The following is a 44,026-nucleotide window of genomic DNA, read 5'->3' on the forward strand; positions in this document are numbered from 1 at the left end:
CCTCTCGTATGGGCAGTCGGTGAAAAATTTTTTAGCACAGCACAGTTAAATAGCGCTTTTTTGCATGCGATAAAATATAGAACGACAGTCAAAGACCTGGAACAGGATAATAGGAGATTATCCCGTTCCGGGTCTTTCTGCGTTTGCATCAACCCGGAGTAAAAAGAAGAAATTGGAAGGAGAGACAATATGAAAAACAAGAAACAAATGAACAAATTGGCATTGCAGACAAAATAAAACGTCTGATGGTTGCCGGAGGCCTGGCAGCCTTGGTGGCAGTACCACTGTTATTTAGTAATGCAGGAATGAGGAAAGTTGATGCAGCTCAGGGGGATGTGAAGATCAATTCAACGAATTTCCCGGATAAAGAATTTCGGAAATATATTTCTGAGAATATCGACATGAATAAGGATGGTGTATTGTCAAAGTCAGAGATTAAGAGCGTAAAGACAATATATTTGGGTTCTGGGAGTGAAGTAGGTGGCTATATATGTAAAAGTCTGACCGGTATCAATATATTTACAGAGTTACAGACGTTGGATTGTGCTGGTAATAAACTGACGACGTTGGATGTCAGCAAAAATACAAAGTTAGTAAAATTATATTGCAGCGTCAATAAACTGACGACGTTGGATGTCAGCAAAAATACAAAGTTAGTAAAATTAGATTGCGATGTCAATAAACTGACGACGTTGGATGTTAGCAAAAACTCCAAATTAGAATATTTGTCTTGTAGGAACAATAAATTGACGAAGCTGGATGTTAGCAGAAATTCCAAGTTAAAATATTTGGATTGTTATGACAATAAACTTACAGACTTGAATATAAGCAAAAATCAAAATTTAATAGTATTAAATTGTTCGTTTAATAAGCTTTCAAAATTAGATGTGACAAAAAATAAAAAATTAAGTTTATTAAAATGTAGAGATAATAAACTGACAAAGCTGGATGTTACCAAGAATACAAGACTGATTGAATTGGATTGTAGTTGCAATAATCTGAAACAACTGAATTTGAGATATAATGAATGGCTTTCTAACCTGTTGTGTTCATATAACAAACTGACAAGTCTGGATACCAGTTATAATAAGTCATTACGCAATGTGGATTGTTATCACAATAAATTAACAAAATTGGATTTTAGTGCAAGTCCTTTATGTGATCGTATTGATTGCAGTTCAAATAAACTAACAGAAGTTATTATAGCAGAGGGTGTAAAAAAACTAGTGTTTATTATGATCAGGAGATAGATCGTTCAATAAAAATAAAAAGTAAGAAGACAAAACCGATGAAAACCGGCGAGTATATTACTTTATTTGATGATGGGAAATTTGATTATTATGTATTTCGCATCACTGGAAGCAAGAAAGGGAAAGAAACCGTAACATGTGTATACTATAACATGGATATAATCGTACCTTATGGTGAGTCATCAAAAAAAGTTAAAAAAAGTTTTAAATTTGGAAATACAACATATAAGGTAACAGCAATCGGGGAAAATGCATTTAAGGAGTTGAACTCCTATTGTGAAGATGAAAATATTTGTGAATCCATTACAATTGGTAATTCTGTGAAAACAATTGGCTCCAAGGCATTTGCTGGTACAGAGGATTTAAAGTACATTATCCTTGATGAATCAGTTGAAGAAATTGGATCATATGCTTTTGCCAACAGCAAGGATTTAAAGGTTTTAAAGATCAAATCCACGAAGCTTACATCCAAAACGGTGAACAAGAATGCATTTGCCGGTATTACGTCAAAGACAACAGTCAAAGTACCAAAGAGCAAGCTTAGTACATATGAGAAGCTTTTCCGTAAATGCGGACTGAGCAAGAATGTAAAGATCAAGGCAATCTAAAAGCCGGAAAGAGCAATATAATATACCCAAAATTATACAGCCTGAGTATCTGTATATTATGCAGAAATGCAGACTATATGAATACTGTAATTGAAACGATCTTCCAGAATATATTTGTTCCGGAGGATCGTTTTTTGTAATGACATAGAATGGTTAAGGATAATATTATTTGATTAAAAAAGAACTTCTTTCCGCCGGCGGTTTTTGTATTGTAAACCTATTTTGAAAGGAGTTTGAATGACAAAAGAAAGAGCGAATCATAAAACTGCGGATGAGAAAGAAATAATTCAATGGCATCCGGCATTTTATTGTGCGATACAGTTGGAATTTAGAGAAGATGCGGAATATCTGGAATTTTCGGGATATCTGTCCTGTAAAATTACTGCAAGAACTTGAAAAAAGTGGCTTTGAGGTTGAAAAAAGACAGTCAGGCATTTACTATATAAGTGGAAGCCTGTTTGATACGCAGATCGTAACTGCAGATCAATTGGCTGAGGATGAACAGGTGTGGCTGCGGTCTTTGACAAAACGCCTGACACCAGCTCAGTACAAGAATGTTGTAAAGCAGTCAGAACAATTGCCGGAGCGGAAGAGGCAGCTTGCGGAGGCGGTTATACAGGTAATGACGAAAGCAAATGTAGAAAAGATAGATAATTGGAAGGAGCGTGTTGGTATGTACTGGAAAGATACGTTGCGGGAGATAATGGCAGATGATATTGAAGAGATTAAACGAGAAGCAGTAGCAGAAGCAGCAGTAAAACTCTTATAAAATAAACATAATCAGGAGGCGGCTATGCTTAGAGTTGGAGTTACAGAACTGAATATTGGATTTGAGAATAGGGAAGAAGCAAAGAAACGCTGCCTTGAAGTTATGGAAGAAGCAAGGGCAAATGGAGTAGAGCTTCTGGTATTTCCGGAGATGACACTGACAGGATTCACGATGCGGCCATGGTTGTATGCGGAAAGCTGGGATGCGGATAACATCCCGGACAGTGTTTCATTTTTTATGGAGAACAGCAGAAAATATAAGATGTCGATGGCATTTGGGTATATTCGTGCGGTTATGGCAGATGGCAGCCTGGTGTATGATGAAATGAAAGAAAAGGCTTACGAGAACCGGTTGGTGCTTGTGGATGGAGAAAAAGTGGTACTTGATTATGCGAAGATCCATCCATTTTCATATAGCGGTGAGGATAAGGTATATCGGGCAGGAGAAAAACTTGTACAGGCACAGATAAAGGATATCCGGATAGGCGGATATATCTGCTATGACCTTCGTTTCCCGGAGATTTTCTCTGCAATGAGAGATCAGTATGAAGTTATCATGGTGATCGCAAACTGGCCGGAAACGAGGGCGGAACAATGGGAAACACTCTTGAAGGCAAGGGCGATCGAGAATCAGGCATATGTGATCGCAGTCAACCGGGTTGGAGATGGAGATGGGCTTCACTATATTCCGGGCTCTCATGTATATGACTGGCTTGGGCGGGATGTATCAGTTCGGGTTAGTGAGAAGCTGCGTGTCGCAGATATTGATCCCGGGGCAGTCAGACATGCAAGAACAGAATTTCCACAGACAAATGACAGAAAGAATACATTTTATAAGATGCTTTATTAATGAGATGTGCTTATAGACAGTTGGATCGGCATGAAAAATACATGATATGTTTCATGCCAATCCGACTGGTTGTAAGTACATTTCATTTTTTGAAATAGGGCTACCGCAATCCCACTGGCTTTAGACGGTGGGTTAAGGTAGCCGAAAGTGGTGGCTTGTGTTATACTTGGGTTATGGGAACATGGAAATCAAAAAACAGACCCAACAATGTCTATCAGTAAAATAGTAAATCTGATGAAAAGTTATACAACATATCATATTTGGAAAAGATATCCCAATTATTTACGAAAACATTTCTGGAGAGAACATACTTTTTGGACGGACGGATATTTTGCGTGCAGTTTAGGAAATGTTTCAGAAGAGATGCTGAGAAAATATATAGAAAACCAAGGGTAAAAAGGTGGTGACAGTGGATGCTAAAAGCATACAAATATAGGATATATCCTAATAGCGAACAGAGAATACAGATTGCAAAAACATTTGGCTGTTGCCGTTTTGTGTATAATCAGACACTGGCATACCGGAAAGAAGTATATGAGAAAGAGAAAAAATCAGTTAGTAAAACTGACTGTAACAATTACTGCAACAGACAATTAAAGAAAGAATACGAATGGCTGAAAGAAGTGGATAAATTTGCTCTGACAAATACGATTTATAATATGGATGCGGCATACCGGAAATTTTTTAAGGAACATGCAGGTTATCCGAAATTTAAGAGCAAACACGACAATCATAAGTCATATACAACAAATATTACAAATGGTAATATAACAGTAGATTTCAAGTGTAATAGAGTAAAACTGCCCAAATTAAAAGATGTAAAAGCAAAACTGCATAGAAGTTTTAGTGGGCAGATAAAATCGGCAACGATATCACAAGTTCCGAGTGGAAAATATTATGTATCGATTTTAGTGGAAACAGAACACATGGAACTGCCACATACAAATCAAAATACAGGAATAGATTTAGGTATTAAAGAGTTATGTATTACTTCTGATGGAAAGAAATATAAAAATCCAAAAATCATCAGAAAATACGAAGAGAAACTGATAAAGCTGCAAAGACAGTTAGCACACAAAGAAAAAAGAAGCCAAAACTACTACAAAATAAAGAAAAAGATAGCATTATGCCACGAGAAAATAACAAATACCAGAAAAGATTATTTACACAAGATGTCACATGAGATTATCAGCGAAAACCAAGTGATAGTTTCAGAAAATCTGCAGATAAAAAACATGGTAAAAAATCATCATTTGGCAAAAGCCATAAGTGATGTATCATGGTATGAGCTGACAAGACAGTTAGAGTATAAGGCAAAATGGAATGGCAGGAAATACATCAAAATAGATTCATTTTATGCCAGCAGTCAAATATGTTCTGTTTGTGGGTATCAGAATATAGAAACAAGAGATTTGTCGGTAAGGAAATGGGAATGTCCGGTTTGTGGAGTAAAGCATGACAGGGATATCAATGCTGCAAAAAATATACTGGCAGAAGGACTAAGACAAATAGCATAAGAAAAAAATAAATAGGGCAGGGACTGTCCGAATTAACGCCTGTGGAGATAGTAGGTAACGAGGTTTATGAAGCAGGAAGCCCATTGGCTTTAGACAATGGGTAGTTCACAGTGATAAGATAATAGTATATAATAAATATGGATAATATATTATCAATTATAATAAAAATTACGGATATATAGATAAAATATTATCTATATAAATAATTTGCGGGGTAAAGAGACATGGAACCTTTTGTATGGGAGACACCGGATGAATTAGATAAGAAATTGGCAGAAAGAGTTCGCAATATACGAAAGCGTAGATCGTTGTCACAGCAGCAGTTAGCGGAACAAAGTGGCGTAAGCTATGGATCAATCAAACGATTTGAGCAAACCGGACAGATTTCTCTGTTGGGATTGACGCGGATCGCGGTTGCACTGGATATAGCAGATGAGCTTCGGGAACTGTTTACACGGGTTCCGTACAAGGATATTCAGGAGGGTTATGAATGAGACAAATAGAAGATAGGATGCTTCAGGTTTGCTATGAGGATCGTTTGGTGGGAACGATGGTGTTAACAGCAGACCGAAAAGCTGCTTTTGAATACAGAATATTCGGATAAACTAGATGAATTATATGGGCTTGGTGGAACCAGCGGCGGAGCAAGGCCAAAGATCATGACGGGGATAGATGGGGAAGATTGGATCATAAAATTTCCAGCACATGTTGACAGGGCAGATATTGGACAAATGGAATATGATTATTCGGTCTGTGCAAAAAAATGTGGAATCGTTATGAGTGAGACAAGGTTGTTTCCATCGCAGCGACATGCAGGATACTTTGGAACCCGGAGATTTGATAGAAAAATGGATGGAAGCAAGGTTCATATGGCAACGGCGGCAGCGTTGTTAGAACTTGATTTTAACCAGCCAAGTCTGGACTACCATGACCTGATGAAATTAACAAGAATAATGACGCAAGATAATAAAATGGATGTTGAAAATATGTTTCGCAGAATGTGTTTTAATGTATTTGCACATAACAGGGATGATCATTCAAAGAATTTTTCGTTTGTATATGATACTGAATCAGAAACATGGAGATTGAGTCCGGCATATGATCTGACGTATAGCACAACCTATTATGGTGAGCATACAACATCTGTTGATGGAAATGGACAAGATCCGGGAGAAACGGAGCTTTTGACAGTAGGAGTGCAGGCAGGAATGAAGAAAAAACAATGTCAGGAGATTATAAACGAAATCAAACAACGGGTTGAGGAAGATCTGAAGGCTTATGCAACCTTCCAAACCACATAAAGCTTGTAAAATATCACATAATGGAGTAAAATGGAAAAAGCAATTAAGGAGGAAACTTTTATGGGTAAGGACGATTGCATTTTTTGCAAGATTGCAAATGGTGAGATACCATCAGCAACAGTTTATGAAGACAGCATATGTAGAGTAATACTTGATGTAAATCCTGCAAATAAAGGTCATGCTTTAATTATACCAAAAGAACATTATGATGATATATATAGCATGGACGCGGATACTGCTTCAAAGATCTTTACGATTGCGACAGAGGTTGCCAAGGCTCAGAAAGCGGAATTAAATCCTGACGGACTGAACATTATTCAGAACAATGGCGCTGCTGCAGGACAGACAGTATTCCATTTTCACATGCATCTTGTGCCAAGATTCATTAAGGATACGGTTACAGTTACATGGGTTCCGGGTCAGTCAGACAATGAGGAACTGGATCGGTTGTCAAAGGCACTTCGTAAGAGAATTTAAGGAAAACATGGATAAGAGGACAGAGACAGGGATAACTTCAAATCAGTTAAAGCTTCTGGCGTGCATATTTATGTTATGTGACCATGTAGGACTTGTTCTAATGAATAATAACTGGATAATGCGGGCTGTAGGACGGCTCGCATTTCCTATATTCGCATTCCTGTTGGTAGAAGGGTACAGGCATACGTCGGATATCAGAAAATATTTTATCCGGCTTTTTTTGTTTGCGCTGATTTCGGAAGTTCCATTTGATCTGGCATCGACCGGACAGGTATTTGATTTGCAGAAGCAGAATATTTTCTTTACACTTGCGGCGGGGCTGGTTGTGCTTTATCTTGGAAAAGTAGCAAAATGGAATCAGATAGGCGCAGTCATCGGAATTGTTGTCATTATGGTAGTTTCAGAGGCTCTGCATTTTGATTATGGAATGGCGGGCATTCTTCTGATCGTATTAATTTATTATTCGACCAAGGATGACACGGCGGAACAAGTATTCAGAAATGCCGGTCTTGTGACCGGACATTATCCGTTTGGCTGGAAGCTGCGTCAGAATATGGGGTTTGCAATCGTATCGGCAGTGCTGTATTTCCTGTTTTACGGAATAAGGCAGCTCTATGCAGTTTTGGCAATCCTGCCGATCAGTCTGTACAACGGAGAGTATGGTCGGAAGAATAAAGTTCTTAAATATACATTTTATGTGTTCTATCCGGCACATTTGCTCATCTTATACCTGCTCAGCAAGGCGGTTTTATAGGATAGCTTTAATGAATTTTTGTCGCAAAACAGAAATTACCTATTGACTTATGGAAATATATCAGTTAGAGTATAGCTGTTTCAGAACTGCATTGCAGTTTGAATACAAATAAATATTTATAAATGCTCTTATTCAGAATGGTGGAGTCATAAGGGACTATGAAGCCATGGCAACCCCGGAACAGGTGAAAGAAAGACCTGTATGGAAGGTGCCTTCCTGAGCGAGTCTGTGATATGCAGACGTCGAACAATGAGAGGTTTGATTTTATCAATCCGCTCAGAGCGGATTTTTCTTTTGCATAAAACCAGGTGGGGATAACTTGTCTGAAAAAAGAAAAATCAAAAGCTATGTGAACGAATACGCATGGCAGTAACTATAGATAGTATTTATACAAGGAGGAAATGATGGAAAAATTATTATTCACATCAGAATCAGTAACAGAAGGTCATCCGGATAAAATCTGTGACCAGATTTCCGATGCAGTATTGGATGCATTGATGGAGCAGGATCCAATGAGCCGTGTTGCCTGCGAGACATCGATCACAACAGGTCTTGTACTTGTAATGGGTGAGATTACAACAAAAGCATATGTAGACATTCAGAAGATCGTTCGTGAGACGATCCGTGAGATTGGATACGACAGAGCAAAATACGGATTTGACTGTGATACCTGTGGTGTTATCACAGCAATTGATGAGCAGTCAGCAGATATTGCAATGGGTGTTGATAAGGCATTAGAAGCAAAAGAGCATCTGATGAGCGATGATGATATCGAAGCGATTGGCGCCGGAGATCAGGGTATGATGTTTGGATTTGCAACAAATGAAACACCGGAATATATGCCATATCCGATCGCACTTGCACATAAGCTTGCAAGAAAACTGACAGAAGTAAGAAAGAATGGAACACTTCCATATCTCAGACCAGACGGTAAGACTCAGGTAACAGTAGAGTATGATGAGAATGGAAAAGCAAAGAGACTCGATGCGGTAGTTCTCTCAACTCAGCATGGCGAGGAAGTATCACAGGAACAGATTCATGAAGATATCAAGAAGTATGTATTTGATCCAGTTCTTCCTGCTGATATGGTAGATGAAGATACCAAGTTCTTTATCAATCCAACCGGAAGATTCGTTATCGGCGGACCAAATGGTGACAGTGGACTTACAGGACGTAAGATCATCGTAGACACTTATGGTGGATATGCCCGTCACGGCGGCGGTGCTTTCTCAGGAAAGGATTGTACAAAGGTTGACCGTTCCGCAGCGTATGCAGCAAGATATGTAGCAAAGAACATTGTAGCAGCAGGACTTGCAGATAAATGTGAGATCCAGTTGTCTTATGCGATCGGTGTTGCCAGACCTACATCTATCATGGTAGACACATTCGGAACAGGAAAGGTATCCGATGAGAAGCTGGTTGAGATCATCCGTGAGCATTTTGATCTTCGCCCAGCCGGAATCATCAAGATGCTTGACCTCAGAAGACCAATCTACAAGCAGACAGCAGCATATGGACACTTCGGAAGAACTGACCTCGACCTTCCATGGGAGAGACTCGACAAAGTTGATATGTTGAAGGCATATTTATAAGAGGTATAGATAAAAAGCCTGTTGAGGGCTTGCAACTTTTGAATAAGGTTTATAATCACGTTTGCCTGCCTTTGTTTCACTCAATTTTATATGCACATGTCTCTGCCGCAATAAAAACTTTTGCGGCGACGACATGGCACAAAATTGAATGAAACTCAGTCGGCTGCACTATGGATTATGAAACCTTATTCAGATGCTGCAAACTCTCGACAGGCTTTTTTATATTTGCATAAAATAATGTACACAATGAACAGTTTTAATGTAACAAATAATATGCAAACTTGATTAGAAACCTTACTCAGAAAGTAACAGTTCTCGTCAGGTCTTATTTTTCTTCTTTACTATCCGGTACATTCTGCTTGATCGGCTTAAACTGCAAGGAGCCGGTGTTTTTCTTTGGCTCTTCGTGATTCACGATCGCTTCTGCCATATTGAATACCTCTGACAGGTCAGCCGTATTCATGGAAGAGTACTGAGCCGCCTTTTTGATGATTTTATCTGCCGGAGTTGCTTCTTTTTCTTCCTTTGCTTTTTTAGTTTCGCTGCTTAATCTGGTGGAAGTGACATCTTCAGCTTTTACGGATGGCTTAGCAGTAAGCTCTGTCATGCCATCTGTTACCGGAATGTCCGCAGGCTTTTGGTTGTTTGTATCATCGGCATTTTCTGCTGGCGTTTCGTCCAGAACAACAGCAGCGGCTATCGTATCTTCTGACTTTGTATCATTTGCAGAAGCAGTATCATCCGAGGTATTATCAGTATCGATACCTGTATCATTGCCTGTGTTGTGATCTGTGTTGTCTGGTGTATCATCGGCAGCATTATTGCTGGTATTGTCGGGAACGTTTTCGGCATCGCCGCTTGTATTGTTATCAGGACCATTGCCTGCGTTGTCAGCGGTATCGTTATCGGAATCATTGCCTGCATTGTCGTCGGTATCGTTATCGGAACCGTTGCTTGCATCACCATCAGGATCATCGTCAGGATCATCGTCAGGAAGTCCCTGCTTGATCACCCGGATCAGCATGATTCCGAGGATAATGATCAGGAAGAACATAACTACGATCACGATGATGCATATAGTGATAACCTTGTCCTTGTGCTGATCAAAGAAAGAACCATTGTTGGCATCTGTCGCAGAAGCAGTCGTGACTGCTTCTGTTGGAACTGCTGAAGCGACAAATCGGGTAAATGTTTTCTCAACGGTATCATAGTAGAACCATCCAGGTTCACCGTCCGGACTCATGGCATATACTACGAGGATCGTATCATCTTCATATTTGTGATAGGCGGTTACGGAATTTTTGTTAAACTTATAGGTGAAAGCCGTGTAACCCGACGGCACTGTAACGTCTTCGCCGGCTGTCAGAATGATAAAGCTTTTGTAAGCAGATGCAACATTGATAAATGGAACCGCAGATTTTGCGGTAGTATCAATGATATACCATGCTCCGTTTTTGCTGTCCTTATCTGTCAGATAAGCACATTTAACCAGTCCGTTTGGAGACTGATAGAGAATGATTTCGGTATCATTATATTTCTCTTTTATTTCGGCAAATCCTTCAGGAATAGTAAGCTTGCTGTAATCTTCTGTAAAATAATAATCTTTTCCATCAATCTGGATGATCGCTCTTGTATCTACCAGTTCTTCCACATTAACCGCAATGTCGTAGATATGATTATCGCCGGTTTCCGCAGTAACCTTGATAGAGATATGAGAGGTCTTTCCCGGTTCAAAATCTTCATTTCCGGTAATGGAAACGGATGATTTGCTGTCTTCCGGGATCGCATTGATCACAAGGCTTGTGGTATCTCCGGGAACGGTTGTCTCATAAGTATATGTATCTTTTGCAAATTCAGGCTTTAATTCACCTGGTGTGATCTGGATCGAAGACAGATAACAGTTATCAGACATTTCCTCTGTGGTATCTTCCGTTGTGTCCTCGGAAGAAGTGTCTGTCGTATCTTCTGTTGTAGATTCGGAAGAATTTGTTTCTGTTGTAGCCGGGGTGTCTGTTGTATTTGGTTCGCTGGTCGTTGCTTCTGTTGTACTGTTGCCGCCAGCGGCTGTTATTGTGATCGTAGCACCTGCATCTGATGCTCCGGCATGTTCTTCGCCCCATGTATAGACATCGGAGCTTCCCGTACTGACATAGGCAGATCCTGTATTTATAGCAGAAAATGTAAAGCTGTTGGAAGCAGAAGTAATATTTCCATCGCCATATCCGGCACAGGATACGGTTCCACCTCCGCCATAGCCATCGCCGGACTGATATTCCAGTAAGGAGGAATCATAGGACAGACAATAGCTGTAAGCGCCCAGTGCTTCAGAACAACTGATCGATACGGTTACTGTAACCGAACCACCCTTTTGAATGGATGAGGATGAAAGCGAGATCGAGAACTGGGTAGATGCTGCATAGGAGTGTATGCTGTTTCCGTATACCAGACAGCTTAATCCCAGAACCAAGATCATACATAATGCTGCTAATTTTTTTCTTGTTTTCATTTTATATATCTCCTGTATTTTATCATCTATTCATTTACTGCTGCATGATCTGTGCTGCGCCCATCAGATATTTCTGGACTTTTAACAGATCGAGAGCAGATAACATACCACTTCGTTTGATATTTGCGGCTTTCAGGTATGGATCCTTTAAGGTAGAAGCGCCGATAATATGCTTCTGTATCTTTAACAGATCCAGTGCATTGATAATGCCGTCACCATTTACATCACCGAAGATAATAACGGTATAGGTGCTGGTATTGCCCGAAACAGTTATTTTTACAATGTCACCGGTACCGATACGGTCGGATGTCTTTTCTTCACCGGATGAAGTCCTTACACTGACAGTTCCGTTTGTACATCCAAGATTGGAGACAAATGCAGATACGGTGGTTGATACCGCTACGCCTGTTATGGTTCCGTCAGATACAGTATAGTTACCATCAAATTCAGGATCTGAGCCGGAATTACCGGAAGATTTACCACGGACGATCGTTAATGTATAAGTACGTTTTGCGCCGCTTTGGGCTTTTACTGTAATTTTTACTGTATTCGTACCCTTTGACAGACTGACTTTTCCTGTTCCGGATACGGAAGCGTTTTTGTTGACCGGACTTGCAGAAATCGTAACAGAACTTGTTTTCTCTGATACGATCAGGGAATACTTGGTTGTTGTATTGACTGCAAATGTTGGTGTCAGGGAATAGTTATCAATACTCAGTGATTTGAGATAGTTGTTTGGATTGCCGCTGTCTGCCGGTTTGCTGACCATGGTATCCGGCATATTTTTGTATACCGGGATACAGAATGTGATTGAATTGTTCAGTGTGCCTGCGCCACTGTAGGCATCGTATACCTTAGAGGCTTCAGAGGAAGCCGCCTGAACATTGGTCATATACTGATGGGAGTATAAGGCGGAGGTATTTGTGACATTGAATTTCTGTGTATACAAAGTATTCTGCTTCTGCAGAATGTAATTATTTCCAATGTATTGAGCACCGCCATAGATGGATTTGTATACGGTGTTCCACGGTCTTCCGTAGGTAGAACCGGAGGATGCCCATTTAAGTGCATTTGTAACGGCGTTTCCGGTTACGCTGTCGAAACCGCCGATGTTATAGAAATTATAGATTCCCGGATATACGGAATGCTTTCCATTTGTGGCAGAACTGAGTGATGAGCCAACCTCCTGTTTGATTCGGGAGGCAATGTGGTATGGGCTGACACCGACTGCCTTTCCGGCTTTGATGATCAGTTCGGAATATGTACTGTTGGAACCGGATGGCTTGGATTTGTACATAAAGGTTCCGTTCAAAATGGATTCCACGCCGGATTTGGACTGAGAATCTTCATAAGAGAGATTCTCAAATGCAAATACGAACCGTTCATACAGATAAACACGGGGATCCAGATAATAGGAGACCAGTTTATCCGATGCGGCATACCAGCAGTTACCATCAAAGGATGCCCATGTATCGGTTTTGATGTTGTAACCGATCGTCGTGGAACGCCAGTTGTAGCGTGGATAACTGCTGGTTCCCTGAACCAGATTTTTGATCTGACCGGATTTGTTTCGTTCATTATCTACAAGATCATCCCAGTCGATTCCTGTCTGGACAGCTTTAAAAGTCCAGGATGGATGAGCCTCATGCAGTTCCCGGAGCTGTGCCTTATAGCTTTCCGGAAATCCCTGATCATTCATATAGGATTCAAAATCTTTGTCGGATTTTTTCCCTGAGGATTCTGTCGTTGCTGTTGTATTGTTTTTATCAGAAGAGTCTGTTTTGTCGATAGTGACATATGAAGCGGATACGTAGCCGGTATAGGTTGTCTTGTTATAAACAAGGGATACTTTATACCAGGAGCTGTTTGAGGTGTTCAGGATTGTAAGCTTGTGACCCCCATTTAACATAATGTTACTGCCGTGATCCGTTACAGGATTGCCGCCGGGGGCATCACGGAAATAAACATTCGTTACTCCATCTTTGATATGACCGGATTTTCCTGCGGCATCAGAAAGTCCGCTGTTCATGAAAAGACAGACCACAAGACAGCAGATAAGTGCTGCGATCGCCAGTATGGCGGATCGGTATGGTCTGTTACTTAGCCGTTTGTTATTCATATGATGCTCTCCTTTGTATATAAATGCACGATTCGATTTTTGTGATAAAAATATATAAACCTAAAAAATACAATACTGATTTTAGTTTACCATAATCTCAGAAAAAACAAACCCCTTTTTCGTCAAAAAATTAGTGATTTCACAGAAAAAATTGGATGTGCGTACAATATAGAACATATAGGTTGGAATAGAAAATAGGACAGCGGGACAGGCCAAAAATATTTGGTTGCGAAAATGTGATTGTTGATTTGAAAATAAAAAGAGATGCTGACCGATATAGTGGAGCAGGCATCTCTTTTTTCATGTGTATATTTATCCGATTTTTAATTTAAATTTCTGAATATCTTTGTCAGTATCAACTTTTTCGATCTTTCCGCCCAGACCACGGATCTTTTCATCAAATTTCTCATATCCACGCTGGATATACTTAATATCTGATATAACGGAAAAATCATCTGCAACTAATGCAGCAATCACAAGAGCAGCACCGGCACGAAGATCCGGAGCAGCTACATTTGCACCAGAGAAGGATTCTACACCATCAATGATAGCGGTATTGCCTTCTACCCGGATGTGAGCGCCCATTCTGGCAAGCTCGGCAACATATTTGAATCGATTCTCAAATATGCTTTCTGTTACAATACTGGTTCCGTTTGAAAGTGCCAGTGTTACAGCCATCTGCGGCTGCATATCCGTTGGAAATCCCGGATAAGGAAGTGTTTTGATATTGGTTGGTTTCAAACGTTTATCAGACATAACCCTTACAGAGTCATCATATTCAATTACATGAGCACCGATCTCGTTCAACTTGGAGGTGATAGCTTCCAGATGTTTTGGAATTACATTCTTGATCAGTATATCACCTTTTGTTGCAGCAGCGGCTACCATAAATGTACCGGCTTCGATCTGATCCGGAATGATGGAATAAGTAGTACCATGAAGTTCTTTAACACCACGGATACGGATGACATCAGTTCCTGCACCTTTGATATTTGCGCCCATACTGTTTAAGAAGTTGGCAACATCGACAATATGTGGTTCTTTTGCTGCGTTTTCAATGGTGGTTTTACCTTCAGCGAGAACTGCAGCCATCATAATATTGATCGTTGCACCAACGGATGCAACATCCATATAAATATGGCTTCCAATCAGTTCTTCGGCATAAGTGGAGATGGTTCCATTTGTAATATCAACCTGTGCACCAAGTGCTTCAAATCCTTTTATATGAAGATTGATCGGTCTTGCACCAATATCACAGCCACCAGGTAATGCAACCTGAGAGTGCTTGTATTTTCCAAGTAATGCACCTAACAGATAGTAAGATGCACGAATCTTACGGATGAATTCATCATCTACGCACAGATCACTGTTTGGATTGATAGCGGCGCCACAGATGGATACGGTATGTTCGTCTATGTAGCGTACTGTCGCACCAATACCCTGAATTGCCTGAAGAAGGACACGGGTATCTCTTACATTTGGTACATTTTCTATTATAACTTCCTGATCGGTCATTACAGCAGCAGCAAGGATTCCGAGAGCTGCGTTCTTTGCACCTGCAATAGTTACCTCTCCTTCAAGAGGCTGACCGCCTTTGATCACATATTGTTCCATATTGCACCTCTAAATATTTATAAACATATTTAAAAAGTCCGGTTAAAATTTCTGTCGTTTTTTCGATACTTTACCGCACAGATAACTTCTAGATTATAGCATATTTTTGCGAAAAGTAAATAGCAAGTAAAATTATTTATCTGCTTCGCAGTAAATACAACGATAAATCCGGTGTGCTCTGTCTGTAAGCTTAAAGATATGCTGGATTCCCTGTTCGGTTGAGGTTATACAGCGCGGATTGGTACATTTCTTGATACCTACCAGACGTTCCGGAAGCTCAATATTTTTCTTTTCCACCAGTTTTCCGTCACGGATAATATTAACGGAGATATCCGGATCGATATATCCAAGGACATCAAGGTTGATGTCGATATCCTGATCTATCTTTAAGATATCCTTTTTACCCATTTTCTGGCTTTTGACATTTTTGATAATTGCTACGGAGCAGTCCAGCTTGTCGAGATGCAGGTCATTATAGATCTGGAGTGCCTTGCCTGCAGCAATGTGATCAAGTACGATACCATTTTGAATACTGTCTATGTTCATCTGTTTGTACCTCCTATGCTAAACCAAGCAGTGTGGCAATTAATGCCATACGGACATATTTACCATTTAATACCTGACGGAAATAACATGCTCTTGGATCGTCATCCACTTCAACAGCAATCTCATTTACCCGTGGCAGCGGATGCAGGACACACATGTCCGGACGGGCAAGTGCCATCTTACTGTTATCCAGTATGTAGGTATCCTTTAATCGTATGTAGTCTGCTTCGTTGAAGAAACGTTCTCTCTGTACTCTTGTCATATAGAGGATATCCAGTTCTCCGATCACATCCTCCATAGATGAAACTTCCTTATAAGGTATATTATTCTTCTCGATCACTTCTGTGCGGATATAATCAGGAATTTTTAATTCATCCGGTGAAATAAGCACAAAACTGATATTTTCATAACGGGACATTGCTTTGATCAGAGAATGAACGGTACGTCCAAACATCAGATCTCCGCAGAAGCCGATCACAAGGTTGTCCAGTCTTCCTTTTTCACGTTTGATCGTTAAAAGATCAGCCAGTGTCTGTGTTGGGTGGTTATGTCCACCGTCACCTGCATTAATGATCGGTACATCGGATTTCATGGATGCAAGCATCGGAGCACCTTCCTTAAAATGGCGCATGGCTATGATATCTGCATAACAGCTTACAACCTTTACTGTGTCACCAACGCTTTCACCCTTAGATGAGGATGATGAACTGGCAGAAGAAAAACCAAGTACATTACCACCTAATTCCATCATGGCGGCTTCAAAACTTAAACGAGTTCTTGTACTTGGTTCAAAAAATAAAGTAGCGAGCTTTTTGCCTTTGCATAACTCACTGTATTTTTCTTTATGATCAATAATATCCTGAGCAAGATTTAAAATGTGATCGAGCTCTTCCAAACTTAAATCCATTGGGTCTATCAGATGTTTCATGGCGGCCTCCTTACAAATTTGCTATCCCCGATTATAGCACCTGCCTGAATGCCATGCAACCGGTTTTTCCGGTAAAACCATGGAATGTAAATAACCGCCGGGGGGCATACTGTTATATCGCCACAGGCGGTTATCAACATTCCATGGTTTTATGAATTTAAGAGTGTGTACATTACGGCCTTTTCAGCATGACGACGGTTTTCTGCCTCGTCTAGGATGTGATCGAGGTTCTTATCTACGACATCCTGAGAGATTTCGAAGCCGACATGCATTGGCATATCGTGGAATACGATCGCTTTGCTGTCTTTTGTGAAGTCGCCGTTTAACTGGTAAGGCATCATCTTTGCAAGGGTTTCTTCCTTCTGCTTTTGGTAAGCAGGATTGTTGAAGAATTCCATATCTACCCATGTATCTGTGTAGAGGACATCCATCTTATTTGCATATTCCTTTGCTTCTTCCATGGACATGGCAGGATCAAGCTCGATATAATGGCCGCTTTTCTTTGCTTCTTCATAGAAATCAGGACCACAGGCTGTCTCATTTACAAGTGGAGTCAGTCCGTATAACGTACCCTTCTTCATCTTGGAGAAGAATTCAACATGGGAGTTAAATACATTGTTCTTTGCACCGATGTACATCAGATTGACATCCAGAGTTCCAAACTTCTCAAGGATCGTGAGGGCATCTGCAAGGATCTGGCATGGATGGTAGGAATTATCACAGCCGTTGATAAATGGAACCGTAGCATTCTTGCCAAATAATTCAACAGTTTCATTTTTGATCAGACGTGCCATGATGATATCAACATTACGGCAGACATATTTGATCTCGGAAACAGGCTCGCCGAGTACAAAGTTGGAGTCCTTCCATAACTGGTTGTAGTAGGTACCACCTAACTCGGTAATGCCGGTTGCAAATGAAAGAAAGGTTCTGGTTGATGTCTTTTCAAATAAAGTATAAAGTTTCTTTCCTTTTAAGGATTCGCTGTACTTCTCCGGATTCTTCTTCATATCCAGAGCAAGGTTCAGGATATCCATCAGCTCATCTGCTGTGAATTCCTTGAAGTTTAACATGTTTTTCATAACTGACACCTCTTCTTTAAAATAGTATGTATCCGTCACTGCTTCGCATATATGCATAAATTATACAGAAAAATTGCATATATTCATATAACATAAAATAGAGAAGCAGGGCATATTTATAATATTGTTATTGAAATAATAACGGAAAAACAAATTGTATCACGATATGTATTTTTTTTCAATTTTTTTGTATTTATTTTGCAAACATACAGGACGATAACAGATAGATACTGGTACATTATGCATAAATATAGCAGAATAAGCAATATTTTGGTACAGACTTCATTGACAGCAGTTTATAAATATTTTATACTTTTTATTATATGAAATCAGAGATGCGGAAGGAGCATCGGCAAGGAGGAAAGTATGAAACAAAGAAGTATTGGTATGTGTATCTTATTGACGATCGTTACCTGTGGTATTTATGGACTTTACTGGTTTGTATGTATTACAGACGATACAAATGAGATGTCGGGTGAGAATGAACTGGCAGGTGGCGGAATGGCACTGCTGCTTACACTTGTTACCTGTGGTATTTATGGATGGTACTGGGCTTACAAGATGGGTGAAAAGGTCGATATCATTAAGAGCAGAGGCGGTATGCCATCCAGCAACAGCGGTATCCTGTTTGTAGTTCTTCAGTTATTTGGACTTGGAATTATCGACTACGCACTGGCACAGGATGCGATTAATAAGTACAGCGGCACGAACGGATATGGCCAGCCATATAATGGTGGATATCAGAACCAGCAGTATAACGGCTATAATCAGAACCAGCAGTACGGCGGTTACAACCAGAATCAGCAGCCATATAACGGCGGATACAACCAGAATCAGCAGTATGGTGGCTATGATCAGAGCCAGCAGTATGGTGGTTACAACCAGAGCGGCAATAATCCATACAGCAATGGAAATGATAATAACAACCCATATAACGGACAGTAAGAAACATATATGGAAGAAAAGAAAAATCGTGTCCGAAAGATTATATATCGGGATAGCATTATTCTTTTAGCAGGAATCCTGTATGCGGTATTTGTCAGACTGACCGGTCTGGCAGTACCCTGCATATTCCGGACACTGACCGGATGGCAGTGCCCCGGTTGTGGGATAACCAGAGCATGCCTGTCTTTATTAAAAGGAGAGATACGGACATCCTTTTCCTATAATCCGTTTTTGTACATTGCAGGACCATGTATCATATATCTGATAGTCAGGGGAGATTTGAACTACATAAAAGGAGACGCATATCGGCTGGGTTCAGCGGACACGGTTTTAATCTATATACTGATCATGGCGGCGCTGATATTCGGCGTTGTGAGAAATTTATAAAAAAATTTATAAAATACCATCTTTTATTTGACAGAACATAGCATTATAAAAGTTTTAGTGTAAGGTTTTGTTGAATGAAAGATGGTATTTTTATACGGCTTTTTCTTTATTTGCAAGGATGATGCCGGCACAGACAAGAACAAGTGCGACCAGACAGCGGATGTTTAAGGCAGATGTTTCATGCAGAAGCAGAGCTGATAACAGTACGCCAAAGACCGGATTCGAGAAGCCGTAGACGGCGATCCGGGATACCGGGTTGTGCGCTAACAGCAGACTCCATAATGTATAGGCGCAGGCCGAGATGAACGCCATATAGAGCAGAAGCAGGACAGCAGGAGCGGAGTCTCCTGCGATATGTCCGCCTCCGGCAAGTCCGCAAAGGATCATCACGAAGCCGCCGACAAAGAACTGCCAGCCGCTGAGCAGAACCGGATTCTCCTTATCGGAAAAATATTTGATGATAACTGAAGAGAAAGCATAAGCCACTGTTGATAACAGGATGAAGCCTTCTCCGGTGAGAGAGAAATGCGCGTCTACACCATTTCCCAGATTGATGATAACAACTCCGATAAATCCAATCAGACATCCAAGCATCTTTTTGGATGTAACCTTTTCCATTTTAAATAACAGACCCGATACAAGAATCGCCAGAAAGACGTTTGTCGCTTCAATGATCGCTGCCTTGCTTCCGGTCGTATTTGCCAAACCGATGTAAAAGAAGACGTATTGCAGGATAGTCTGGAACAATGACAGGATAAAGATACGTTTGACCGTTGTCCTGTTATGTGGGATCAAAGGCTTTTTATATATGAAGCTGCAGATAAGGATAACCATAAGTCCGGCGAGCAGAAAACGGATGCCGGCGAACAGAATCTGGGATGCGGTATCATTTCCGCCGATTGAAAACATCCGGTAGCCGATCTTGATGCAGGGAAAGGCGCTTCCCCATAAGGCACAGCAGATGAGTGCAAGTGTGATAACAACAGGTGTTTTCGTTAAAAAATTTTTCATGACAGAATAACCTCAATAATAAAAGTATAATTTTAAACAGTAACAGATGACGGCAGATCCACAGATGTGTCGTGCGGTATTACATGATCGCACTGTTCGGACATACTATAGCATAAAAGAAATCCGAAAAAAAAGACATAATTTTATTTAGAGATGAAGGTTGCAAAAACTGTATAAAAACAAATGGAATCTGTTGACAATTTGCACAAAAAAGGCATATAATTTTTGTTATCTGAGCACATAAGATTGCCAGAAAAAATAGCGCAGACATTTCATTCGTGTTTGTAGTTTTATCAAGGAGGGTTTTTGAAATGGCAAAAAAACCGTATTATATTACAACCGCCATTGCATATGCATCAGGTAAACCTCATATAGGCAACACCTACGAGATTGTGTTGGCTGACAGCATTGCAAGGTACAAGAGATTCGCAGGATATGATGTAAGATTCCAGACCGGAACCGATGAACATGGTCAGAAGATCGAGAATAAGGCTTTTGAGAACATGCAGACTCCAAAGGAATTCGTTGACGAGATTTCAGGCGAGATTAAGAATATCTGGGATCTGATGAACACATCTTACGACAAATTTATCAGAACAACAGATGCAGACCATGAGAGACAGGTTCAGAAGATTTTTAAGAAGCTGTACGATCAGGGTGACATATATAAGGGAGAATATGTAGGAAAATATTGTACTCCATGTGAATCCTTCTTTACAGATTCACAGCTTGTAGACGGCAAATGTCCGGACTGCGGAAGACCGGTACAGGAAGCAAAAGAGGAAGCATATTTCTTCAAACTCAGCAAATATCAGGACAGACTGATGAAGCACATTGAGCAGAATCCTGATTTTATTCAGCCGGAGTCCAGAAAGAACGAGATGATCAATAACTTCATCAAGCCGGGACTTCAGGATCTGTGCGTATCCAGAACATCCTTTAAATGGGGTATCCCGGTTGATTTTGATGACAAGCATGTTATCTATGTATGGATCGATGCATTATCAAACTATATTACAGGTCTTGGATACGATGTAGACGGTAATAACGATGAATTATATAAAAAATACTGGCCTGCTGACTTACATCTGATCGGAAAAGATATCTTAAGATTCCATACGATCTACTGGCCGATCATGCTGATGGCGCTTGGAGTACCGCTTCCAAAGCAGATCTTCGGACATCCATGGCTGATCCAGAATGACGGTAAGATGAGTAAGTCCAAGGGAAATGTAATGTATGCAGATGATATGGTCCGCCTGTTTGGTGTGGATGCAGTCCGTTTCTTCGTTCTGCATGAGATGCCGTTTGAGAATGACGGAATCATTTCATGGGAGCTGGTTGTAGAAAGAATCAATTCCGAGCTTGCAAACACACTTGGAAATCTGGTAAATCGTACGATCTCTATGTCAAACAAATACTTTGGCGGCGTAGTTACGAATACCGGAGTAATAGAAGAAGTAGATGAAGATCTGAAGAATGTCGTATTAAACTGCCGTATCAAGGTCGCAGAATGCATGGATAAGTTAAAGGTTGCAGATGCAATCTCAGAGATCTTCACCTTATTCAAGAGATGCAACAAATATATCGACGAGACCATGCCTTGGGCACTTGCAAAAGATGAAACAAAGCAGGATCGTCTGAATACCGTATTATATAATCTGGTTGAGAGCATCGTGATCGGTGCGTCCCTTCTGGAGCCATATATGCCGGATACCTCTGTTAAGATCCTGAACCAGTTAAATGCTGCAAAGAGAAAGGTAACAGAGCTTGGAAGATTCGGACTTTATCCATCCGGAAACAAGGTAACAGAAACTCCTGAGATCCTGTTCGCAAGACTGGACGTAAAGGAAGTTATGGCAGAAGTTGCCAAGTTTGCACCTCCGGTAGAAGAAACTATCTACGAGAAAGCAAAGAAGCAGAAGGAAGAAAAAGAGAATTCCGAAGAAAAGAAGAAAATGAAACAGGCAGAAGCTAAGGTCGCTGCACTTAACAATGATCCGTCTGTTCTGAATAAACAGCAGATCACGATCGAAGAATTTGAGAAGATGCAGTTGATGATCGGCGAGATCATTGCATGTGAGGAAGTACAGAATTCCAGAAAACTTTTATGTTCTCAGGTTAAATTCGGTGAGAACAATGTGAAACAGATCGTATCGGGAATTAAAGGCTCCTATTCACCGGAAGAAATGGTTGGAAAGCGCGTTGTTGCGATCGTAAACCTGAAGCCATGCAAGCTTGCAGGAGTTGTATCAGAAGGTATGCTGCTGTGTGCAGAGGATGCAGAGGGCAATCTGTCCCTTCTTACAACCGAGAAGAATCTGCCAGGTGGTTCATTCATCAGCTAATTAATAGAAAACGCAGCCCTACAGATATGAAGTCGTTGATTTATTGGGTGGTCTATGATAAAATTTTAATGTCTGCTTATAGTATGGAGGAAAGCAGATTTTGAAAGATTTAGAAATCTTAGCGCCATGTCCCTTTGGATCAACGACGAAAAGGGTGACGAGGATAGAGGTTATCGAAAATTCGGCGGATGCCTCTACGCAGAGTCCGGATGCGCACATGCATGCCAAATATGGAAGAGATTCCAAAACAAAGCAGCATGACCGGATAATTTGATGATGCAGTAAAATATCTGGCGGACGATAAAGACAGATATACGAACAGAAAAAGAAATATGCATCATAAGCCGAAAGGAGATAATTGAATATATGTGTGGAATCATAGGTTTTACAGGCAGAAAGCCGGCGAAGGATATCCTGATCGATGGACTGGAGCGGTTAGAGTACAGAGGCTATGACAGTGCGGGTATTGCACTTTTAAATGACGATGATACATTAACGATCCGGAAGAAGGCAGGAAGAGTCAGCGAACTCAGGGAACTGTGTAAGGATGGAGATTATTCATCGACTTGCGGTATCGGACATACAAGATGGGCAACACATGGTGGAGTTACAGATGCGAATGCGCATCCGCACAGATGTGGAAATGTTGCTCTTATCCACAATGGTATCATTGAGAATTACAGTGACATCATAAGAGAGTATGGACTGGCAGATAAGCTTGTATCAGAAACAGATTCTGAAGTTGTGGCAGCCCTGCTGGATACTTTGTATGATGGTGATCCGATCGCAGCGATTCGGAAGGCGGTTAAGATAATTGCGGGTTCATTTGCGCTTTGCATTATGTTTGCAGACAGACCTGGAATCATATATGCAGTAAGAAATGTCAGCCCGATGGTAGCAGCACACAGCGAAGAAGGATCTATCATTGCGTCAGACCTGACAGCGATCATTTCATTCTCAAAAGATTATTTTGTTGTGCCGGAATATCATATCCTTACAATGACACAGGAAGGAATCCGGGTTGAGGATCTGAAAGGCAATGAAGTAAAACCACAGATGTTAGAGATTACATGGGATATTACAGCCGCTCAGAAAGGTGGATTTCCACATTTCATGTTAAAAGAGATTTATGAGCAGCCGGAATCCCTGAGAAATACGATCACACCAAGAATTGTGAATTCACTCCCTGATTTTACAGAAGACGGGATTGATGATGAAGTATTTAAAAATTGTGAAAATATCACAGTCATTGCATGCGGAACTGCTATGCATGCCGGAATCGTAGGAAAAGCAATGATCGAATCAGAGCTTCGTATACCGGTAAATGTGGAGATCGCATCAGAATTCCGTTATAAAGAACCACTGATCAATGAGAAGACATTGGTTATCGTAACTTCCCAGTCGGGAGAGACAATTGACACATTGGAAGCAATGCGTCTGGCAAAAAGATGTGGTTCCAAGGTTATTTCGATCGTAAATGTAAAAGGGTCTACGATCGCAAGAGAAAGTGATTATGTGTTATATACACATGCCGGACCGGAGATTGCAGTTGCAAGTACAAAGGCATATTCGGTTCAGATGGCGGCAATGTATTTAATCGGCTGCAGGCTTGGACTTGTAAAAGGAATTTATTCAGAAGAGCAGGCAAAGGAATTTATCAGCAAACTGTTGGGAACAATTCCGGTAATAGAAGAAACCCTGCTTCAGGCAGATGAAGTCAAGACTGTTGCTAATTATATAAAGATGGCTCCGGATGCATTCTTTATCGGAAGGGGAATGGATTATACTCTTTCACTGGAGGGGGCTCTGAAGTTGAAGGAGATATCCTATGTTCATGCGGAGGCTTACGCAGCAGGTGAATTAAAACATGGTACGATCGCTCTGATCACAGAGAATGTACCGGTTATCGCGTTAGCGACACAGCCGGCTGTATACGAGAAGATGGTTTCAAATATAAGGGAAGTAAAAGCCAGGGGAGCATATGTTATTCTAATTAGTATGGGTGACGAAGTTACTGACACCCAGATATGTGATAAGCATATAAGAATACCTAAGCAGGATAGTTTATTTACTGTATTTGCAGCGGCTGTTATTTTGCAGTTGATCGCATATTATACATCAGATGCAAAAGGGCTGGATGTAGATAAACCGCGTAATCTTGCCAAGTCTGTTACTGTAGAGTAAATGGGACTTGAGTGGCTGGAGAATAATTGCGGAGGGTGTTATTATGAGCACAGAGAAGACATATTTGTGCGATGAGTACAAATTATATTTTAAGATTGAAGATGATGTCCAGATCCTTCATAATGAAGTCGAGCTGTACAATACATCATTTGTAGGAAACAACAGCTTTTGCCATGAAGAGTATATTGACGGACAGAGAGCGCTTACATATTCGATTCCGGCCATGATTACGATGAATCAGTTTATTACAAAGAAGATTCACAGGGACGAACTGGTGGATATTATGTTCAGCATAGCTGACCAGTTGATGTACCTGAAGGCGAATGATATGCCACTCGGTAAGGTTATCCTGAATATTGGATACATGTATCTGAATCTGGAAGATATGAGTGTTCAGCTTGTATTCCTTCCAATCGATAAACCGATGGAAAAATGCAATATGGAGAAGTTTGTCAGAGATCTGGTAAACAAGCTTGACTTTGCGAATAAGAAAGCTTCAGACTGTGGATATGAACTGATCAAATTCTTTGATCATAATCCATCTTTCTATCTGTCAGAGTTCTACAAGATGATCACAGATATGAAGAACGACAACAATGTTCATCCGGAGGATGAGCAGCATTTCATTGTCAGACCGCAGAAAGCAGAGGCAATAGAAGATACGGAAGTTCCATTACAGACAACCGTTGTATCAATTCCAAGTTTTAAACTGGCAAAGGAAGTTAAGGATTATTCCGGTAATGATATCGGATTTGATGATGATTCAGACATTACATCAACGACTGTTTTGACGAATGCATCCAAGAGCAAACCGGGTCCTGTTATCGTAAGAACCAGAACCGGTGAGCGGATTAAGATCGACAAACCGATCTTCTGTATCGGTAAGTCTGCACAGGGTGTTGATTATCAGGTAACAGACAACAATTCTGTCAGCCGTCGTCATGCATATATCATCAACGTCAATGGTGTTTATTATCTGCGTGATAACAAATCAACCAACCACACCTATCTTGGTGGCAAGATCATCAACAGCGGTACAGACATGATGCTGATCGATGGCAGCAAATTCAAACTTGCAAACGAGGAATTCACATTCCGCGAGAAATAAACCAAAAGGCTTCGTCCTGTTTCTGACAGACGAAGCCTTTTCATATAACTATTCTGTAAGTATTTTATCAATAGGCAGAAAGACAACAGCGTGTAGTATGTATAGATAGAAAAAAGAACAATATCTTTCATGTAGCAGACCTTTTTACTCTGTATAACTTCGAACTAACCTCGGCGAGCCTCGCTAAGGTCTCAGTTACGAACGTCGGTCCTTAACGAACCACCGTTAGGTGGGAGTTTAGTACCGCTACGTGAGAAATAGAACGAGAGTGTTCTGCGTAGTGAAAGGGTATTGTTCTTTTTTTAGATGAAAAATTGGTGCTGTTGTCTTTCGCCCGTTTATTCCTTGGAAGTGTCGGCTTCCGTAGCGTCAGCGGTCTCAGTGGCGATCATTGCCTGGTCGATCTCCTTCAGACTGTCGGATGAGATGCTGTAGTATTCACCGTCATCGTTGATAAGTGCCTTGATGACTACAGGATCCTTGTACTGTGGTTTTTCGGTATGAGAAGAAAGGATCGATGCAATACCGTTTGCAAACTTTTTATCATATTCCTCTTTCTTAACGTCATTATAGACACCGTCGTCTACGTCTTTATTAAAGGCTTCAATATAAGCAATAATTTCATCGTAGGACTGGTCAAGGATTGCCAGTGGATATATGGTTACATCCACATAGTAGTCCCCGTTTTCTTTATAGCTTTCCGATACTTCATATCGTGCATCATTGTAAATAGCGGCAGCAACAGTGGTAAAAGTCTGGTTTACTTCAACAGACTGGTTGGTATTCAGATTATAATGTGTGATCAATTGGTTTGCGAGATTGGAAAGGCAGTCCTGATACAGTGCAAGTGCATCGGTTTCATTTCCTTTATTCTGTTTCACATAATTGGTGTAATCACCTTTATAATTAACATCGAGAAGATTTTTTACATACGATTGGTATGCGGTAACTTTTTTCTGACCACAGCCGGTAAAAGCAAAAAGACAGATCAGGATCATAAATGCAGTGGTCAGGCATTTTCTTGTGTGTTTCATAGTAATAAAAATTCCTCCTAACAGTTCGGTTTGATTTCCTTGTCCAATATAGCACAAAATATGTGCTTTGTAACTAAATTAAGAAAAAATAATTGTGCAAAACTATAAGGGTGTGTTATAATCATTTCAATTAGTGCTTACAGAAAATGAGCATCTGTACTGGAATGCATAAGTATAACACACAGAAATAGACGACGATGGCAGGCGCAATGATCGCCCTGACGACAGGAAGATGCTTAAATAATAGATTATTTTGGAGGGATCATCGTGGCAAAAGACAATAATTTTGATGAGGAAGAAGTAAAGACAGAAGCATCATTTAAGACAGTAACATTTGGTGGATATGATAAGAATTCAGTTGATTATTATATTGAAGAGTTAAAGGCTGATCATGAAAAGGAAGTCAATGAGTTAAAGGCAAATGTAAACAAGCTCAGCGAAGCCGTATTAAGCCTTAAGACTATGAGAGAAGTAAATCTGACAGAGTCAAATAAGACAATTGATGGCTTAAAAGCAAAGAATGCAGAATATGAAAGCGAGATTGAATCTCTGAAGGAGCAGGTAAACGCTTATAAGCAGAAGGAATTCGAATCCGCAGGAAGATATGAATCCATTTCAAGAACACTCTTAGAGGCAAGAGAGAGCGCAGATGCGCTGATCGCCCAGACGAATAAAGAGTGTGAGGCACAGCATGCAGAGATGACTGCAAAGTGTGAAGCAATGGAGAAGGATACAACCGATCGTTGCAATGCACTTGAGACAGAGACAAATGCAAAGTGTAAGCAGATGTATGATGAGACGGAAGCAACTTGCGCAAGTCTGAAGGAACAGGCTTACAACGACAGCGAGCGTACAAGAAATAAAGCACATGAAGCTGCAGAAGCTTTAAGTGCAAAGACAGATTATGAGTGCAGAACCCAGAAGGAAAATGCACAGAAGGAAGCAGAAGCTATTACAAACAAAGCGACCAGCGAAGCATACGTTCTCAGAAAGAATGTAAAGAAGGAATGTGATGCAGTCAGCAAATATATGGGAGAACTTCTGGCTGCCTTAGATGGTGTTGTAGATGCATGTTGTGTAACAAAGGATATTGCAGATAAGGCATTTACAGGTCTGAAGAGTGAAGCAACTTCAATGGTGTCATCCGAGGATGATAAAGAAGCTGCCGGAACGGAAGACGACAAAACAGAGGAATAATATTAACAGCGATATTTAGCATACATGAAACTTTTCTATGGCTGACATGGAAAAGTTTTATGTGTCTATGGGGTTACATAAGAGAAAAGAGGGATACATTTGGAGATAGGCAAAATCAGCAATTATTCAGATTTTCTGAGCCATATTGAATATCCCGCAGTTGTATTCTGCGAGGATGGAGAAGTTTTAAGTATCAATAATGCGGCAGTAAAACTGGTCGGCAACCAGATCGATTCGATCACGATGGAGCCGGATAAGTTTATGTCCAGTGATGAGTTCTGGCCAATTTTAAATGAGAAGAAAACGATTATCTGGCATCGGCTTCTGCTGAATATAAATAAGAAAAAAAGACTGGTTGTAAGTGGATTTGTCAATCAGTTTGAATATAACGGGAAAAAGGCATATATGGTACTGTTTGAACTGCGCTCCGATGTAGCAATCGGAAGTATGAGTCTGGAACGTATCATTAACCATGCGGGCATTCTGGCACTGTATCTCTACAAGCCGGACAGCAGATGGCAGACTCGTTATGTAACAAAGAATATAACGGAATTCGGATATAAAGAAGGTGACTTTTACAGTGGAGCAGTAGGGATTCGCGATATTATAGTTAAGAATGACTATGATATTCTGATCGGGAATCTCTATAAGGCGGAGAATACAGGACATACGGATTTTGAGATGAAGGTACGTTTTGTATCGGCAGAGAGTGCAATCACTACTATGATGCTGAACTGTCACATCGTAAAGTCGCCGGATGGATGTGCTGATGGCATTGAATTATTATTTGTAAAAGAAAAAAAGCATTCCTATGATGGGGAAAAAGGTGAATATATATTATCTGTTATGAACAAGATCAAGAGTCTTGTGATGGTAAAATCCATTAGCAGAGGACACAGCACATTGAAATACATTACACCGAATGCCAGATTACTTGGAATGAATGTGGATGCACTTATGGCGGGAAATAAACTGACAGAAGACTATATTCATCCACAGGATCGCGCAAGAGTTATTCAGAATGCGAAGAATGTGTTAAAGAGTGGTGGATCCGATTATGAGGACGAGTATCGTATCGTAGATGATTATGGAAATGTCAGATGGGTTCGTTCCCAGAACAGTATCACACAGGCAGGGGATTCTTCTTATACGATTGAGTTCTTTATAACAGATATTACAGAAAACAAGAAGCTGCAGAACAGTGTAGAGGAGGCTAAGAAAGAGTATGAAGACAAGCTTTCTTACATTATGAACACGACTGTAGATGAGAATGAATATACGAGCGAGAGTATCGATAAAGACAAATGGAACAGTATTGTAAAAGCATTTGCAAGCTTAAGCGGGCTATATTCAACGGTTGTATCTCCGGCGGGAGATCAGCTTGTAGAACCGGCAGGACCGTCTCTGCATATGGGAAGCTTTTATGATCTTTTTGAAAAACCTCAGTATAAGAGTATCATTGTGAAGTTAAATGAGGTGATCCTTCAGAACAATGTTCCGGTCATTATGGAGATGGATGACGGTATAGATGGAAGTATTATCTGCGGAGCCCCGATTAAGATTGGAGAGAAACACATTGCAACCTGGATCCTGTGCGGATATGATACAGCAGATGTTACAAAGATGAAGAAGGTCTATAAGATCCAGTGGAATATGTGCAATATCTTCTCAGAATATGCATATAATGACAAGGTCCTGTCCAAAGAAGCAGAACGGAGCAAATCTGTTGAGATGTTGTTAGAAGAGAAGATCCAGAGACAGAAGATTCTGACAGAAGCACTCAGTTCCATGGACAGTGATGATAATAAGACAATCAGCAATATTTTGGAAAGAACCAGTGATTATCTGGGAATCGATGTTATGGCGATCTATTCCCTGAACGAAGATCAAGAGTATATGTGCAGTCATATCTGGTCAAGAGAAAAGAACATGTCTGCAGAAGAATATGTGGAAGAATGGCAGCGGGGCAAGAAATTCTTTGCACACAGCAAGGAACGTTCTTACGACTGCATTGTAGCAGATAAGAACCATAACTTTAAGAACTTCCAGAGCAATATGGAGCAGATCGGTGTAACGAGTTTTGTCGCACTCAGCATAGAGATCAATAATATCATCAGCGGTTGTATTGTTATGGCGAACAATCATACAGATAAGATATGGTCAGAGGATGATATTGAATTTTCGAAGGATATTCGAAACGTCATTCAGGGTATCCTTGCCAGAATAGAGGGTGATGGCAACATTCGAATGGTAAATAAGCTTCTGGTAGATACATATAACCATATCAAGATCGGCATCTTTATCCGTGATGAAGAGACCGGAGAGGTATTGTTCTCCAATCAGCCGTTAAACGATATGCTTGGATATGATTTTACAGGAAAAGATAGTAAGACACTGATCCGTGATCTGAATGATACATTTAAAGGTGTATCAACGGTGCAGAAGCCATTTCTGACCGAACGGAAAGAAGTGAGCTGGAGAAGTTATATCAGACAGTTCGATAAGATCATGGATTTATCCGAAGTCAGCATGAAATGGCTTGACGGAAGAAAGGCATCTCTTGTAATATTAAGGGATGTACAGGATTAACAGTAACCAGAAAGGGGACCAATCATGGCAAGTTCAGATATCGGTATAGATTTAGGTACCGCCAGTATATTGGTATATGTAAAAGGCAAGGGCGTTGTATTAAAAGAGCCGTCCGTAGTTGCCTATGACAGAGATACAAATAAAATAGTAGCGATCGGTGAAGAAGCCAGACTGATGCTTGGAAGAACACCGGGAAATATCGTAGCGATCCGCCCACTTCGTCAGGGTGTTATATCAGACTACACAATAACAGAAAAGATGTTAAAGTATTTTGTCCAGAAAGCAGTGGGAAGAAGTTACTTTGGAAGACGTCCACGTATCAGTGTATGTGTGCCTTCGCAGGTAACGGAGGTGGAGAAGAAAGCAGTAGAAGATGCAACTTATGCAGCAGGTGCAAGAGATGTATCGATTATAGAAGAACCGGTGGCAGCAGCAATCGGCGCAGGAATTGATATCTACAGACCATGTGGTAATATGATCGTCGATATCGGTGGCGGAACTTCAGATATTGCCGTTATTTCCCTTGGCGGCCCGGTTGTAAGTGCTTCCATTAAGGTTGCCGGAGATGATTTTGATGAAGCAATCGTGCGTTTTATGAGAAAGAAGCACAATCTTCTGATCGGTGAGAGAACCGCAGAGGAGATTAAGATCAAGATCGGAACCTGTTTCAGAAGACCAGAGAACATCACACTGGATATCCGTGGCAGGAATCTGGTAACCGGACTTCCAAAGACAGTAACAGTAACATCAGATGAGACAGAAGAAGCGCTGCGTGAGCCTGCATCCCAGATCTGTGAAGCCGTTCATTCCGTTCTGGAACGGACACCTCCTGAGCTGGCAGCAGACATTGCAGACAGAGGTATCGTATTGACCGGTGGTGGAGCATTGCTCCATGGACTGGAAGAGCTTCTGGAAGAAAAGACAGGAATTACAACCATGACTGCAGAAGATCCACTTCGTGCAGTTGCTATCGGAACAGGAAAATATATCGAATTACTCAACAGTAAGACAGAGTAACGCAGGAGACTTGTTGTGATAAAAGAAGGTTATGTTGAAAAAGTTATCTATAAAAATGACGACAATGGCTACGCCGTTTTCACTGTAGAAGGTGAAGACGGCGAAGACATTTTTGTCGGAACCCTTCACGGTATCAGTGAAGGAATCTACATATCTGCAGAAGGGGAATATGTCAATCATCCCCAGTATGATCTCCAATTCAAATTTACATCCTATGAAATCAAGATGCCGGACGATATGGTAAGTGTAGAACGATATCTGGGTTCTGGTATCATTAAAGGTGTCGGTGAGGCACTTGCAAAACGTATCGTAAAGAAATTTAAGATGGATTCTCTGCGTATCATTGAAGAAGAGCCGGAACGACTGGCAGAGGTCAAGGGTATCTCGGAGCGGAAAGCAAGAGAGATCGCAGTCTCTTATAATGAAAAGAAAGAGATGCAGGATGCGATCATTTTTCTGACCGGATATGGAATATCGATCAATCTGGCAGTGAAGATCTTCAATGAATACGGTCAGGAGATGTATAAAATCATCCGGTCAAATCCATATAAGATCGCTGAGGATATCAGTGGTGTCGGTTTTAAGACGGCGGATGAGATCGCTGAACGAATGGGGATCAGCAGTGATTCGGATTTTCGTATCAGGCAGCATTGTTATATACATTGTTAAATGCGAGCCAGCTTGGGCATATGTATCTTCCGAAGCAGATGCTGGTGGCAAAGACGTATTCACTTCTGGTGGATGACAATGTGCCATATAATGAAGAACTGGAAAATGAGATCGGAAGCCAGATTATAGAGCTTCAGATGGCAGGCAAGGCGATCGTAAAGGAGCTTGACGGAGCTGTAATTGCGGTCTATGCTGCGGCAAATTATTATATTGAGCTGAATTCAGCAAGAATATTGTCAGATATCGATCTGGATTTCACATCAGAGGATCGTCCACTGGATAAGATGCTTGCACAGATCGAGGAAGTAGAGAAGATTACACTGGAAGAAAAGCAGAAACTTGCGATCAAGAATGCAGTCAATAACGGCGTGGCAGTGATCACAGGTGGACCGGGTACGGGTAAAACAACAACGATCAATGCCATGATCAAGATGTTTGAGAAATTGAATCTGGAACTGTTGCTTGCAGCACCGACCGGACGCGCGGCAAAGAGGATCACCGAGGCAACCGGATATACGGCACAGACGATCCACCGGCTTCTGGAACTGTCCGGTGGCGGGATTGATGAAGAAGGAAACAGTTCCACCTATACATTTGCAAGAAATTCAAACAATCCGTTAGAAGCGGATGTAATTATCATAGATGAGATGTCGATGGTAGACAGCAGCCTGTTTTACAGTTTACTGCAGGCGATCATGCCGGGAACCAGACTGGTGCTGGTAGGGGATTCCAACCAGCTTCCATCTGTCGGACCGGGAAATGTATTAAAGGACATCATTCGTTCGGAAGTATTTTCCGTAACAGTGTTGGATAAGATATTCCGACAGGGCGAGAACAGTGACATTATCACGAACGCCCATCTGATCAATGCGGGAAAACAGCTTGCGATCAATAATAAAAGCCGGGATTTCTTCTACATACCAAGACAGGGATCACAGGATATTATCGCAGAATTGAAACATCTGATCTTAGACAGTCTGCCTGGGTTCTTCCAGGTCGATCCGATGAACATTCAGGTGCTTACTCCGATGCGGAAGTATGAGCTGGGTGTTGAGAATCTGAATAAACGGCTGCAGGAGATCCTGAACCCACCGAACAGAAGCATACCGGAGAAAGAGAAAAATGACGTTGTATTCCGTAAGGGCGACAAGGTCATGCAGATCAAGAACAATTACAAGCTGGAATGGAAGATCATGGATGCAAAAGGACGCTTCGTGAAGGAAGAGGGGGTAGGTGTATTCAATGGGGATGTCGGTTTTGTAAAAGAGATTGATGAGTTTGATCAGAAGATTGTTGTCGAATATGATGATGGAAGACTGGTAGATTACCTTTACTCCCAGCTTGATGAACTGGAACATGCATATGCTATCACAATACACAAATCACAGGGAAGTGAGTATCCGGTCGTGGTGATTCCGCTTCTTACAGGTCCGGCAAAGCTGCTGAACAGGAATCTGCTCTATACGGCAGTTACAAGGGCAAGAAAGGGTGTTGTGATCGTAGGCAATATAGGTCTGGTTAAGACGATGATTGATAATATCGACGAACAGAAGCGGTATACGACATTTGCAGAACGACTGGTAGAACTGGCATAAATCAGGAGAGGGATAATTTCCGAATGCATTGAATGTGCGAAGCACATGATATAACAGGAAAAGCAATAAAGGGGGCTATATATGCAGATACAGAACAAATGGAACCGGGCAATGATAGATCTGGTATTTCCAAGACGATGCCCGATCTGTGATGAGGTTATGCCGTATGGTGCAAAAGGAATCTGCGGAAAACATGAGTTGCTGCCATATGTGACAGAACCCACATGTATGAAATGTGGAAAAAGTCTGGATGACGAGGAGTTGGAATACTGTGCAGACTGCAGGACGCATACCCGGAGCTTTGAACGGGCATATCCGGTCTTCCGGTATGTGGAACCGGTCGCATCCAGTGTGCTCGCGATCAAATATCACAATAAACGGGAATATGTGGAATATTATGGAAGTCTTGTTGCAGAACGGATCCGGAAAGCGGGACTTGCAGAACGGCTGCAGATCATTTTGCCCGTACCGGTTCACAGAAGTAAATTACGGAAACGGGGATATAATCAGGCGGAGCTGTTGGCAGATGTGGTAGGACGGAGACTGGATATTTCGGTAGATAACGGACATCTGCTCCGTGTGTCGGATACGACACCACAGAAGGAATTATCACCGCTTGAACGTGCAAATAATATAAAACAGGCATTAGAGGTCCGGGCACTTCCGGCGGAATGGAAGACGGTCTTATTAATAGATGATATTTATACGACAGGTGCGACAGTGCAGGCATGTACGGAAGCATTACAGGAGGCTGGCGTGGAACAGGTCTATGTCGGAGTGATATGTATAGGAGAAGGTCGATGAGCTTGCATCGGCCTTTTCTATTTGTGTAAGTTATGAGTCATGATCTGAGTCTGCATGAGATGGACAACTGCCGCAGGTTTTTATATGACACTTGGATTATAGAAGGTTCTGTGTTAGAATAAACAATGTCTGCGGACACTTTGTATTTGCAGACATTGTAACGATATAAAAATGAAAAAAGGCATATTGCCTGGGAGAAAATATGAAATTTCGTCCATGCATCGATATACATAATGGAAAAGTGAAACAGATCGTTGGCAGCAGCTTCAGGATGAAGGAAATGCTGCAAAAGAGAATTTTGTATCTGAGTACGATGGCGCAGCATTTGCCCGGATGTATAAGGATGCGGGTATACAGGGTGGACATATTATCCTGTTGAATCCGGCGGGAAGCGAGTATTATGAGGAGGATTGCTATCAGGCAGAGCTGGCACTTACGGAATATCCGGGAGGCTTGCAGATCGGTGGCGGTATCAATGCGGAAAATGCCGGACGGTTTCTTGACATGGGGGCATCCCATGTGATTGTTACATCGTATGTATTTAAAAATGGAGAGATCAACTATGACAATCTGGAAGCCATCCGACGGGCAGTTGGCAAGAATCATCTGGTACTGGATCTGAGCTGCAGACGATGCGAGGATGGTTATTATATTGTGACAGATCGCTGGCAGAAGTTCACAAAGGTAAAAATGACGGAAGGAACACTGGATATGCTTGCCGGTTACTGCGATGAATATTTGATCCATGCGGTGGATGTGGAAGGTAAGGCGTCCGGAATCGAGACACATATTGCCGAGCTGCTTGGAAACTGGGGCAGGATCCCTGTGACCTATGCAGGCGGGATCGCGTCCTTTGAGGATCTGGATAAACTGAAGCTGCTTGGCAGAAACCGGGTTGATTTTACAATCGGAAGCGCACTTGATATCTTTGGCGGACATATGCGGTATCAGGATGTCGTGCGATATCCGGAGCAGTAAGAGCTGGCTAATTGTTATGGTATAAAAGTGAAAGACATATGGAGCCGGGAGGCGACGTGTTATAAATATATGTACAGTTGAGAAGGTATCGTACATAAAGAAAATATGGAGGGATAATAAAACATGAGAAAAATGAAAAAAGTTGCTGTTCTTTGTCTGACTGCGGCGATGACCATGTCACTGCTTGCAGGCTGCAGTGGTACAAAGAAAGATGCAGATGGAACGACCGCTGAGACGACAGAGGTTACGACGGAAGCCGAGTCCACTGAGGAAGAAGAAACGACAACGGAGAAGGCAACCGAAGAGGAAACAGAGGAGCCAACAACAGAGGCACTGGGTGTTTCAGATGGTGATAAAGTCATCAATATCAATTTTGATGATAAGGATACGGATGGTTTCCACACCTATACGAATGGTGGAAATGAAGAAATGACCAATGAGGATGGAGAGCTTCACATCAACATCAAAAAGACAGGAAGTGCGGATTATGCAAACCAGATCTATTACGATGGCTTTCGTCTGTATCAGGGATGCGTTTATGAATATTCCTTTGATGTAAGATGCGACATTGAGCGTACGATCGAATGGAGATTACAGATCAATGGCGGAGATTATCATGCATATACCAGTGATGTGATCACGATCGGACCGGAGACGCAGCACATTACAGCACAGTTTACGATGGAAGAGGATTCCGATCCTGCACCTCGTCTTTGCTTTAATATGGGAAAGCAGGAAGGTATGACCGGAGACGAAGCAGAGCATAATATTTATTTTGATAATATCTTATTAGAGGCAGTTGATGCTTCCGGCGCACAGCAGGTAGAAGCAACACCGGATCCTATGGCTATCAATGTGAACCAGGTTGGTTATCTGACCGGCGATTCCAAGGTTGCTACTGTGATCGAAAAAAATGCAAAGTCATTTGAAGTAATAGATGTAACATCAAACAAGTCCGTATATTCAGCAGATCTGCCGGAAGAAGCTACCTACGATCCACCATCAGAGATGTTCTGCAAGCAGGCAGATTTCTCATCCGTAAAGGATGCAGGAACCTATAAGATCAAGACAGATGATGGAGAAGAATCCGCAGAGTTCAAGATCGGTGATGATATCTATGGTGACCTGTATAAGGATGTTGTACTGATGCTGTATAACCAGCGTTGTGGAGTAGAACTTGACAGCAGCATTGCAGGCGAATTTGCACATCCTGCCTGCCATACAGGAGAAGCGGTTGTATACGGGACTGATAAGAAGATCGATGTGACAGGCGGCTGGCATGATGCCGGAGATTATGGCCGTTATGTTGTATCCGGTGCCAAGACGGTACAGGATCTGTTTATGACATACGAGGATAATGAATACAAGGCAGATGATATTGGTATTCCGGAAAGCGGAAACGGTGTTCCGGATATCTTAGATGAAGCAAGATATGAACTGGACTGGATGCTTAAAATGCAGGATGACAATGGTGGTGTATATCACAAGGTAACCTGTGATGTATTTCCTGAGACGGTTATGCCGGAGAAAGAAACAGCACAGTTGATCGCATGTCCGATCTCAAATACAGCCACCGGAGATTTTACAGCTGTTATGGCAAAGGCGTCTGTTCTATATAAAGAATACGATGCAGATTTTGCAGCAAAATGTCTGGAAGCATCAAAGAAAGCATACGAATATCTGAGTGGCAACATGGATGCGCACGGATTCTCCAATCCGGATGATATTGTAACCGGTGAATATCCGGATACCATTTTCCGTGATGAAGCAATCTGGGCAGCAGTAGAATTGTATGCAGCAACCGGAGATGATTCCTATAAGAAAGCAGCCGATGCGATCATTGAGGGCGACGATATTGTAAACTACGGACTTGGATGGGCAGATGTCGGATATTATGCCCTGTACGATTATATTAAGTATGACGGCGGTTCAGCTAAGGCAAACGAACTGTTCTTCAATGAAGTAGATAAGACGGTAGAACAGATCAAAGACAATGGTTTTGGCGTATGGGTATCACCAACTAAGACATTTGCATGGGGAAGTAATATGAACATTGCAAATAAGGGAATGTTACTTCTGATGGCAAACAAGCTGAAGCCAGATGCAGACTATGTAAAATATGCTTCCTATCAGAGAGATTACCTGCTTGGAAGGAATGCAGTCGGCTATTGTTATGTAACAGGCTTTGGTACAAGAACTCCGCTTCATCCACACCACAGACCATCTCAGGTATTAGATGTAGCAATGCCGGGTATGTTAGTTGGCGGAGCAGACAGTAATCTGGAAGATCCATATGCGAAGGCTGTTCTTCTGGGCAAAGCACCGGAGAGCCGCTATGCAGACAATGCACAGTCATTTTCCTGTAATGAGATAACAATCTACTGGAATTCTCCATTGATCTATCTGCTGTCAGGTCTGGGTAATACAAAATAAAAAAGAATACACACACATGAACATGCAGCCGGCAGGGGTATCTGTTCGGCTGCACTGATATAAGAGAGTTATAGTTATGGACACAATAAAGAAGTTATTAAAAAAAGAGATTGTAAGATATGTAATAGCGGGTGTAGCCACGACAGTTGTAAATATTGTTTCATTTTATCTTCTGCGGATGTTCACCGGCTTATCCAGAAGCGGAGCGAATGTCATAGCGATATCGCTGGCGATCCTGTTTGCATTTTTTGCAAATAAGTTTTTTGTATTTACGGAGAGTAGTAAGAAGGATGCCGTGACTTTAAGCCGGGAATTTATATCCTTTGTCGGAACCAGGCTTCTTGCCATGCTGGTCGAAGTAGTTGGAACGAATCTGTTATGTGATTCCTTCCGCTGTAATGAATTCTTATCCAAGATCATTATTCAGTTCTTTGTAGTTGTGATCAATTATGTATTTGGCAAATGTTTCGTCTTTAAGAAAAAAAAGCCGTCTATACGGTTGTTTATGAAGAAAAACTATATTATTCTTCTTGCCGGACTGCTTCCGGCTTGTTTCCTGCTGGGAGTATGGATAGCAGAAAAGATCGGACCATTTGGCGGGAACAGTCTGACCATGGTGGACAGCCTGCATCAGTACCTTCCGTTTTTTTCTGATTATTATGATAAGCTTCAAAATGAAGGAAGTCTGTTTTATACCTGGGATATCGGTCTTGGAAGCAATATGCTGTCGATCATTGCCTATTATATTGCCTGCCCGATCAATTTCCTTGTGGTATTGTTCAAGCAGGAGCATATCTATATTGTGATGAGCTTGTTTATCGGAATCAAGATCATTTTATCCGGTATGTCATTTGCTTATTATATGCGGGAAAAATGTAAGGAACAGGGGAAATATCAGGCAGTGATTCTGATCTTTTCAACGGCATATGCATTAAGCAATTATATTATCGGTTATTCCTGGAACTTAATGTGGATGGATTGCATCCTGATCCTTCCGCTTATTATGGCGGGCTTTGAACGGATGACAGAAACCGGGAATTATAAGTTATATGTGCTGTCCCTGTTCTATGGATTGATGTGTAATTATTATATTTGTTTCATGATCTGTATTTTCCTCGTTATGGAATTCCTGCTGACCAATCATAAGAGCATAAAGAAATTCTTTACGGATGGTTTCCGTTTAGCGGGCTGTTCCTTATTGGCGGCCGGAATGGCAGCATTTCTTCTGATCCCGGCGTACCTTGGACTGAATACAACCGCTTCGGCAAATCGTGTATTTCCGAAAGCAGAATGGTATGGAAGCATCTGGGATCAGATCAAACAGCTTTTTTATCTGACAAAGCCAATCAAGAACCAGCAATTTGACGGCGGGCTGAATATATACTGTGGAACGATCTGTTTTGTTCTGCTGTTTGTATATCTGCTGAACCGTAGGATCAAGTTGTGGGATAAGGTTAAAAATGTGATCATACTTGTAGTTATATTTGCAAGTTTTAACAACCAGCTTTTGAATTATATCTGGCATGGCTTCCATGATCAGTATGGAATCCCGAATCGTTTTTCATTTCTGTTCATTTTCCTGCTGCTTGCCATGTGCTGTGAAGTGCTGATGAAGCTTCAGAAGAAGGATATCCTGTCAGTTATGCTTGGAATTGCCTGTGGATATGCATTCCTGATCCTGGCGACAAAGAAGTGTACACTGGAAAAGGAAACCTTGTTATGGACAGAGATCTTTATAACAGCATACGCAGTATGCATGGTCGGCTTCACATTGACGAAGGGTATGTGGAAACGGATCATATCCTATGTGCTTCTGATTGTCTGTCTGGTTGAGACAACGATCAATGGAATTAAGGGATATGACAGCAATGGTTATGTAGATATCAGTCAGTATTTTGGTCTGGAATCGGAGATCCGGAATGCAATTGATTATCTGGACTGCAAGGATAAGCCATACCGGGTAGAGATGATGAATACAAAGATCGTAGACGAACCGACCTTTTATAATCTGAAAAGCGTCTGTCTGTTTGGCTCGACAGTATCTGCAGATCTGGTTGATATGATGCATGATCTGGGATATTACACAGGAGCAAATGAGTTTCTGTTTGATGGTGGAAATACAGTATCCAATTCCCTGCTTGGTATAAAATATCTGCTTCAGAGGGATGGCGAGTATAATTATTTTGATGTGAATTATGTAAATGAGGTGGATGGTATACGGTTATACGAGAATCCGTATGCATTGAGCCTTGGTTATATGGTCAATAATGATCTGTTGGATTATGATGGCGATATCGGAAATATGTTTGAGACGCTGAACCAGTTTGTGAAGCTGTCTACCGGTGTGCCGGGAGTATTCTCTGAATTATATCCGGAGGTATCCACATACAGTGATAACTGTGAGGTAACGCGTCAGGGAGATCTGAGTGAGTATTATTCATACAAGCGTACCGATAGCAGCACCTGTAACTTCCAGTTGAGCTTTGATATTACGGATGAGACGAATGATATTTATATCATGGCGAATTGCTCCGGTATCAACAAGGTTCGTATCTATATTGACAATGAAGAGAAGAATTATGAAAGACTTCAGAATCAGACCTATCATGTCGGACATCTGGTAAAGGGACAGAAGGTAACGGTTGAGTATTGTTTCCGCGATACCCAGGCAAATACAGGAACTGCCCGGCTGATCGTTGCAGATATGAACTGGGAATCCTTCCTTCAGGCATATGATATCCTGCAGAGCCAGCAGCTTCTTGTCGGAAAGATGGAAGATGGATATGTGAAGGGTTATATTACGATCTCATATCCGGGACTGCTGTTCACATCGATCCCATATGATGCCGGATGGACAGCATATGTCGATGGCGAAAAATATGAGATTGACAAGGTTGGAAATGCATTTATTGCATTGAAGCTTGCTGCGGGTGATCATGTGATCGAATTCAAATATTTTCCACCTGGTCTGAAACTTGGACTGATCCTTACCTTTGCATGCTGGCTGCTGTTTGGCTTCCTGTGTGGAAGAAGACAGCTTCAGAACCGGAACGCGGAGAAAACATCAGGCAGGAGAAAACGCAGAACACAGAGTGCCGGCATAAATGAAACGGAGTCGGATGCAACAAGTGATCTGCCAGAACCGGACGACCGGAGCCTGTCAGTAGATGAAGCGGTGGAGCAGACAGAACCGGAGACTTTAGATGATGATTATTATAAGCATGTAGATGAGATCTTGAAGGATGTATTTGATAACGATCCAAAATAAAAAACAGGCATTATAACCATAATGCGTACGCTTTTGTGAGCCGGGAATTGACAGATGTATAACATATATAAAAAACAGGGCATATGGAACCTTGAAATTTGTTTATATCTGCCAGATTCCTGGAGATAGTGTAATCAGTGCATTAGTGATATCTAGTAAAAAATATCAAAAAAGGCCTATAGATTTTATGAAAAATCTATAGGTTTTTTTATCATCTCGTTGACCTTAACATTCATTTATAATATAATAACATGTGGAGTCAAAGTATTAGATTCAAAAAAGTAGAAATAGAGGTGCATCAATGGAGAAAATTAAGGAGTTGGGTTGGAAACCGGTCGCAGCAGCCGGTGCGGTACTTGGTCTTCTGGCAGGTATCTTAGGTGTTGCAGGTGTAGGAGTGGGTGCTCTGATCGTTGGAATACTTGCTGCAGTTGTAACATTTGGAGGAGTATTCATCATCTGTGGTGACGGTACGAGTGGAAGTGGCGGAAAGGGAGATAAATATAAAAAGTTATTTATGAACCTGCCGATCGGTTTTGCACAGGCAAAGATCATAGATGATCCTGTAAATGGTGTCAGTTATCAGATCGTAGATGCAAACGAGATCTTTGGTGAGTATTTCAAGCTGGATGTCAGTGATTACACCGGCAAGAACCTGAAAGAAAGCAAGATCGAGGTCCTTCAGGATATCAATGCCTGGTTTACGGCATATAATAACTCCGGAACAAAAGAAGGAGATCTGATGGATGTTGAGATCACAATGGAATCTCTTCAGAAGGTATTTAACACCGTAATGTATAAGTCAGAAGCAGATTACATTAACATGGTGGTTATTGATATCACAGATCAGAAAGATACAGAGAACAAATTGTCCAAGGCAATTGTTGATGCGAATGCAGCCTATAAGACACAGGCTGAGTTCCTTGCAAATATGAGCCATGAGATCCGTACACCTATCAATGGTATTCTGGGTATGCTCCAGCTTACACTGATGGCTGATGATCTTCAGGCAGATTACAGAGATAACCTTGTAACAGCAAAGAACTGTGCGGATACACTGCTCCGACTGATCAATGATATCCTTGATATCAGTAAGCTGGAAGCAGGAAAGTACAAGATCAAAGAAGAAACATTTGATATCAAACAGGCGATCGAGGAGACGGTTGCTGCTCAGGTACCACTTGCAAATAATAAGGGGTTACAGCTCGACTGTTCATTTGGAAACAATATTCCAAAGCTGGTAAAGGGCGATGGACAGAGAATTCAGCAGGTATTAAACTGCCTGTTATCAAACGCGATCAAGTTTACGTCAGAGGGAAGTGTACGTGTTAAGATCGCATCCATGGATATGGAAGGGGAAAATAAGGTTAAGATCCGTATGGCAGTTGCAGATACCGGTATTGGTATTTCAGAGGCTAACATGAGCAAGCTGTTTATCCGTTTCAGCCAGGTTGATTCTTCTGATACAAGAAGATATGGTGGATCCGGCCTTGGCCTTGTAATCACAAAGCAGATCGTTGAACTGATGGGTGGCAACATTCAGGTTCAGAGTAAGGAAGACATTGGTTCTACGTTCATCGTAGAAGTACCTATGAAGGTTGTAAAGGCATCGGATGATGCATCAGTAGAGATTGAGCAGGAAGAAGAACCGGCTGTATTTTCAATCAATGCACACAGCAAGGCAAGAATCCTTGTAGCTGAGGATGAACCGGTTAATCAGCAGGTAATCGGTAAGTTACTTGGTATGGCAGGCTTCTCTTACGATATTGCAGAGAATGGTCAGAAAGCAGTTGAACTCTTCAAGCAGAAGATTTACGATGCAGCGTTATTTGATGTACAGATGCCTGTTATGGATGGTATCGCAGCTACACAGGAGATCCGTGAGATCGAGCAGAAAGAGAAGAGAAAGAGACTTCCAATTATCGCAGTAACAGCAAGAGCCATGTTTGGTGATAAGGAACGTATTCTTGAGAATAAACTGGATGATTACATAGCAAAACCATATAATCTGAACGATGTTGTTGAGACATTGAACAAATATATTGATGATTAACATAAGGAGGTCATTTGACAATGGCAGGTAATTTTTTTCAGAATGCATTTGAAAAGACAAAGTCATTAGCTAATCAGGCAGTTGACAGCACAAAGTGTGCTGCACAGAAGACAAAGATAAAAGGCAAGATCTCATCTGAGAATTCCAATCTTGACAGAATCTATACAGAGATCGGAAGATATTATTACAACCTGAACAAGGAAGAAGCACCGGAGGAGATCAAGCATCTGTTTGACAGTGCTGCAAAGGGATTAGAGAATATTGCAGCTCTGGAGAAGGAATACAGAGAAGTAGAAGAACAGGAACACCGTATCATGAACAGTGGCAATCAGTATCAGCAGACACCACCACAGGGTATGTATAATCCGCAGATGAACGGAATGCCACCACAGGGTATGTACAATCCACAGATGAATGGAATGCCACCACAAGGCTACAATCCACAGATGAACGGAACTGCCGCCACAGGGCATGGCACCGCAGATGAACGGAAT

34 protein-coding genes, 1 pseudogene and 1 riboswitch are annotated in these 44,026 nt (G+C 41.4%); of the genes and pseudogenes, 27 read left to right on the top strand and 8 right to left on the bottom strand.

The features are described from left to right. Positions 1-272: 272 nt before the first annotated feature. From DXA07_RS12375 to metK, 11 genes are all read left to right on the top strand, one after another. Positions 273-1,250: a leucine-rich repeat domain-containing protein gene (locus DXA07_RS12375; RefSeq protein WP_182427547.1), complete on the top strand. Its 978-nt coding sequence runs from the start codon at positions 273-275 to the stop codon at positions 1,248-1,250. 38 nt (positions 1,251-1,288) lie between these two features. Beyond that, on the top strand, positions 1,289-1,858 hold the full coding sequence (locus tag DXA07_RS12380; protein WP_118484812.1) for a leucine-rich repeat domain-containing protein: 570 nt from the start codon (positions 1,289-1,291) through the stop codon (positions 1,856-1,858). A gap of 337 nt (positions 1,859-2,195) precedes the next feature. Next, on the top strand, positions 2,196-2,627 hold the full coding sequence (locus tag DXA07_RS12385) for a hypothetical protein (protein WP_118484814.1): 432 nt from the start codon (positions 2,196-2,198) through the stop codon (positions 2,625-2,627). Positions 2,628-2,651: 24 nt separating this feature from the next. Then, entirely contained in the window at positions 2,652-3,476 is an 825-nt protein-coding gene (locus DXA07_RS12390) for a nitrilase-related carbon-nitrogen hydrolase (protein WP_118484816.1), read from the top strand. A gap of 150 nt (positions 3,477-3,626) precedes the next feature. Then, the gene (gene tnpA / locus DXA07_RS12395; RefSeq protein ID WP_279220254.1) at positions 3,627-3,872 is read left to right on the top strand and encodes an IS200/IS605 family transposase; all 246 of its coding nucleotides are present in this window, start codon (positions 3,627-3,629) and stop codon (positions 3,870-3,872) included. A 17-nt stretch (positions 3,873-3,889) separates the two neighbouring features. Then, entirely contained in the window at positions 3,890-4,993 is a 1,104-nt protein-coding gene (tnpB, locus tag DXA07_RS12400) for an IS200/IS605 family element RNA-guided endonuclease TnpB (RefSeq protein ID WP_118484818.1), read from the top strand. A 224-nt stretch (positions 4,994-5,217) separates the two neighbouring features. Continuing rightward, positions 5,218-5,487, top strand: a complete 270-nt coding sequence (locus DXA07_RS12405; RefSeq protein WP_118484820.1) for a helix-turn-helix domain-containing protein — start codon at positions 5,218-5,220, stop codon at positions 5,485-5,487. Positions 5,488-5,574: 87 nt separating this feature from the next. Continuing rightward, the gene (locus DXA07_RS12410; RefSeq protein ID WP_347559494.1) at positions 5,575-6,294 is read left to right on the top strand and encodes a HipA domain-containing protein; all 720 of its coding nucleotides are present in this window, start codon (positions 5,575-5,577) and stop codon (positions 6,292-6,294) included. Positions 6,295-6,354: 60 nt separating this feature from the next. After that, a complete protein-coding gene (locus DXA07_RS12415) occupies positions 6,355-6,771 on the top strand; it encodes an HIT family protein (protein WP_021944027.1) in 417 nt (138 codons plus the stop codon). A gap of 7 nt (positions 6,772-6,778) precedes the next feature. Further along, a complete protein-coding gene (locus DXA07_RS12420; protein ID WP_118484824.1) occupies positions 6,779-7,525 on the top strand; it encodes a TraX family protein in 747 nt (248 codons plus the stop codon). A 125-nt stretch (positions 7,526-7,650) separates the two neighbouring features. After that, positions 7,651-7,781: riboswitch (SAM riboswitch) on the top strand. A 148-nt stretch (positions 7,782-7,929) separates the two neighbouring features. Next, positions 7,930-9,117, top strand: coding sequence for a methionine adenosyltransferase (gene metK / locus DXA07_RS12425; protein WP_117808553.1), 1,188 nt, complete (start codon positions 7,930-7,932; stop codon positions 9,115-9,117). Positions 9,118-9,442: 325 nt separating this feature from the next. On the opposite strand, the gene DXA07_RS12430 is transcribed toward metK, so the two are convergent. The 6 genes from DXA07_RS12430 to DXA07_RS12455 form a co-directional block, all read right to left on the bottom strand. Next, complete coding sequence (locus DXA07_RS12430) at positions 9,443-11,623, bottom strand: cadherin-like beta sandwich domain-containing protein (protein WP_117822526.1); 2,181 nt, start codon at positions 11,621-11,623, stop codon at positions 9,443-9,445. 34 nt (positions 11,624-11,657) lie between these two features. Continuing rightward, positions 11,658-13,742: a dockerin type I domain-containing protein gene (locus DXA07_RS12435; protein WP_118484826.1), complete on the bottom strand. Its 2,085-nt coding sequence runs from the start codon at positions 13,740-13,742 to the stop codon at positions 11,658-11,660. A 312-nt stretch (positions 13,743-14,054) separates the two neighbouring features. Further along, on the bottom strand, positions 14,055-15,356 hold the full coding sequence (locus DXA07_RS12440) for a UDP-N-acetylglucosamine 1-carboxyvinyltransferase (protein ID WP_021944022.1): 1,302 nt from the start codon (positions 15,354-15,356) through the stop codon (positions 14,055-14,057). A gap of 132 nt (positions 15,357-15,488) precedes the next feature. Further along, positions 15,489-15,902, bottom strand: coding sequence for an aspartate carbamoyltransferase regulatory subunit (locus tag DXA07_RS12445; RefSeq protein ID WP_008400467.1), 414 nt, complete (start codon positions 15,900-15,902; stop codon positions 15,489-15,491). Between the two features lie 13 nt (positions 15,903-15,915). Further along, on the bottom strand, positions 15,916-16,830 hold the full coding sequence (gene pyrB, locus DXA07_RS12450) for an aspartate carbamoyltransferase (RefSeq protein ID WP_117808555.1): 915 nt from the start codon (positions 16,828-16,830) through the stop codon (positions 15,916-15,918). Between the two features lie 149 nt (positions 16,831-16,979). Beyond that, entirely contained in the window at positions 16,980-17,912 is a 933-nt protein-coding gene (locus DXA07_RS12455; protein ID WP_021944020.1) for an ornithine carbamoyltransferase, read from the bottom strand. Positions 17,913-18,278: 366 nt separating this feature from the next. Here DXA07_RS12455 and DXA07_RS12460 point away from each other — a divergent pair, with 366 nt between their 5' ends. Further along, positions 18,279-18,857: a DUF4234 domain-containing protein gene (locus DXA07_RS12460; RefSeq protein WP_117808556.1), complete on the top strand. Its 579-nt coding sequence runs from the start codon at positions 18,279-18,281 to the stop codon at positions 18,855-18,857. A 9-nt stretch (positions 18,858-18,866) separates the two neighbouring features. After that, positions 18,867-19,244 (top strand): DUF2752 domain-containing protein, encoded by a 378-nt coding sequence (locus tag DXA07_RS12465; RefSeq protein ID WP_117808557.1) that lies wholly within the window; start codon positions 18,867-18,869, stop codon positions 19,242-19,244. Positions 19,245-19,334: 90 nt separating this feature from the next. Here DXA07_RS12465 and DXA07_RS12470 read toward each other — a convergent pair whose 3' ends face one another. After that, positions 19,335-20,255 (bottom strand): DMT family transporter, encoded by a 921-nt coding sequence (locus DXA07_RS12470; RefSeq protein WP_117808558.1) that lies wholly within the window; start codon positions 20,253-20,255, stop codon positions 19,335-19,337. A 311-nt stretch (positions 20,256-20,566) separates the two neighbouring features. Between DXA07_RS12470 and metG the strand changes: the two genes are divergently transcribed. The 3 genes from metG (at position 20,567) to DXA07_RS12485 (ending at position 25,895) form a co-directional block, all read left to right on the top strand. Beyond that, the gene (gene metG / locus DXA07_RS12475) at positions 20,567-22,603 is read left to right on the top strand and encodes a methionine--tRNA ligase (RefSeq protein ID WP_117808559.1); all 2,037 of its coding nucleotides are present in this window, start codon (positions 20,567-20,569) and stop codon (positions 22,601-22,603) included. 366 nt (positions 22,604-22,969) lie between these two features. After that, positions 22,970-24,787 (top strand): glutamine--fructose-6-phosphate transaminase (isomerizing), encoded by a 1,818-nt coding sequence (gene glmS, locus DXA07_RS12480; protein WP_021944015.1) that lies wholly within the window; start codon positions 22,970-22,972, stop codon positions 24,785-24,787. A gap of 43 nt (positions 24,788-24,830) precedes the next feature. Beyond that, complete coding sequence (locus DXA07_RS12485) at positions 24,831-25,895, top strand: DUF6382 domain-containing protein (protein WP_173784002.1); 1,065 nt, start codon at positions 24,831-24,833, stop codon at positions 25,893-25,895. Positions 25,896-26,233: 338 nt separating this feature from the next. On the opposite strand, the gene DXA07_RS12490 is transcribed toward DXA07_RS12485, so the two are convergent. After that, on the bottom strand, positions 26,234-26,929 hold the full coding sequence (locus DXA07_RS12490) for a hypothetical protein (protein ID WP_117808561.1): 696 nt from the start codon (positions 26,927-26,929) through the stop codon (positions 26,234-26,236). Positions 26,930-27,196: 267 nt separating this feature from the next. Between DXA07_RS12490 and DXA07_RS12495 the strand changes: the two genes are divergently transcribed. The 11 genes and pseudogenes from DXA07_RS12495 to DXA07_RS12540 form a co-directional block, all read left to right on the top strand. Beyond that, positions 27,197-28,126: a hypothetical protein gene (locus DXA07_RS12495; RefSeq protein ID WP_021944012.1), complete on the top strand. Its 930-nt coding sequence runs from the start codon at positions 27,197-27,199 to the stop codon at positions 28,124-28,126. A 99-nt stretch (positions 28,127-28,225) separates the two neighbouring features. Next, positions 28,226-30,715, top strand: a complete 2,490-nt coding sequence (locus DXA07_RS12500) for a PAS domain-containing protein (protein WP_117808562.1) — start codon at positions 28,226-28,228, stop codon at positions 30,713-30,715. A gap of 24 nt (positions 30,716-30,739) precedes the next feature. Beyond that, entirely contained in the window at positions 30,740-31,732 is a 993-nt protein-coding gene (gene mreB, locus DXA07_RS12505) for a rod shape-determining protein MreB (protein ID WP_021944010.1), read from the top strand. A 15-nt stretch (positions 31,733-31,747) separates the two neighbouring features. Beyond that, positions 31,748-32,401 (top strand): helix-hairpin-helix domain-containing protein, encoded by a 654-nt coding sequence (locus tag DXA07_RS14175; RefSeq protein ID WP_347475360.1) that lies wholly within the window; start codon positions 31,748-31,750, stop codon positions 32,399-32,401. After that, the gene (locus DXA07_RS12510; RefSeq protein WP_347475359.1) at positions 32,383-33,996 is read left to right on the top strand and encodes an AAA family ATPase; all 1,614 of its coding nucleotides are present in this window, start codon (positions 32,383-32,385) and stop codon (positions 33,994-33,996) included. Before DXA07_RS14175 ends, DXA07_RS12510 begins: the two co-directional genes overlap by 19 nt. Before the next feature lie 81 nt (positions 33,997-34,077). Further along, positions 34,078-34,800 carry a ComF family protein gene (locus DXA07_RS12515; protein ID WP_118484828.1) on the top strand — a complete coding sequence of 241 codons (723 nt, stop codon included), beginning with the start codon at positions 34,078-34,080 and terminating at the stop codon, positions 34,798-34,800. A 330-nt stretch (positions 34,801-35,130) separates the two neighbouring features. Beyond that, a pseudogene (gene hisA / locus DXA07_RS12520) lies at positions 35,131-35,778 on the top strand (phosphoribosylformimino-5-aminoimidazole carboxamide ribotide isomerase); the annotation flags it as partial. Positions 35,779-35,901: 123 nt separating this feature from the next. Beyond that, positions 35,902-38,211: a glycoside hydrolase family 9 protein gene (locus tag DXA07_RS12525; RefSeq protein ID WP_117808565.1), complete on the top strand. Its 2,310-nt coding sequence runs from the start codon at positions 35,902-35,904 to the stop codon at positions 38,209-38,211. 76 nt (positions 38,212-38,287) lie between these two features. Then, positions 38,288-41,479 carry a GtrA family protein gene (locus tag DXA07_RS12530; RefSeq protein ID WP_118484830.1) on the top strand — a complete coding sequence of 1,064 codons (3,192 nt, stop codon included), beginning with the start codon at positions 38,288-38,290 and terminating at the stop codon, positions 41,477-41,479. Between the two features lie 301 nt (positions 41,480-41,780). Further along, on the top strand, positions 41,781-43,532 hold the full coding sequence (locus DXA07_RS12535; RefSeq protein ID WP_117808567.1) for an ATP-binding protein: 1,752 nt from the start codon (positions 41,781-41,783) through the stop codon (positions 43,530-43,532). 20 nt (positions 43,533-43,552) lie between these two features. Then, a partial coding sequence (locus DXA07_RS12540) for a hypothetical protein (RefSeq protein ID WP_118484831.1) occupies positions 43,553-44,026 on the top strand: 474 nt, incomplete at its 3' end.

The sequence above is a fragment of the Clostridium sp. AM54-37XD genome (assembly GCF_003478225.1).
Lineage (GTDB): Bacteria > Bacillota > Clostridia > Lachnospirales > Lachnospiraceae > Coprococcus > Coprococcus ammoniilyticus.

Bases quoted from the DNA above. Each gene is read 5' to 3' on its own strand.
- DXA07_RS12515 (WP_118484828.1), top strand. From the start codon at position 34,078: ATGCAGATACAGAACAAATGGAACCGGGCAATGATAGATCTGGTATTT.
- DXA07_RS12415 (WP_021944027.1), top strand. From the start codon at position 6,355: ATGGGTAAGGACGATTGCATTTTTTGCAAGATTGCAAATGGTGAGATA.
- glmS (WP_021944015.1), top strand. From the start codon at position 22,970: ATGTGTGGAATCATAGGTTTTACAGGCAGAAAGCCGGCGAAGGATATC.
- metK (WP_117808553.1), top strand. From the start codon at position 7,930: ATGGAAAAATTATTATTCACATCAGAATCAGTAACAGAAGGTCATCCG.
- DXA07_RS12405 (WP_118484820.1), top strand. From the start codon at position 5,218: ATGGAACCTTTTGTATGGGAGACACCGGATGAATTAGATAAGAAATTG.
- DXA07_RS12445 (WP_008400467.1), bottom strand. From the start codon at position 15,902: ATGAACATAGACAGTATTCAAAATGGTATCGTACTTGATCACATTGCT.
- DXA07_RS12455 (WP_021944020.1), bottom strand. From the start codon at position 17,912: ATGAAAAACATGTTAAACTTCAAGGAATTCACAGCAGATGAGCTGATG.
- DXA07_RS12380 (WP_118484812.1), top strand. From the start codon at position 1,289: ATGAAAACCGGCGAGTATATTACTTTATTTGATGATGGGAAATTTGAT.
- DXA07_RS12435 (WP_118484826.1), bottom strand. From the start codon at position 13,742: ATGAATAACAAACGGCTAAGTAACAGACCATACCGATCCGCCATACTG.
- tnpB (WP_118484818.1), top strand. From the start codon at position 3,890: ATGCTAAAAGCATACAAATATAGGATATATCCTAATAGCGAACAGAGA.
- DXA07_RS12390 (WP_118484816.1), top strand. From the start codon at position 2,652: ATGCTTAGAGTTGGAGTTACAGAACTGAATATTGGATTTGAGAATAGG.
- DXA07_RS12530 (WP_118484830.1), top strand. From the start codon at position 38,288: ATGGACACAATAAAGAAGTTATTAAAAAAAGAGATTGTAAGATATGTA.
- DXA07_RS12385 (WP_118484814.1), top strand. From the start codon at position 2,196: ATGCGGAATATCTGGAATTTTCGGGATATCTGTCCTGTAAAATTACTG.
- DXA07_RS12535 (WP_117808567.1), top strand. From the start codon at position 41,781: ATGGAGAAAATTAAGGAGTTGGGTTGGAAACCGGTCGCAGCAGCCGGT.
- DXA07_RS12460 (WP_117808556.1), top strand. From the start codon at position 18,279: ATGAAACAAAGAAGTATTGGTATGTGTATCTTATTGACGATCGTTACC.
- DXA07_RS12430 (WP_117822526.1), bottom strand. From the start codon at position 11,623: ATGAAAACAAGAAAAAAATTAGCAGCATTATGTATGATCTTGGTTCTG.
- DXA07_RS12490 (WP_117808561.1), bottom strand. From the start codon at position 26,929: ATGAAACACACAAGAAAATGCCTGACCACTGCATTTATGATCCTGATC.
- DXA07_RS12470 (WP_117808558.1), bottom strand. From the start codon at position 20,255: ATGAAAAATTTTTTAACGAAAACACCTGTTGTTATCACACTTGCACTC.
- metG (WP_117808559.1), top strand. From the start codon at position 20,567: ATGGCAAAAAAACCGTATTATATTACAACCGCCATTGCATATGCATCA.
- DXA07_RS12525 (WP_117808565.1), top strand. From the start codon at position 35,902: ATGAGAAAAATGAAAAAAGTTGCTGTTCTTTGTCTGACTGCGGCGATG.
- DXA07_RS12465 (WP_117808557.1), top strand. From the start codon at position 18,867: ATGGAAGAAAAGAAAAATCGTGTCCGAAAGATTATATATCGGGATAGC.
- pyrB (WP_117808555.1), bottom strand. From the start codon at position 16,830: ATGAAACATCTGATAGACCCAATGGATTTAAGTTTGGAAGAGCTCGAT.
- DXA07_RS12440 (WP_021944022.1), bottom strand. From the start codon at position 15,356: ATGGAACAATATGTGATCAAAGGCGGTCAGCCTCTTGAAGGAGAGGTA.
- DXA07_RS12420 (WP_118484824.1), top strand. From the start codon at position 6,779: ATGGATAAGAGGACAGAGACAGGGATAACTTCAAATCAGTTAAAGCTT.
- mreB (WP_021944010.1), top strand. From the start codon at position 30,740: ATGGCAAGTTCAGATATCGGTATAGATTTAGGTACCGCCAGTATATTG.
- DXA07_RS12485 (WP_173784002.1), top strand. From the start codon at position 24,831: ATGAGCACAGAGAAGACATATTTGTGCGATGAGTACAAATTATATTTT.